The sequence below is a fragment of the Edaphobacter paludis genome, assembly GCF_039993895.1.
Lineage (GTDB): Bacteria > Acidobacteriota > Terriglobia > Terriglobales > Acidobacteriaceae > Edaphobacter > Edaphobacter paludis.
Window position 1 is genome coordinate 917621 of sequence record NZ_CP121194.1, and the last position, 56211, is coordinate 973831.

The following is a 56211-nucleotide window of genomic DNA, read 5'->3' on the forward strand; positions in this document are numbered from 1 at the left end:
CGAGGACGCAGACGGTTTTGATGGTGCGAGACTTCGCCCCGAACCAGCGCTGGTGGGGCAGATAGGTTGGAAGTATCTGCTGCAGGAGTTCAAGGCCAGTCCCGGTGAGCAGGCCATCGAGGGTGGGAGAGAGAAGTTCGAGGGTGCGTTCTCCATCCTGGATGGCGATGGGTTCAGGAGCCTCCGCGGCCGGCTGGAGTTCGAGCCAGAGAAAGGAGTATGGCGAGAGAGTAAGCGGATAGGGTTGCGCTGTGACGGGAGGGAAAGGCACGTAGCCCAGCATCTCAACCGGGACCATGTTGGCGAACTCCGAGAGGTCGAGCGAGACGGGTTGGGCGAAGCGGGAGAGATTGGCCACGCATAGAACGATCTCGGATGGAGAGCCATCCTGGCGATCGTAGCGGCGGATGTAGGCGAGGACTTTGCGGTTTTCCGGGTTGAGAAACTCGAGCGTGCCGCGGCCGAACACCTGGAAGAGCTTGCGCAGGGCGATCATGTTGCGCGTCCAGTGTAGGAGCGAGGACTGATCGCTGAGCTGGGCCTCTACGTTGATAGCCTGATAGCCCCAGATGGGGTCCATGATGACGGGAGCGTAGAGCCTGGCGGGGACCGCGCGTGAGAAACCGGCGTTGCGGTCGGAGGTCCATTGCATGGGTGTGCGGACGCCGTTACGGTCGCCGAGATAGATGTTGTCGCCCATGCCGATCTCGTCGCCGTAGTAGAGGATGGGCGTGCCGGGAAAGCTGAAAAGCAGCGAGTTGAGCAGTTCGATGCGATGGCGGTTGTTGTCGAGCAGCGGGGCGAGGCGGCGGCGAATGCCTACGTTGATCCTCATGCGCGGATCGGCAGAGTAGGCGAGGTACATGTAGTCGCGCTCGTCGCTGGTGACCATCTCGAGGGTTAGCTCATCGTGGTTGCGAAGGAAGAGACCCCACTGGCAATTGTCGGGAATGGCCGGAGTCTGGGCCATGATGTCGGTGATGGGCAGGCGGTCTTCCTGCCGCAGCGCCATGTAGATGCGGGGCATCAGGGGAAAGTGGAATGCCATGTGGCACTCGTCGCCGTCGCCGAAGTAAGGACGGACGTCAGCGGGCCACATGTTGGCTTCGGCGAGGATGGTGCGGCTTCCATATTCGGCGTCGATGACGGCGCGAATTTCCTTGATCTTGACGTGAGTTTCGGGGACGTTCTCGCAACTGGTGCCGTCTCGTTCGATGAGATAGGGAATGGCATCGAGACGGAGGGCGTCGACTCCAAGGTCCAGCCAGAAGCGCATGGCTGTGAGGACTTCTTCCATGACACGTGGGTTGTCGAAGTTGAGATCGGGCTGGTGAGAGAAGAAGCGGTGCCAATAATACTGCTGGGCAATCTCGTCCCAGCTCCAGTTGGATTTTTCCGTGTCGGTAAAGATGATGCGGACGCCTTCGAATAGTTTGTCGGTGTCGGACCAGACATACATTTCGCGCTCGGGTGAGCCTTTGGGGGCAAGACGCGCTGCCTGAAACCAGGGATGCTGGTCGGAGGTGTGGTTGATGACCAGCTCGATCATGACCTGCATGCCGCGTTGATGGGCAGCGTCAAGGAACTGCTTGAAGTCGTCAATGGTGCCGTAGCTGGGATTAACGTCCACGTAGTCGGCGATGTCGTAGCCGTCGTCGCGCAGGGGTGAGGGAAAGAAAGGAAGCAGCCAGATGCAGGTGACGCCGAGGTCCTGGAGGTAATCGAGACGGGAAAGCAAGCCGCCGAAGTCGCCGATGCCGTCGTTGTTGGAGTCCGCAAAGGCGCGGACGTGCAATTCGTAGATGATCGCGTCTTTGTACCAGAGGGGATCGGTGGCGCTGCCGGCTTTCTTCACTCTATGATCTCCGCCTGTGGAACTGCTGAGGTGAGTTTAGTACCATTTCCGTTTTCATTTCCGAAGCCGGGTTCACGGGTGATGCGGAAGATGTGGGCGGGCATTACGTCGGGGCGCAGGGCGACGTAGTTACTGCGGTCATGCCACTGGTAATGGTTGCCGGTGAGCAGATCTTCTACATCGAAGTTCTGTTCATGCGCGATGCCGAGGCGCTTCAGATCCAGGTCGATCCAGCCCGCCTGCTCCTGTGTGGGATCGAGATTGATGGCCACAAGGATAAGGTTGTCCCCTGTCGTCTTGCTGTAGCAAAGAATGTGAGGGCTGTCGACGCGATGAAAGTGCAGTGAAGTATCGCTTTGCAACGCTTTATTTTCACGGCGAATCTGATTGAGCTTCGTGATCAGGGGTGCGAGGGAGTGACTGGCATTGCGGTCCCACTGGCGGATCTCATATTTTTCGCTGTTGAGATATTCCTCGCTGCCGGGCTTTGCTGGCAGGCTTTCGCCAAGCTCGAAGGCTGGTCCGTAAATGCCATAGTTCGCGCCCAGCGTGGCCGCGAGAATGAGGCGCTGCATGAAGGCGGCACGACCGCCGTTCTGAAGTGTGGCATGCAGGATGTCTGGCGTGTTGGGCCAGAGATTGGGACGGAAGAAATCTGTGACGGGCGGTTTGGTGATCTCTTCAAAGTACTGCTGCAACTCGGCGCTCGTGTTCCGCCAGGTGAAGTAGGTATAGGACTGGGTGAAGCCGGCCTTGGCAAGCGAGTACATCACGTGCGGACGAGTAAAGGCCTCAGCGAGAAAGATGATATCTGGGTGCTTCTTGTGAATCTCTGTGATGCACCACTCCCAGAATGGCAGCGCCTTAGTGTGCGGATTGTCGACTCGGAAGATGTGGACGCCGTGCTGAATCCAGTAGTCGAAGACGTCGTGGAGAGCTTGCCAAAGGGCGCGCCAACTGGGGGATTCGAAGTTGAGCGGATAGATGTCCTGATATTTTTTTGGCGGATTTTCCGCGTATTGGATCGAACCGTCAGGCCGCTTGATAAACCAGTCAGGATGTTCACTGACCCAGGGATGGTCGGGGGAGCACTGGAAGGCAATGTCGAGGGCAAGCTCCATGCCATGCGCCCCTACTGCGGCGACGAGGTGTTCGAAATCGGCGAGAGTGCCGAGTTCCCGGTGAATCGCAGTGTGGCCTCCATCTTTCGTGCCGATGGCCCACGGGCTGCCAGGGTCGCCTTCGGATGCGATGACGCTGTTGTTAGGGCCCTTGCGGAAAGCGTCGCCGATGGGATGAAGGGGCGGGAGATAAAGGACGTCGAAGCCCATGGCTGCGATATCGGGCAGCAGCGTTTCAACATCCGCGAAGGTGCCATGGCGGTTTGGATCGGCGGAGGCGGAGCGAGGGAACAGTTCATACCATGTGGAGAAGCGCGCACGTTCGCGGTCGACCCAAAGAGCAAGCCTTTGAGGATGTCGCGTGGCCAGGGTGAGGTCAGGATATCGATTGACCAGGGCGATAATTTCGTCGCAAAGCGGATATTCGGAGAGATCCGTGTTCTGATCGGCCATCCAACGGAGAGACACGAGGATCTGATTGAGAAGTTTGGCATCGGCGCCCTTGGCCCGAGTAGACGCATCTTCCAAAAGAAGGGCACCAGTGCGAAGCGCGAGCGGAATATTCTGCGAAGCCGTGACGGGGTCGGCGGACGGATTATGCTGGGCGGCGAGGCGCTTCTGAAGATCCGCGCACCAGGTTCCGAAGTGATCGACCCATGCCTCAATGGTGTAGTTCCATGTGCCGGGCTTGTCCACCGTAAAATTCGCCGACCAAAGGTCATTGGTGAGCGGCGCTATCGGCGTGGAGCGCCACGTCCGTTCCTTCTCATGGCGATAGAGCAGGCGGCCGGCGACGTGATCGTGTCCGTCGGCAAAGACCGCGGCGGTGACAGTTACAACATCGCCGAGGGTTCGTCGGGCGGGATAACGCCCGCAGTCCACTTGCGGCTGAACATTCTCGATGATGACGCGCTTGCGACCTTCAACTGGTTTCATTGAACTCAATTCCCAAAACTTTGTGGATGTTGATGTTGTGTCTCAACAAATAACGGACTGTATGCATCCTACCGTTTACGGGCCAGCCTCGTTTACAGGTCGTCCGCTGATTAGAGAGATGCAGTCTGGACTGCGTTCGGTTGCTGATGGACGAAAGACCGCCAGAAAGAGATGTGAGGACGAATGGTAGAACGGAAGAAACAGGAGCGGAACGAAAAAAAGAAGAAAACGCTGCACGCTGCACGAATTGAGGATTATTGCCTGATTGGAGATTGCGAGACGGCGGCGCTGGTCTCCCGTGAAGCGTCGATTGACTGGTTGTGCTGGCCGACGTTCTCCTCGGGTGCATGTTTTGCGGCGCTGTTGGGGACGCGGGACCATGGCTTCTGGAAGATAGCTCCTGCGGGCAAGATCAAAGCAATCAGACGACAATACCAGGCACACACGCTGGTGGTGGAGACGACGTTTGAGACGGCAAAGGGCGAGGTATGCGTGACCGACTTCATGCCTCCGCGCAATGATCATTCGAGTGTGGTGAGGATAGTCCATGGCGTGCGCGGCGAGGTTGCCATGCGAATGGATCTTGCGATCCGCTTCGACTATGGACGTACGACCCCGTGGGTGACAAGCACGCATAGCGAGTGGCGGGCAGTCGCGGGTGGAGACATGGTAGTGCTGCGGACGAAGGTCCCGCTCCGCGGCAAGGATATGACAACAGTAAGCGAATTTACTGTGAAGGCGGACGAGACGGTGTCCTTTACGCTGACAAGCTTGTCCTCGCTCGCGGAGGTTTCGCCGGAGTTGCCTCCCGCCAAAGCATTGGCGGAGACGCAGCGGCTCTGGACGGAGTGGACCCACCGGAACATATATAAAGGCCCGTACAAGGAGGCAGTCGAGCGCTCGCTGATCACACTCAAGGCGCTGACATATCGTCCTTCCGGAGGAATTGTTGCCGCGGTGACGACCTCGCTGCCTGAAAAAATCGGCGGCTCGCGCAACTGGGACTATCGCTATTGCTGGCTTCGCGACACTGCATTCACGCTGATGGTGTTGATGCTGGCGGGATATGAGGAGGAGGCGATTGCGTGGCGAAGGTGGCTGCTGCGTGCGATCGCCGGGGCGCCGGACCAGGTGCAGACGATATACGGGATATGGGGGGAACGGCAGCTTTTAGAGTGGGAGGCCGAATGGCTGCCCGGCTATGAAAAGTCGCAGCCAGTTCGTATTGGCAATGCCGCTGTAAATCAGTTTCAGCTGGATGTGTTCGGTGAAGTTGCGGCAGCGCTGGCGAGAACGCCCGAAGCGGAGGACAGCATCCGCGTTCCAGCGACGGCGTTGCAGGCATCACTGGTCGATCATCTTTGCGATGTCTGGCAAGAGCCGGATGAAGGAATCTGGGAGACGCGCGGCGGACGCAAGCACTTCACGTACTCGAAGGTGATGGCTTGGGTTGCTGTGGACCGTGCTATTAAACACTTTGAAAAATATGACGGCGGCGGTGACGTCAAACGTTGGAGGAAAGTCCGGGAGCAGATCCACCGAGAGGTATGCAAAAAGGGCTTCAATAAGAAGTTGAACAGCTTTGTACAGTCTTACGGGTCCCAGCAACTGGATGCGTCCTGTCTTCGAATTGTGCTGGTTGGGTTTCTGCCGCCCGAGGATCCGCGCATTCGCGGAACCGTGGAGGCAATCGAGCAACGGCTGATGAAGGGTGGATTCGTGCAGCGCTATGACACAAAGAAATCCAAAGATGGACTGCCTCCAGGGGAAGGCGTCTTTCTGGCGTGCAGCTTCTGGATGGTGACGAATCTATGGCTCATCGGGCGCAAAGACGATGCCGTCGCGCTCTTCGAGCGGTTGCTTAAATTACGAAATGATGTGGGTCTGCTTTCGGAGGAATATGATCCCAAAGCGAAGCGGCTGCTGGGTAATTTTCCGCAGGCGTTGACACATATCGCACTTATCCACGCGGCGTACGTTCTCTCCGGCATGTGGCGGCCTGAGGCCCCTAAGTAGTGCTGTCTGCATCCACGTATCTCGGCGCAGATGGTGCAACCAAATACGTCTCAAGTGCGGTCTAACAAGAGACTGGCCCATGTTGCATAAATGTCTATTTGAGGGTGATGTTTGCGTATTCCCGGATCTACCTATCGTTTGCAGTTGCACCGCGATTTTACCTTCGACGACGCTGCAAATATAGCGGAGTATCTTCGAGCGCTGGGTGTAACTCATGTGTACTGTTCGCCTTATCTGCAGGCTGCGCCCGGCAGTATGCACGGGTACGACGTTGTCGATCATCAAAAAGTGAATGAAGAACTCGGCGGAGCTACGGGGCATGCCCGTTTCTGCGCCAAGCTGGGCGAGGTGGGATTAGGGCAGGTGCTGGACATCGTGCCCAACCACATGGCGCTCGGCAAGGAAAATCGTTACTGGTGGGATGTGCTGGAGAATGGGACGTCAAGCCGGTATACGTCGTTCTTCGATATTGATTGGCAACCGCAGGAAGAACGATTGCGGGACAAGGTGCTCGTGCCAGTGCTGGCCGAGCAGTACGGAAGGGTGTTGCAGGCTGGCGGCATTCAGGTGGTTCGTCGCGAAAACAAGTTTATGGTCGAGTGTGCGGGTCAGACCTTTCCGGTGGCGCCCACTTCGCTGCCGTTGATTCTCACACGCGCAGCGGAGTATGCGAAATCTGACACCTTGAGTTTTCTCGCAGCATCGTTTGGCCGCCTGCCCGCGCCTGAATATGTAGATCGAAGGACGACACTGGCCCGTCATCGCGACAAGATTGTGTTGACCACGTTGCTGGGGCGGTTGTGCGAGGAGGAGCCGGGTGTATGCGGGGCGATCGATCGCTCTCTGGAAGATCTGAACGGGAATCTGGATGCGTTGGATGATTTTCTCAACCAGCAGAACTACAGACTCTCGTACTGGAAGACGGCGGACCAGCAGCTGGGGTATCGGCGGTTCTTCGATGTGAATTCCCTGATTGGCTTGCGCGTGGAGCGCGAGCATGTGTTTGAAGAGACCCACGCACTGATCCTGGATTGGTTAAGGAAAGGCATTCTGGACGGCGTCAGGGTCGATCACCCGGATGGCCTGCGCGATCCACTGGAGTATTTGCAGCGACTGCGCGAACGCGCTCCTGAAGCGTGGATTGTTGGTGAAAAAATTCTGGAACACGGAGAATTCCTGCGCGAGAGCTGGCCCATCGAAGGCACTACTGGCTATGACTTTCTGAACACCGCAGCCGGAGTGCTGGTTTCATCGCAAGGGATGGATGAGTTAAGCAAGGTGTATGAGGCTTTTCTGGGGCCTGATTTTGAAGGTCAACTAAAGAACTTTCCATTAATTGCGCATGAGAAGAAGGTCAGCGTTACGCAGGAAGGGCTTGGAAGCGATGTGAATCGCTTGACCAGCATGTTCGTCGAGATATGCGAGTCCAATCGCAATCAGCGAGATTACACGCGGGCAGAGATACGCCGGGCGATCCGGGAGGTTGCAGCGTGTTTTGCAATCTATCGAACCTATGTGGTGCCCGCACGCGATGAGATCACCGATGAGGACAGGGCTTATATCGGGCATGCGACAGAATATGCAAAACAGGAGCGGCAGGATATCGATGGTGGGCTTTTTGATTTCCTTCGCGACGTATTGACCATGCGAGTGACCGGCAAGCAGGAAAGCGAATTCCTCCTGCGGTTTCAGCAGTTCACCGGACCCGTAATGGCGAAAGGGGTTGAGGACACGGCATTTTATTGCTACAACCGCCTCTGCGCGCTGAATGAGGTCGGGGGCGACCCGGGAAGCGATGGTGTGAGTGTTGCGGAATTTCACGCATATTGCGAAAAGATGCAGGCGACTCATCCGCTGACGATGACGACACTTTCCACTCACGATACGAAGCGCAGTGAGGATGTACGCGCGCGAATGGAAGTGTTGGCGGAGATTCCGACGCGGTTCAGCGCGGCGATTCATCGCTGGACGCGCATGAATAACGCATTCCGCACAGCGAAAGCCGGCTCAACCGGAATGCCTGACCGCAACACGGAATATCTCTACTATCAGACTCTGATAGGAGCATGGCCCCTGACCGTCGAGCGTGCACAGGCCTATATGCTGAAGGCCTCGCGAGAAGCGAAGCAGCAGACGAGCTGGACGGCCAACAATAAAGAATTCGAAGATGCACTGAATAAGTTCATCGCGGGGACGTTGCGGCATCCACCATTTTTGCGAGAGCTGGATCAGTTTGTCGACAGCCTGAAAGATGCGGGCCGTGTGAATTCACTGGCGCAGACGCTGCTGAAATATACAGCGCCGGGAGTGCCCGACATGTATCAAGGAACTGAAATATGGGATTTGAGCCTTGTCGATCCTGACAATCGCAGGCCAGTGGACTATAAGCTACGTGCCCAGTTACTGCAGGACCTGAAGAATCTGCATGGGGACGACGTTGCTGCTCAGGTGATGGCTCGTGCCGACGAAGGCCTGCCCAAGATGTGGTTGATTTATCACGCCCTCCAGTTACGACGCGAGAAACCGGAGTGGTTTGGGGCTCAGGCTGCGTATACCCCTTTGTCCGTGGAGGGATCGAAGAGTGAACATGCCATCGCGTATTTGCGAGGCCATTCGCTCGCCGTTGTGGTGCCGAGGCTGACGGTGAAGCTGGGCGGGGCGTGGAGAGAGACAAGCGTAATACTGCCGAAGGGCACATGGGTGAATCGTTTGACTAAGTCGGAGATAGAAGGTGGAAGAGTTACAGCCAGAAGTTTGCTGAGCAGCTTTCCGGTTGCTCTGCTTGTGCGAAAGGATGACAGCGGAAGCATTCGCAGTGAGGAGCAAAATCATGCATAAGTTCACCGCATGGGCTCCCTACGCGAAGAACATGGCCGTAAAGATCGGCGACGCTCTCTATCCTATGACCGGGCCGGACGAGAGAGGATGGTGGAACGCATCGGTCGAAGTGGCGGTCCACGGCACGGACTATGCATTCGTGCTGAATGACGATGCGACGCCTTACCCTGACCCGCGTGGATTGTGGCAGGCGCACGGAGTTCATGGGCCGTCGCGGGTCTATGATCATGCAGCTTTTGTCTGGAACGATAGCCGCTGGCAAGGTCCCCCGCTATCCGGCTCCGTAATTTACGAGATGCATGTCGGAACGTTCACCCCTGCTGGAACATTCGACGCTGCCATCGAACGGCTTCCTTATCTTTTTGAATTGGGCATAACACATATCGAGTTGATGCCGGTAGCGGAGTTTTCTGGCAAGTTTGGCTGGGGCTACGATGGCGTCGGCCTTTTTGCAGTAAAAGAACTTTACGGTGGCCCGGATGGGTTGAAGAGATTTGTGGACGCGTGCCACTCCCGCAGGCTCGCGGTTTTGATGGACGTGGTTTACAACCACTTTGGGCCGGTAGGGAACTATGCGACGAAGTTTGGACCCTATTTCACGCACAGGCACAACACGCCATGGGGCGACGCGGTCAACTTCGAAGAGGCTGGCTCTGATGAGGTACGGCGGTTCTTCTGCGATAACGCACTGATGTGGATGCGAGACTACCACGTGGATGGTCTGCGGCTGGATGCGGTGCATGAGTTTATGGACCGGTCGGCGATCCATTTTATGGAGCAGTTATCGGCTGAGGTCGAGATACTGTCCACAACACTCGAACGCGAACTCGTGTTGATTGCCGAGAGTGATCTTAATGACCCCAAGGTCGTGAGGCCGCGCGAAGCAGGCGGCTACGGTATGGATGCGCAATGGAGCGATGATTTTCATCATGCCCTGTTCACGATCCTCAATGTTGAGGTAGAAGGCAAGGCCTATTACGCCGATTTTGGATCATTTGAGAAGCTGGCAAAGGCTCTGACCAACGTGTTTGTCTACGACGGTGTGTACTCGCGTTACCGGCGCCATACGCACGGACGTCCGGTATATGGGCTATCGGCGCATCACTTTATCGGCTTTATTCAGAATCATGACCAGGTTGGGAACCGGGCGAAGGGTGACCGCCTGGAGCATGTCGTCGGGATCGACCGAGCAAAGATCGCAGCCGGGATTGTTCTGATGTCACCATTTATTCCTCTGATATTTCAGGGAGAAGAGTTTGCGTCCTCTTCGCCGTTTCAATACTTCGCCGATCAAGATGATCCCGAAATGGCCACGGCTGTACGGGAAGGAAGAAAGCGGGAGTTTGCCGCATTTGGGTGGGACCCGGATGAGATTCCAGGTCCGGATGAGGCCGCGACTTTTGAGCGTTCAAAGCTCAAGTGGGATGAGGTTCATGAGGGATCGCATGGAGAGATGCTGGAGTGGTTTCGTCAACTCATCCATCTGCGGCGTCATTCTCCTTCTCTGAATGATGGAGATCTGAGCCACCTCAAGGTCAAGTTTGACGAAGAGAAGCAGTGGCTGACGATAGCTCGCGGCCAGGTATTAGTGTTATGCAATCTTGGAGCCGAGGCTGTGACGCTTGAAAATCCGGAAAACTTTCCCTTGGCCTTGGCCTCTCGTGGCGACGTTGAGGTCACTGGCGACAAGGTCCTGTTGCCGTCCAACAGCATCGCCATTCTCTCTGTGGAAAAACCGTAAAGAGCCTGCATTAGCAAATATTGCGTTCATACACCCTGCGCAATTAAGCTCAGCTTAAGCCTTGTCCTGCTATCGTCGCCTTACCTTTGATTGTTCCCGGCACGAATTACCTCCAAATAGGAAACTTTTAAGGTCTTGGTTCGTCTCCCTTTAGAGACAACAACTTCCCCCCGGGATGGCCCAGCCTACCCGTATGTTTTGCAATAGCAAGAGATATAAAGGATGACCACAATGGTTACCAGGCTTGGAATCTTCCGGGCATCGATACTGGGCGTAAGCCTTCTGCTCCCCGTTGCCGGGTTGAGCCCCTATGACGCGGCTGCTCAAGCGCCGGCTACAGCCGCTGCTGGACCAAAGATTGGCACGGTGACAACCATCTCCGGCTCCGCGATCACTCTGACAACCGACGCCAAGCAGCAGGTCTCGATCACCGTTGCGGACGGCGCGCGCATCCTTCAACTCTCGCCAGGCAGCAAGGACTTAAAGTCGGCGCAGACGATTACGCTGGGCGATATTGCGACAGGAGACCGCATCCTGGTCTCGGGCCAGCCCGGCAGCGATGCCAATTCGTTTACGGCCACGCGTGTCATTTTGATGAAGGCGCAGGACATTGCGCAGCAGCACGCGAAGGAACAAACCGACTGGCAAACCCGTGGAACGGGCGGATTGGTAAGCGCCGTCGATGAAGAGACGGGAACAATCACCGTATCCATCGGCGCAAAAAAGGTTGCCATTCACACGTCGAGCGATACAAAATTCCGTCGCTATGCTGGCGTCTCGGTCAAGTTTGAAGATGCGCAGCCCGGCACCCTCTCGCAGATTCGCCCCGGCGATCAGTTGCGCGTACTCGGCACGAAATCCGACGACGGACTGTCGATCCAGGCGGAGATCGTTGTCAGTGGCTCCTTCCTGCATCTGGCTGGAACCATCGCAACCATCGACGCAGCCAATGGGACGTTTACGCTGAAAGACCTTGCGACCAAGAGGATGATGACTGTGAAGGTCACGTCGGACTCGGATGTGCGCAAGCTGCCGCCCGAGGCAGCGGCGAGATTTGCTGCACGCGCCAAGGGTGATGCTGCCGCTGGTCACGCAGGGGCAGGCAGCGCGCGGCCAGCGTCTCAAACAAGTGCTTCCGCGCCGCAGAATGGTGGGGAGCAGCGGCGGTCCGCAGGGATGGATCTGTCGCAGATGTTGAGCAAGCTGCCCACGCAGACCCTGTCCGATCTGAAGGTGGGCGATGCTGTGATGGTTGTGGCGTCGCAGCAGGAGCCTGGCAGTCCCAATGTATCGGCGGTGACGCTATTGTCCGGCGTCGAACCGATCTTGTCTGCATCACCCAACGGTGGGGGGATGAATCTGTCTCCATGGAACGTTGGTGGCGGCGAGGGTGATGCCGGTGGGGGCTCACCGCAGTAACTTTGCATGAACGGGAACAACGTATTTTTCTTCGAGGAGTAGTAATGTCATTTCGTTCGATTTTGAGGTTTGTTGTACTTTTTTCATTCGCTTTTGTGCCGATGGTTGCAAGTGCCCAGCAGAAGGGTGCTACGGTCCAGGGAACGGTCGCCGATCCAGATGAGGCAGTCATTCCTGGTGCGACGGTTACGCTGACCCCGGCCTCCGGGAAGCCGCTGGTCACGCAGTCGCAGAGCGATGGAACCTACGTCTTTCATAATGTGCCTGCCGGTTCCTATTCAGAGACGGTGACGATGCAAGGTTTCGCCTCGTTCGTAAAACTAGGGGTGAAGATCAACCCCAGTCAGTCGCTCACGCTTGACGCAAAGATGGACATCCAGGCGCAGCAGCAGGAGGTACAGGTCACAGCGCAGACGGCGCAGGTCAGCGTCGATGCCGACAGCAATGCCAGTTCCACCGTCATCAAGGGAAAGGATCTCGATGCGTTGTCGGACGATCCGGATGAGCTTTCGTCGGAGTTGACCGCTCTCGCAGGTCCTTCGGCTGGCCCCAATGGCGGCCAGATCTACGTAGACGGATTTACCGGCGGACAGTTGCCGCCAAAGTCTTCCATCCGTGAGATCCGCATCAACCAGAACCCGTTCTCGGCAGAGTATGACCGGCTGGGCTATGGCCGTGTTCAGATCTTCACCAAGCCAGGCACGGATAAGCTTCATGGATTCTTTCAGATGTCCGGAAATAATTCGTCATTCAATACCGGCAATCCGCTCCTGAACGCGAATCTGAGCCCCGGCCAGAGTGCCATCACCCAGCCGCCGTATCACACGATATTTATGTTTGGCGATGTCAGCGGACCTCTCTCCTCGAACTCCTCCTTCACATTGGATGGATCGCACCGGTCGATTCAGGACAACTCCATCGTGAACGCGACGGTGCTGGAGGATGCGCAGCATCTGTGCACCGCGGGGCAAACCTTCTGCTCCTATCAATTTGCCAACCCGACTCCCAATGTGAGGACCGACATCAGTCCCCGTGTTGACCTTCAGCTCGGAGAGAAGAACACGCTCACGACGCGATTCCGGTATGAGCAAAGCGATATGTCGAATCAGGGCATCGGCAATCTCAGCCTGCCGTCCACTGGATATAACTCGAGCAGCTCCGAGGCCACACTACAGATGACGGACACGCAGGTCGTCAACTCGCGCGTGATCAACGAGACCCGGTTCGAGTATGAGCGCGATCACAGTTCACAGACACCGCTTAGCACAGCCCCCACGATTACGGTGCAGGGTAACTTTGTGGGTGGCGGTTCCAACTCTGGCAGCAACTCCGATAACCAGACCCACTTCGAGCTGCACAACTATACGTCGATCCAGTTGAAGAAGAACTTCATCCGCATGGGCGGACGTTTGCGGTCAACCCGCGACTCGCAGACTTCAAGTGCCGGCAGCAACGGCAGCTTCATTTATAACTGCCTGCTGACAACGAACTGCCCGGTCGGAGGCTCGTCTTATGACAGCGGGCAGGCCAGCCAGTTCAAAATCACGAAGATCATCCACCCGTCAGTGAATGCGACGATGGTTGACCTCGGCGTCTATGCCGAAGACGACTGGAAGCCGATCCAAAACCTCACCTTGAGCTATGGTATTCGGTACGAAACTCAGAGTGATATCGGCGACCATCACGACATTGCACCTCGCCTGTCGTTCGCCTATGGACTGGGAAGCGGCAAGAATGCGGCGAAGACGGTGCTGCGCGGAGGCTTCGGACTCTTCTATGACCGCTTTCAGTTGGACAATATTTTGACGACGGTTCAGTTGAACGGGACAAATCAGATACAGACTACTCTGGCCCATCCGGATTCCGCGACATGTTCGCCAAACAATCTGAGCGGCTGTACTGCGGGAACGCCCGGCGGCTCCACGACCGTGGCAGCGGCACCGAATCTTCGTACCCCATACTCGATGGAGTTCGCCATCGGAGCCGACCAGCAACTCTTTCGCAACGCGACGATGTCGGTGAATTACCTCAATACGCGAGGCGTGCATCAGTTTCTGAGCCAGAATGTAAATTCGCCCACTGGTGTCGATGCCAACGGCAATTTCATCTATCCAATAGAACCGGCGGCGGGTGAAGCCCCAGTAATCCGGCAGCAGTATCAGTCCGAGGGCGTGTATCGGCAGAATGAGCTAATCGCAAACCTCAACATCCGCGAGAGGGCGTTTTCTCTCTTTGGATACTATGTCTTGAACTTTGCGAAATCGGATACCGGCGGCATCACTTCCTTTCCGTCTCAGCCCTATAACATCGGCGCGGACTACGGTCGTGCAGTATTCGACCGGCGGAACCGTCTCTTCCTCGGCGGCAATTTTTCGCTGCCCTATCACATCTCGCTCAGCCCTTTCATCGTGGCTTCTTCCGGAACGCCTTATAACGTAACGCTCGGACGCGACCTGAATGGCGACAGCGAATTCAACGACCGTCCTGCGTTTGCTACCTCGTCGAACGAACCGGGGGCAAGCACCATCCCCGGTTGTGGCAGCTTTATAACCCCAGCCGCCGGACAGGCGCGGATACCGATCAACTACTGCACCGGCCCTGCGCTGTTCGTGACGAATCTTCGCATCTCGAAGACATTCGGTTTCGGGCCATCCACGGAGCAGAAGGGACAGGGTTCCTCCGGCCCAGGGGATCATGGGCACGGTGACCACGGCGGCGGTCATGGAGGGTTTGGTGGCAGCAGCAGGACGGATAAGAAGTACAATCTGACGTTCTCCACGCAGGTGCAGAACCTCTTCAACAATGCTGATTACGCAACGCCGAACGCGACGATGACTTCACAGACCCTGTTTGGAAAATCGACCCAACTGGCGGGCAATCCTTATACCAGCAGCTCGGCGCTTCGTCGCATCTCTCTTAACATGTCGTTCAACTTCTAATTGTTTCGGCTATAAAAGGGGAGCGATCAGATATCTGATCGCGCCCCTTTTATGTGAGAGATTCCAATTGCGGGATTACAAATACTTGTCATCCTTCGCCGCAGGCGGAGGATCTGCTTTATGCAGTGGTTTGTCGAGTGAATTTCACCAGGCTATGCGTGCCCAGTGTCTGCCTTTGCGATGACCACTGTCTTCGAGTTGAGGAACTCGCGCATTCCAGCAGCGGAGAGTTCGCGCCCATAGCCCGAGCGTTTAATTCCGCCGAAGGGAAGGCGCGGATCGCTGGCCACCATGGCGTTGAGGAAGACCGCGCCGCATTGCAGTTCGGTGACGAAACGTCGTTGCTCCATTGGGTCTTGTGTCCAGGCAGAGGCGCTCAGACCGAAGGCAGTGTCGTTAGCAAACCTTATGGCCTCATCCAGATTAGTAACGCGAAAGAGCATCGCTACAGGGCCGAAGAGCTCTTCTCGGTAGACCGCACAGGTCTTGGGGACACCGACGAGCACAGTGGGCTCGAAGTAGTTGCCTTCGCCTACCATGCGCTCACCTCCTGTAAGGATGCGCGCTCCGGCGCTGGTCGCCGCTCTTACTTGTGCCTCAAGCTCGTCGACGATGCTGGCGGTTGCGAGCGGTCCAATGTCCGTCGAATCCTTCATGGGATCTCCGACGCGCATCGCCTCCATTCCCGCAACAAAGCGTGATTCGAACTCGTCATAGATCTCATCGGCGACGATGAAGCGTTTGGCCGCGATGCAGGACTGGCCACTGTTGACGCAGCGTGCGCGGACAGCGGTTTCGACGGCGGCCTCAAGGTTGGCCGACGGCATAACGATGAACGGATCGCTGCCGCCAAGTTCGAGCACAGATTTCTTGATCAACCAGCCAGCTTGCGCGGCCACTGCGCGACCCGCGGGTTCGCTGCCAGTGACGGTGACGGCGGCCACACGCTCGTCGCCGAGGACGGACTCTACCTGACGGGAATCGATCAGCAGCGTCTGAAAGGTGCCGCGGGGAAAGCCGGCGCGGCGCACCAGCGCCTCGATGGTGATTGCGCACTGTGGCACGTTGGAAGAGTGCTTGAGCAGGCCGACATTTCCGGCCATCAGGGCAGGCGCGAGAAACCGGAAGACCTGCCAGAAGGGGAAGTTCCATGGCATCACGGCGAGGATGACGCCGAGCGGGTCCCAGCGGACATAGCTGTCGTTGCCGTCTGTCGGGATAGATTCAGGCGTGAGAATGCGGGCGGCGTTTTCGGCGTAGTAGCGACACGCGCTAGCGCACTTCAGCACCTCTTGGCGAGCGGTGTGCAGAGGCTTGCCCATCTCTTCGGTGATGATGGTGGCGAGGTCTTCGGTCTCGTGCTCGAGGATGGCTGCGAGCTTGCGCATGCACAGGGCGCGGTGTTCGAGCGGGACGGTTTGATAGGCATGGAAGGCCTCGGAGGCAAGGCCGATCTTCTGTCGGATCGCTTCTTCGGTGAGCGGATCGAAGCGTCGAAGCAGCTTGCCATTGGCGGGATTGATTGATTCGATAGCCATGCGTCGGGGAGCGTCTACACTCATGCTAGCTTAGCAAGGACCGCGAAGCCATGTGCCATAATTTGATTATCCCGTCAGTCTCTCCGTACCAAACGCGGAATATGGAATAAGGATAACGAGCCGAATGCAGGGCAATCCAATCTTCATGGAAAAGGCGATCGCCCTGGCGACGGAGAACGTCACCGCAGGACGTGGTGGCCCTTTTGGCGCGGTGATCGTGCGTGACGGCCAGATCGTTGCCACGGGCGTGAATATGGTGGCAGCTACCAATGATCCGACCGCACACGCTGAGGTAGTGGCGATCCGCAATGCGGCTGCTGCGCTTGCTGTCTTCGATCTGACGGGTTGCGAGATATACAGCAGTTGCGAGCCTTGCCCGATGTGTCTTGCGGCAATCTACTGGTCGCATTGTGATGCGATCTTCTATGGCAATACATCTGCAGATGCCGCGGCAGCGGGCTTCGACGATGCGTTTCTCTACGAAGAGGTAAAACTTCCTTTGGAGCGGCGCAGGATTCCGACGGTCAATCTGTTGCGCGAGAAGGCAATCTCTAACTTTGAGGCTTGGCGCAAGTTCGCCAGCAGAATCGATTACTAAGACATGGCGACGAAGAAGAAGCAGATAGTGAAAAAGAAGCAAATAGATTCAACGGTCAAAGTGGCGCTGCTCGGGTTTGGAACTGTGGGTAGCTCGGTGGCGCGGGTGCTTGCTGCGTCGAAGTTTCCCGGTTTGGAACTGACGCACATCTTCAATCGCTCGGTGGAGCGCAAGCGGACCTCGGATGCTGCGAAGGTCGTTCCTGCTTCCGTGGTCTGGACGGAAGATATTGACGACATCCTGAACTCGAATGTCGATGTCGTCGTCGAACTGATGGGCGGCTTGAACCCTGTCGAGGGCTGGCTGCGCAAGGCGTTGACGGCGGGCAAGTCTGTTGTGACTGCGAACAAGCAGTTGATCGCATATCGCGGCGCAAATCTCGCCAAACTGGCGGCATCGCATAACGTTCACCTAGTCTACGGCGCCGCAGTGGCTGGCGGCGTTCCGGTGATTCCCGGAATGCTGCAAGGTCTGGGCGGCGATCAGGTGACGAGGCTGAGCGGCATTCTCAATGGAACCTGTAACTACATCCTCAACCGGATGGAAGGCGGCGCGGATTATGCGACGGTGCTGGCGGATGCGCAGCAGCTTGGCTATGCCGAGGCCGATCCGTCAGCAGATGTTGACGGGTTCGACGCGCGGGCGAAGCTCTGTATCCTGTCGCGGATCGCGCTCCACTCCGAACTCGATCCCGATGCGGTGATGACGCAGACGATCTCGACGATAGAGGCCATCGACTTCATGTATGCCAAAGAACTGAATTGCACGATCCGCCAGGTCTCACGGGCTCAGCGGGACGGGAGCGTTGTCCATGCGCGAGTTGCGCCGATGCTGGTGCCGCTTAGCTCGCCGATGGCCTGGTCGCATGGGACACAGAATATGGTCGTGGCCAGTGGACGGTTTGGCGGCGACGTGGTCTTCTCCGGCCACGGCGCGGGCGGGGAACCGACGGCGGTCGCGGTTGTGTCCGACCTGCTGGCGGTCGCGCAGAATTGCGGTACGGTGCAGTTGCCGGTTCGCAAGCGGCAAGTTGCGGGAGAGTTTCTTGCTCCGCACTATCTTCGGTTCGTGGTGGACGACAGGCCGGGGATCGTCTCCTCGATCGCCGGTGCGTTGGCGACGGTGGGCGCTAATATTGATTCTCTGCTGCAGCGGCCCGGTCATCCCAAACACCGGCTGCCGTTTGTGGTGACGACCGAGCGTTCGTTGACCACTACGATCGACAAGGCCATGAAAGCCATCGCCAAGCTGGACTGCATGTTGGAGCGACCCCTGTGCCTGCAGATTCTGGTGCCTGAAGATAAGCCTGAGTAGCTCCGAGAGGTACCCCTCCCCCCGGGGGTACTTTTTCGCAAAGTCTCTCGATTCAAGACTTTACAGAAGGTGTACTTTGTAAAGTCTTCATTCCATAGGCTTTAAGTATCAAAGTATTGTTTCTAAAAGACTTAGGCCCAGCTGTTGGCTGGGCCTAAGTCTTTCATGCTGTATCCAGTTTAGCAAATGGGATAGAACTGTTTTGCAATCTATATTTCCTTTGCTTTGTTGTATTTATGTGGTTTTGGGGCTTGACAGGAAAATTTACCTCAGGGGCTAAAGCCCTATTTACGAAGAATGGACTTGCGGCACGGCTAAAGCCGTGCCCTTAAGCAAAACTGGAGTTCTTCAGCGCGGCGGAAGGCGTGCCCCTAAGCAAAGCAGAGATGACGAAGCCTTGAAATCAGCCGCTTGGATTGGACTCAGTCGACGGCGGGGCTGAAGCCTCGCTTTTTCAAAAACTGATCTGATCAGACGGTCCTTAAAGTCGCGTGGGGACGTCCTAGGGACGTCCCCACGCATGGCCTGCGAAACAGGCCCTAGTACTTCGGCAGTGAGGTGTCGATCTTTTCGGCCCAGGCCGTGATGCCGCCGGTCAGGTTGGAGACGTTGGTGAAGCCTGCCTGCTTGAGTGCCAGAGCAGCCTTTTGGCTGCGTCCGCCGGTCTTGCAGTGGACGACGATCTCGCGATCCTTATGCGCGGCTAATTCGCCGACACGGTTGGGAAGGTCGCCTACCGGGATGAGCGGTGCGCCGATGTTGACGATCTGGTACTCATGCGGCTCGCGGACGTCGAGGATGAAGACCTCTTCTTTTGCGTCCAGCTTGAGCTTCAGGGCTTCGACCGAGATCTGTGGGATGCCGTCGACCACGGGCAGGTCGGCGACGGCCTTGTCGCGGGAGACCTCGAGCGGACCAACCGAGGTCGGCTTCTCGATGCCGCAGAACTGGTCGTAGTCGATCAGCTCGGTGAGGGTCGGGTTGGCACTGCAGACCGGGCACTCGGGGTTCTTGCGCAACTTGAGCGTGCGGAAGTTCATGCCGAGGGCGTCGACCAGGAGCAGACGACCAATCAAGGGTTCTCCAATTCCCAAGATCAGCTTGATGGTCTCGGTGGCCTGGATGACGCCGAGCAGGCCGGGGAGGATTCCCAGCACGCCGCCTTCGGCGCAGGAGGGAACGAGGCCCGGCGGTGGTGGCTCGGGATAGAGGCAGCGGTAGCAGGGGCCCTGCTCGGTGCCGAAGACGCTGGCCTGACCCTCGAAGCGATAGATCGAGGCGTAGGCATTGGGCTTGCCGAGGAGGACGCAGGCGTCGTTGACCAGATAGCGGGTCTGGAAGTTGTCGGTGCCGTCGGCGATGACGTCGTAGTCCTTGAGGATGTCGAGCGCGTTGGCGCTGGTGAGCATGGTGTTGTGCTTGATGACGTTCAGGCTGGGATTGAGGCCCTTGAGCATCAACTCCGCCGAATCGTTCTTCAGCATGCCGACGGTGGCGGTGCTGTGGATGATCTGGCGCTGAAGGTTGCTGGTATCGACGACGTCGAAGTCGACGAGGCCGATGGTGCCGACTCCGGCAGCGGCAAGATACATCGCGAGCGGCGCGCCGAGGCCGCCGGTGCCGATGCAGAGCACCTTGGCCGCTTTGAGCTTCTGCTGGCCTTCCATGCCGACTTCGGGCAGGATGAGGTGGCGGGAGTAGCGGGCGATCTCGTCGTTGGTGAGCTTGGGAAGCTGTACGGTTTCTTCGATGGCTGTGGGCATTCGAGTTTCCTTCGGACCTTTTATTCTTAATTCTAGATGCTGGAGCGGGGGGAAAGGCTCATTGGGGTGATTGTGGCTTCGGGTGGGTTCAGGAAGGTATACGCACCTCAGCGGCTAAAGCCGCACCCTGATCGAGCTTTTATGGCATGGCTAAAGCCATGCCCTTAAGCAAAACCGAGAGTTTTGAGCAGGTTGCGAAGCCGTGCCTTTAGGCGAAATGGGTCAACAGCTTGTGCCGCCGGCGATGGAGGGGATGATGGTGAGTTCGTCGCGGTCGGTGACGGGGGTGGCTTCTTTATCGGCCAGGTAGCGGAGGTCATCGTCGTTGACGTAGACATTGACGAAGGAGCGAAGCTTGCCCTCGGGAGTGAAGAGGTGCTGCTTCAGTTCGGGGTACTTGATGGTGAGCTGCTCGAACACCGCGCTGACGGTTGCACCGGAGACGGTGACGGTTTCGAGGCCGCCCGTGTAGGTGCGCAACGGTGTAGGGATGTGAATGTTCATGCTTGACCTTTCTGGTTGTTCGCCTGAGCTTCGGCGATTTCAATCTCGATGGCTTCGTCTTCGAACTTCTTGTCTTCCTCTGTGGTTCCGGTCAGCAGGAAGGAGTTGGTCAGGGCGGCTTTGCCGTTGTCGACACTGGTAATGATGTACGAACAGCCCAGCCAGTGGGCTTCGGCGAAGTCTGTCGGCGACCACTGCGCGGGGTGGTCGGGGTGCGAGTGGTAGAAGCCGACGATGTCGAGGCCGAGACCGCGTGCCTGCCGCTGGATCTTCACCAGCTCTTGCGGGGCGATGTTGTAGCGGTTGTGGGCGGAGTCGGTGCGGGTGTTGCCGGCGCGGACGAGCTGGTGGACGCGGTTGCCGACTCCGGGCTCATTTTTGCCCAGCAGGACGCCGCAGCACTCGTGCGGGTAGGTCTCTTCGCCGTGCGCGCGCAGGGCTCCGTAGTCGGCGTAGCTGATCTGAAGCACTTGGTTACTCCTCCTGCCAGAAACGTTCGCTCATATACTTTTCAGCCGAATCGCAGAGGATCGTCACGATGACGGCTTCGCGTCCAGCTTTGGCCTCCTGCTCGGCAACCTGTAACGACGTGGCGACGGCGGCGGCTGCGGAGATGCCGACGAGGATTCCCTGGTTGCGAGCGAGGTCTTTCACCATTTTATAGGCTGTCTCGGTCGGCATTTCGATATTGGCGTCTGCGAGCGATGGATCGTAGATATTGGGGACGATCGCCGTAGGCATGTACTTCAGACCCTCGAGGCCGTTGAAGGGCGAATCGGGCTGCATGGAGATGCAGCGGATCTCGGGGTTCAGCTCGCGCAGGCGGCGGGTGGTGCCCATAAAGGTGCCGCTGGTGCCAAGGCCCGCAACAAAGTGGGTGATGCGGCCTTCGGTCTGCTCCCATATCTCGTTGCCCGTGGTGCGGTAATGAGCCTTCCAGTTTTCGGGGTTGGAGTACTGATCGGCGTAGAAGTATTTATCCGGTTCGGCGGCGGTCAGTTCGCGGGCCTTGCGAATGGCGCCGTCGGAGCCGTCGGCGGGATCGGTCCAGATGACGTTGGCGCCGTAGGCTGCGAGGTAACGCTTGCGCTCGGGCGAGACGTTCGACGGCATGCAGAGGGTGACGGAGAAGTGGAGCGCCGCACCCAGCATGGCGTAGGCGATGCCGGTGTTGCCGCTGGTGGCATCGAGCAAGCCACGGCTGGCGGTGAGCAGGCCGCGGCGCTGGGCGTCCATGACGATGGCCGAGGCAGCGCGGTCTTTGACGGAGCCGCCGGGGTTGGTCCACTCAGCCTTACCGAGGATTTGAATGCCGGATAGATGCGATGACAGGCGGTCCAGCCGGACCAGGGGCGTGTTGCCGATGCGTTGGAGGATGCTGGTGCCAAGCGATTTGGTGGATGTGATCATTTTTCCCGTTGTTCGATCGTTTGTTCGTCCGTGGATGGCGCGGATTGTAGGAGCGAGCCGGATGTGCGACAGTTAAGATGAGTCTAACTTATGGCAAAGAAGAGCCCGAAACACAGTTTTAACGATGTCCTTTCCCTGCTCGGCAGTCAGCGATTTGATGTGGCACCGGCGCAAGAGGGTGCAAAGCGCACTCCCAACGCATTTCAGGTGCGGAAATATGGATGTGCCGCCGAAATTGCGCCCGCCCCCGATGGAACGGTGTTGATGCTGTCGCATCCCGGCTGGGTGCTGAACGGCGAGATCTCGCGGCTGCTCGACAAGGGCTACCAGAAATTTCTGAAGACGAGTCACGTGGAGATTCCGGCAACCGCGGACAAGCTGCGCGCGATTCATGAGTTCAGCCAGGAACTGAATGAAGCCATCGGCGCTACGAGTCTGTACAACGAATCGCTAGGGACGACCAGCGACGTGTATATGTATGACCGTGTCAAAGGCCGCGCCTAAGCCCACATCTTCGCTCTATTGGGGCGTTGGTTCGTGTTGTAACTCTTCGTAGAGTTTGTCGCCGACGACCTTGTGGGTGGCCGTCGAGGGGTGCCCTTCGTGGTAGTAGAAGTGGGTGCCGGGGCTGGCGCAGGGCGTGGGGTCCTGGTTGAAAATCTCGCGGCCGGCGCAGGCATCTGTCGTGTTGGTGATCCCGTACTGCGCTGGGTGAAGCATCACGTCGTCATAGAACGGTCCCCAATGGCTGAGGGTGATTTGTGCTCCGGTTAGTTGCGGCGAAAGTTCTTCAGGGATGCGGGTGAGTTCGGGGTTGAGGCGTTTGCCTACTGCACTGAAGGCAGGGATCGTCGTGGGGAGCAACGCGACTTCGAACCGGCGTGCGCCGAGGCCGTAGAGCGTTTTGATCTCGCCGCTGAGGTTGGTCACGGTCGTCGTGGTGGGGAGATGGCTGTCGTTGAGGCCGCCCGCGATGAAAAAGAGAGTGGTTTGAGGGTCGAAGGTGATGGCGTGGGCATTCACTTTTGCGGCGAAGTCGTCGACCTGGTTGCGCATGCCATAGCCGAGCAGGAAGTTGCCGATCTTTTTTCCTGTGCCGCTGCCGGTTTGCGCTCCGCTGATGGCAAAGTCGAGGCTCTGGTTGGCGATATTAGCGGCGTTTGCAGGGACGAGAGTCAGACCGAAGCGCTGCGCCAGATAGGCGACTGCGGTGGGACCGTTGCCGTCAAGGTAGCCCTCGCCGATATCGGAGTAGCTGTCTCCGAAGACATACATGCGGTGTATTGGAGCGGGTTTGGCGACTTGCGCCGCGGCAGGCGATAGGAAGGCGGTACAAGCCAGCGTTACGGCGAGGCCTATGATTCCGAGACGCGACATGGATCATCCTTGAGGGGGAAAATATTTGCCATCTGAAACACGGCAAGTATTAACGAGAGGGTGCCGGTTGTGCAACCCAGCAAAAACGGGTGACCCGCGTCCCGCCGTTGGGCGTGGATTTTGAACCACTCATATTCGATGGATGAGCTGCTCTAGCGGAGGCGGTTTTGTTCACGTTGCAACTCGCGATAAGCATCGCTTTTACCGATACCGCGATTTTTCGCCACGCGCTTCAGTGCATCTTTTTCGGAAAGATTCTCGGCTTGCATCAGAGCGGCCACTTCCGCGGCGATGGTCTGATGTGCTGAGGCGACTTTTTCTGTTGGCTGGGGCGCGAACAGCAGAACCATCTCGCCGCGAATGACTGCGCGCGTGGCGAGTTGGGCGCGAAGCTCACTGACAGGGCCGCGCAGGAATTCTTCGTGCAGCTTGGTCAACTCGCGGGCTACTACTACGGGTTGCGTTGCTCCGAAGACGGCTTCGATGTCCGCGAGCGTATCTGCGATGCGGTGTGGAGCCTCGTAGAAGATGTGGGTTGCGGTGTCGCGTGGAAGCTCTTCTAGAGCCGTTTTGCGCTGGCCCGGTTTGGCGGGAAGAAAACCGTGGAAGGTAAAGTGATCGGTGGGCAGGCCGCTGGCGATCAGTGCGCTGATGGCAGCATTTGCTCCGGGAACAGGAAAGACAGGGATGCCGGCGGCGATGGCGGCGGCGGCGATCTGTCCGCCGGGGTCGGCGATGCCTGGAGTGCCTGCATCGCTGACGATGGCGATGCGAGCGCCTTGCTTCAGCTCGGCAATCAGCTCTTCGGATCGCGGGCCTTCGTTGTGCATGTGATAGCTGATGGTGGGGGTGCGGATCTCGAAGTGGTTCATCAGCTTCTGCGTCTGCCGCGTGTCTTCGCAGGCGATGCGATCGACGCTGCGGAGGATGCGGAGAGCGCGGAGAGTGATGTCGTCGAGATTGCCGATGGGCGTGGCTACAAGGTAGAGGCCCGGAGCCAGCGGTGCGCCGCCTCTTGTCTCATGACTATCGGGCATTTATTCCGCCGGTTGCCGCAGTCTGCGGCGCTGATTGAGCAGGCCGAGGGCGTGGTTCAGGTTCTGCGGTGTGATGATGCCGACGATGCGGTTGCCTTCGAGGATGGGAACCATCTGCGCGACCTGTCCGGACATGATGCGGCGCAGAGTCTTAACCAGAGAGTCGTCGGGCTGGGCGGTCTGGAAGGAGCGCGTCATGACTCCCTGAACGTAGCCGTTGCCGTCGGCTTGCAACGCCTCAACGATGCCCTGGCGTGAGACTGCGCCGACGAGGTTGGCGCCGCGCACGACCGGGAAGACATCCTGCAGCGTGTGCACGGAACGTTGCAGTGCGTCTTCGAGCGTGTCCGAGGCGGAGAGCATGCTGAACTCGGTCAGCATAACGTCGCGCATGCGAACGGCTTCGGTATCGTTCTGCAGCAGCAGACCCTGGCTTTCCATGTGAGAGCCGATCAGGACGAAGCCGCCGATCATGATGAGCCACATGTTGCTGATTGCCAGACCGCCGATGATGAGGCCAATCGCGATGAGCTGGCCGAGGCCAGCGGAGGCGCGGGTGCCCTTGAGGATGCCGCCTGATTTCGAGAACTCGCTACGGAAGAGACGCCCGCCGTCGAGCGGAGATGCGGGGAGCAGGTTGATTACGCCGAGCAGAAGATTGATCCAGACGGAAGAGCGCAGAAGATGGGGCAGAGCAATCCATGGACGCTCGAGGAGATTGATCTGCGGCGTGATGGTGAGCACGACGGCTCCCAGTAACAGGCCGAAAGCGATGTTTGCCACCGGGCCGACCAGGGCCAGGCGCTTTTGGACTGCGGGGCTGTCGGCACGCTCCGTCGCTTCGGGAGTGGCGAAGGTCATCAGAGCGCCGGTGGGCAGCAGCAGAAGGGCGCGCAACTCCAAGCCGAACCAAGCTGCGGCGATGGCGCGTGCGATCTCGCGAACAGCCAGGGCGAGCAGCAGAATCAGCCACAGCGCGAAGCCGCGTCCGCCGGTCGACCCCACGGCTGAGCCGTAGCTGACGGCGACGGCCAGCAGGAGCACAAGGAAGGTATGGATGCGAACATCCACACCCAGAAATTTGCCGATCGGAAATGACCACCCACGCATAACTATCATTGTATGCGCTGCCGTCATACCATCGGGAGATGCGCGTTATTGCAGGAACCTATCGCTCCCGTCAGTTGGCGGCTCCGCGTGGATTGGAGACTCGGCCTACGAGCGACCGATTGCGTGAGACTTTGTTCAACATTCTTTCGCCGCGGCTCGATGGCTGCCGCTTTGTCGATCTTTATGCAGGAACAGGTGCAGTTGGAATCGAGGCTCTGAGCCGCGGCGCGGCGCAGGTCTGGTTCGCCGAAAATGCCGATCCGGCGCTGGCATCGCTTCGCGCTAATCTCGTTGCTTTGAAGATCACTCGCGGCTTTACGCTGGAGCCGCGCGGGGTCGGCGCAATGTTACAGAGGCTCGGCAAACTGGGGCAGCCGGTCGATATTGTGTATCTCGATCCGCCTTATGAAGCAGAGGCGGAGTATGCGGGGACGCTGAACTTTCTTGGCAGCGTTCGTGGGCGCGAATTACTTGCGCCGGATGCTCTGGTGATTGCGGAGCACAGCAGCAAAGCAAAACTTGCGGGGCGCTATGGCGCACTCGTACATACGCGGCTGTTGAAGCAGGGCGATGCAGCACTCAGCTTTTTTGGTTTCCCGGTGGCGGAGGAAAGCTCCCTCCCTGATGCTGTCCTGTAAGCAGGTCGACGGAGAAGGCTACTTCTTTATCGGTCATCAGGTTCCATCCGAAGCCGTGCAGCGTGTTGCCTTCGATGTTGGTGATGCGCAGGCCCTCCCAGCTTAGCTTTGAGGTCTGCCAGGCGTGGCCTTGTTCTCCCCAGGCGATGATGGTGTGGAAGCCGGTGAAGAGCAATAGGTTTTGTTCTTCCGGGTTTTCTTTTTCAATGACGCGGACTTCTACCACCGGCTTCATTGCGATGTGTGTGCAGGACTCGGGGTGGGTTGTATCGACGATGTAGGCGTAGCCTCCGGCGACGGCGCACATCTCCTGCGGGCGGGGGCAGGGGAAGATGCCGGTGGGCATGGTGGGGTCGGTGAAGCCGAGGGCGCAGGTGGCGAGGAAGGCTCCGCCGGTAGCGGGGCGCACCATGAGTTGCAGAGCGCCGCGAGCCAGCGCGTCTTCTTCGCCGGCGATCTGCTGCGGGTAGGTGAACTGACGGGCTGGCGCGATGAGCGGGGGCTTGGTCAGAATCTCAGCGGTCCAGCTTGGCTTCATTGTAGGGCGTCCAGCGCTTGCGTTATGTCATCGATGAGGTCTTCGATGGCCTCGCAGCCTGCACTCAGGCGGATGAAGCCTTCGGGGATGGCATCTCCGCCCCAGCGTGCGCGGCGTTCGGCGGTGGTGGTGATGCCGCCGAAGCTGGTGGCTTCGGTGAGGAGCTTCGAGGTGGCGAGGAACTTCTCTGCTGCTGCGCGGTCATGCAGGATGAAGCTGAGAACAGCGCCGAAGTAGCGCATCTGCTTTGCGGCGATGGCGTGGCCAGGATGCGATGGGAGGCCGGGGTATAGGACGCTTTCGACCTCCTTGCGCGTGGTCAGGAATTCGGCGATGCGCTGGGCGTTTTCGCAGCTTCGTTCGAGGCGCAGGGGAAGAGTTGCGATGGAGCGGAGGGCGAGCCACGCTTCCATGGGGCCGAGGATGCCGCCGGTGAGAGTTCTCCACTGGTCGATCTTTGCGAGGAGTTCCGGGTCGCGGGTGGCGACGTGGCCGAGCAGCAGGTCGCTGTGTCCGGTCATGGATTTGGCGTCGGAGGCGACGGAGAAATCGGCCCCGAGGGCAAGTGGACTCTGGCCCAGCGGCGTGGCGGTGGTGTTGTCTACGGCTACCAGTGCGCCGGCGCGGTGGGCAGCTTCACAGAGAACAGCGATGTCGCAGACCTCCATGGTGGGGTTGCTGGGGGTCTCGATCCAGAGGAGCTTTGCGCCTTCGAGCAACTCGGCCTGCGCGTTGCCCTCGGTTGGGGCGGTGCGGAGTTCGATGCCCATTTTGGTGAAGTACTCCTGCACCAGTACGCGGGCGGCGAAGTAGGCGTTCGAGGGCATGACGACCGCGTCGCCGGGACGCAGGACTGCTCCGAAGACGGCGGTGGTGGCTGCCATGCCCGAGGCGAAGACCAGAGCGCTGGCTTCATAGCCGGGACCGGACTCCATCTGGGCGATGGCCCGTTCGAGCTCCGTCCACGTTGGGTTGTGGGAGCGGGCGTAGCTGTAGGGCGCGTCGGACGGGTCGCCGGGGGTGTGATACGGGGCGGCGAAGACGGGGCCGGAGTGCAGGGGCTCGCCGGGGCTCGCGGGGGTGAGGGTAGAACGGATGATCCTGGTGGAGTCGCGCATAGGTTTGGGAAGTGAATGCGGCTTAGCTGAGAGAAAAGTGCTCCCAGCCGTGTGGCTCAAGTGTAGCGCGGGTACCTTCGAGACCTAGCAGGGTCATCAACGGGCGCTTCGCTTGTTTGCGGGTGAATTGGCCGATGCGGGTGATGGGGATGCCTGCCAGTTGGTGGGGGATGCGGGTTGAGGTTGGGGCGCTGAAGAGGAGCTCGTAGTCTTCGCCTCCGTGGAGGGCAAGGTTCAGAGCGGCATCCGGTGCGAGTTTGCGGGTGAGGGGATGGAGCGGGATTGCCGATTGTTCGAGTTCGGCCGCGACGTTGGAGGCGCGGCATAGGTGGGCGAGATCGGTGGAGAGGCCGTCGCTGATATCGATGCAGGCGGTTGCCAGTTTGCGGCGGAGGAGCGCCTGGCCGATGGCGATGCGCGGCTGAGGGAAGGTCTGGGGGTGGTTTACGGTTTTGCTGATCTTTGCTGGAAAGGTGTTGAGGGTGAACAGGGAGGACAATTCGGCGGCTGCTCCGCCGAGCGAGCCGGTGACGTAGAGGGCGTCACCGGGTTTGGCCCCGGACCGGCGAAGGGATCTACCGATGGGGGCAGCCCCGAGGAGGACGATGTCGGCGAGGATGGCGTCGGAGGGAGATTCGGCGGTGTCACCTCCGGCGAGGGTGATGTGGTGCTGGTCGGCGAGAGCCCGTAAACCTTTGAAAAAGCGGGTGATCCAAGTGCGGCTTTTGGGATCGGCGAGCGGGCTGGCGGGCAGGGCAAGCGAGAGGAAGGCTGCCATGGGAGTCGCGCCCATGGCAGCAAGGTCGCTGAGGCCGCGGGCGAGGCAGCGGTGGCCGACCGATTCAGGCGGATGGAGGTCGCGGCGAAAGTGCTTTCCTTCAAGAGTAAAGTCTGTGGTAACAAGGACTTCGGACCCAGCGGGAGGGCGGAGGATGGCGCAGTCGTCGCCTATGCCGAGGGCTACGGCTTTGCTTCGTGAAGCGGCGAAGCTGCGGCGAATTTGTTCAATGAGGGCCAGTTCTTTCATGGACGGAATATAGCGAAAAAGTGGTATGACGATGGTATATTGCCTGGCGAAAGTGGTTGTGTGGCCCGCTGTCGTTTGTTAGTCTGTAAGAGACGTCGAAAGCAAACTGCAATTCCTGAATGCCGATTGGTAAAGCTCATTTGAATTGGCTGAGTTCATGAGCGCATAGCTTTTTTTGAATTGTGATGGAATTGCGTCAAAAATTTAGGTCTGGATCGACGATTGAGTTTAAAAAAGCGTTACTACATCATGTTTGTCAGCCGTGACGACGACGGGAGCCTGAGCAAGGTTCCGGTTCCGCTTCACTACGCCTATATCTTTGTGGCGGCGGCTGTGATCGGCATGTTCACGATTACCGGGATGGCGGGATCGTACTCGCGCATGCTGATCAAGACGGCGCGGTTCAACCAGCTTCGGCAGGACCACAACTCCTTGCAAAAAGATTATGCGCACCTGGAGAAGACCGCGCACGAGAAAGACGTCGAAGCAGCGTCGCTGGGATCGCTGGCAACCGAGGTTTCGGCGCTGTATGGGCTGACCGCGGGCAAACTGACGTCCACCGGCAAAACAACGATCAAATTGACGGGTAAGGCGGGACGGCATGGCAAGTCAGCCGGTACAGAAGAGGTGGCGACGACTCCGCTGGCCGATGCGAACAGTGGTCTGACGGATGAGTCGTACTACAAATCGCTGCAGGCTTTTTATGCGCTGCGCAGCTCGGCGATGAGCGGATCGGTGACCCGGGCGCTTTCGGGTGGACCGGAGTACGGCTCGGCGGGAAGCTTTAGCGGGATTTCTGATGCCGGGAATCTACAGATGGCATCGTATGCGCCGTCTCTGTGGCCGATCATGGGGCCGATCACCAGCAGCTTTGGCGAGCGAGAAGATCCGATCACAGGCAATGGCGAGGGCGAGTTTCATAAGGGTATCGATATCTCCGCGCCCAACGGCACGCCGGTTCATGTGACGGCGGACGGGGTGGTGAAGTCGGCGGGGATGGTGAATGGATACGGGCGTGAGGTGGTCATCGACCACGGTCACGGCGTAGAGACCTGCTATGCACATATGTCCGCTTTCGCGGCGATCGCGGGGCAGACGGTGGTTCGCGGGCAGGTGATTGGGTATGTCGGCCACAGCGGCCGGGTGACCGGGCCTCATCTTCACTATGAAGTTCGTATCCGCAATACACCGGTTAATCCGCATCGGTACATGCGGCTGACGATGGCGACGCTGGGGAATGATGCGGCGGCAGGCAGCTAGAGCAACGCTTACACCGATATGCACCAATGAACACCAATCGATAATTGCCAGAATCTGTATCAAATTGAAACTCAGGGCCGACTCATCGTCGGCCCTGAGTTTTTTGCAGTATTGATTCGCGAAGACTTCTCCTGCGCCACGGAGGCCATGTGTGCGTGTGCTGGCTGGACTCGCGGAAAGACGGAGTACATCTTTCGAGGGATGTGCGATTGCCCCACCTCCTTCCATAGTTGGTGTGGGTTTATTTGCTGGTTGCGACACCATGCCGAGGACGGCAGCAGCGTCTTGATGCAACCAGCTTTCTGGAGCAGGGCCTATGATTCAGACGTCCTCGACGTTTTTGCAGGATTCGCAATATTTGGATGGCTCAATTTCTCTGTCGGAGGTGATCTCAGCGCTCTCGTTTGCGCTGGATCTTACGGAGGGAGCAGTGCAGGGCCATGCACTGCGGAGTTGTCTTCTGGGGATGCGGATTGCCGAAGAGGCGCAACTCCCGTCGAACCTGAGAAGCAGTCTCTACTATGCGCTGCTGCTGAAAGACGTGGGTTGCAGCAGCAATGCGACGCGGCTGTGCCAGATCGTCGGGGGAGACGATCGTGCGGTGAAAGCGGGCGTTAAGTTTGAGGACTGGACCAAGCCGCACAAACCCAGTCTGTCGACGCTGCGACTGCTCTGGAGCAAGGTACTTCCCGAAGCTGGCCATGCAGCGAGAGCCGCCCGGATCGTCCGGATCGGCGTGACGCAGCATAAAAACAACGAGGAAATGATCAAGTTGCGCTGTGATCGCGGCGCAAGCATCGTCACCAAGCTTGGCATGGGACGGAGCGCAGCAGAGGCGGTACGGAGCCTGGATGAGCATTGGAACGGCAGCGGCTATCCGCGTCGCGCGAAGGGAGAGCAGATTCCGCTGCTCGCCCGCATCTGCGCGGTCGCGCAACACCTCGATGTGTTCTTCACGGGGAGGGGAGCCGAGGCTGCCATTCAGACGCTTCAGGAACGCAGTGGCACATGGTTTGATCCGGAGCTCGTGAGGGCTGCAACTTCGCTGCATCGCAGAGATGCGCTCTGGGACAACTGCTCTGCGAACGAGAGCCCGGAGGATACGCGGCGGGCGGCGCTCGACCTCGATCCTGCCAGGAGACAGCAGCTGGGAGCGACCCAGATCGATTTGATCTGCGAGGCGTTTGCCGAGGTGGTCGATGCCAAATCGCACTTCACTTTTTGTCACTCCATTGGAGTGGCGGATGCAGCGTTTGCGATTGCCCGGAAGATTGGCCTCTCGGAAGACCGCGTGCAGATGGTGCGACGCGCAGCTCTGCTGCATGACATTGGAAAGCTGAGCGTCTCGAACTCCATCCTCGACAAGCAGGGGAAGCTGACGGAGGAAGAGTGGAAGTCGGTCTATGAACATCCCGGGCTGTCGCGCCGCATTCTGGAACGAGTGGGACCGTTGCAGGAGGTCGCAGTGATTGCGGGCGAGCACCACGAAAAACTGGATGGCACGGGATATCCCAACCGCCTGCGGGCGCAGGACCTCTCCCTGGAATCACGCATCATTGCCGTGGCGGACGTGTACGGTTCGTTATCGGAGGACCGGCCCTATCGCGCTGCGCTCGAACTGGATCAGATCGTCTCGATCATGGGAAAACTGATTCCCTATAAGCTCGATTCGGATTGTTTCGACGCGCTGCTTTCGGCCGTGTCCGGTCAAAGAGAAGTAGTGGCGCTACCCTCCATGTATTCGGGAGGACACCCTCCAGTATCGACTCAGACGCGACCGATCAACACGGCAAGGTGGGCTGTCTAGTCAAATAGACAGCCCACGGAACCTACCCTCTCAGAGCGGGTTCTGTGGGCCACAGGATTACTTGCCGGTGTAGATGACGTGCCAGATGCTCTTGGTGCCGTCGTCGGAGACGAAGAGGGAGCCGTCCTTGGCCACCGCCACTCCAACGGGGCGACCCCAGACCTTGCCGTCGGCGCGAACGAAACCGGTGAGGAAGTCTTCGTACTCTCCGGTGGCGTGGCCGTTCTTCATGGGAACGCGGATGACTTCGTAGCCGGCGCGCTTGCTGCGGTTCCATGACCCGTGCTCGGCGGCAAAGGCGTCACCGTCGTAGGCGGCGGGGAATTGCTTGCCGGTGTAGAAGGTCATCTCCAGCGAGGCGAAGTGCGGTTGCAGGAGGACGTCGGGTACGATCACCTTCGACTTGAGTTCGGGGTGCTTGCCTGCGAGGCGGGGGTCCGGGTGGCCGCCGATGTAGTAGTAGGGCCAGCCGTAGAAACCGCCTTCCTCGATGTGGGTGATGTAGTCGGGGACGAGGTTGTTGCCGAGGACGTCGCGCTCATTGGTGGAGCACCAGAGCTGGCCGGTGGTGGGGTTGATGGCCTCGCCGACGCAGTTGCGGATGCCGTAGGCGTAGATCTTCACGAACTTGCCGTCGGGAGTGTACTCAAGCACGTCGGCGCGGTGGAACTCCCTGGGATGAGTGTCAGGATCATCGATGTTGGAGCCGGAGCCGACGGAGATGAACATTCGCTCACCATCCTTTGAGAAGACGACGTCGCGGGTCCAGTGGCCTCCGCCGCGAAGCTGGGCGTAGCCGGGAAGGACAGGCACGATGGTCTGCGGGGCTGCGGTTGCTTTGAGGTCGCCTTCTTTGTAAGGGAAGCGGACGACACTGGTGGTATTGGCGACGTAGATCCACTTGGGATTCGGGCCGTTGGGATAGAAGGCGATGCCGAAGGGATGGTCGAGCCCGCTGGCGAAGGTCTCGGTGGTGGTTGCCTTGCCGTCGGAGTTGACGCCGCGAAGGACTTTGACCTTACCGGCGGCGCTGTCGGCGACGAAGAGGTCGCCGTTAGGGGCGGTGAGGATAAGGCGGGGTTGCTGGAAATCGCCTTGCGCGTAGAGTTCGACCTTGAACCCCTGGGGAGCCTGGGGCCATGCGTTGTCGGGGCGGGGAACCATGTCGGCGCCGTTATCGACGGACTCCTCGGGGGCGGGTGCGGGGAGGTCGGCGACAGTGATGTGGCGGCGGACGCCGGGGTGCTCCTGCGAGTAGTCGGTGAAGGCGGCCTGGCCGGTGAGGGTCTTGGGGGACTGAGCGTAGAGCGAGAGCGGCAGTACGGACGCAATGGAGGCGAACGCAAGCACTGGAAGAAGAGAGGGAAGCGGTCTATTCATGCGGAGTTGCTCCTTGCAGGATGAAGGCGTTTTGGTGCTACTGGCCGGGCACCGGAATTTGATTGACGACAATCTCAAATTCGAGAGGATTCAAGTTCTGTCGTTATTTATCGAATTGACGAATGGAAGCCTGAGAAAGTTTTATGCCAGCTTCGCATAGGAAAGATATGCGATTCGATTATTTACTGTGCGGCTTGCGTTTGTCACACATTGCACGGGATGAATCACGGTTGTGTGCTGGCGGGTGCGGTCAGTTGCTTGAGCAGGTCGAGAGGGACGGTGCCGGTGAGGACGGCGCGGTCTTTGTGCTGCTCGATTTTGAGCGATGCGATCAGGGTGCGCAGGGAGGCGTCGGCGGGAATGCGCGGCTGGCCTTGCTGGATGGATTTGAAGAGGCTAAGGAGGGCGGTCAGGGTCTCGGCTGAGCGGGCGGCGTCGGCTTCAGTAGGGGCGATCTGTTCGATGCGGAGATGGAGTGTGCCAACGAAGCGCAGACTGGCGACGAAGGTGGTGTCTTCGGGCAGAGGAAGCTGGAGGCCGAGGACGGAGATGTAGCCGCGCTCGGAGAAGGGCAGGCCGATGTGGCCGATGGCCCAGGCGTTGGCCAGCAGAGGAACGTCGCGGTAGCGCGCCGAGAGCAGGGAGGAGCCGGAGAAGGGCGAGGCCGCGGCGTGGTGGCGATCGAGGATGGAGTGGATCTGCTCGGTCGTGGGCATGTTGGAGGCCGCGATGGTGTCGTAGTCGAGCTGGGCGACGCGGAGCTGGCGGGTGGTGTGGGTTTTGGGGTCCAGATCGCCGACGGGTATGGTGTAGACGGTGTGACCATCGTAGGTCTCCTGCGCGGTGGCGATGGAGGCGAGATAGCGGGCGAGGCGCTGGCCGTCGAAGCGGCCCTCGAAGACCTCGGAGTAACCGACAGGGCCGTTGGGGCCGCTGGGGTCATCCATGCGGTGGAGGGCGAAGGCGACGTCGTCGAGATCGCGTTCAGGCACGATGCCAGTAGCGTCGATAAAGCGCTGATAGTCGGCGCTGCGGGTGACCTGGGTGCGGTCGAAATGAGTGGCCACGCGCAGGGGCTTGAGGTTGATGTAGACGATGGCGTCGGACTCGGGCAGCAGGCGGGCGGCCTCGGGCGGAGCGGCCTTGCGCAGGAAGATGGCGAAGGCCAGCGCGGCTACGAGCGCGAGCACGGTGAGGAGCGAGTAGCGGGTTGGTTTGCGCATCCACTTTGTTTCTACTCTGTCCGGGGTCAGACGGCAATGTTCTCAGTGACTTTAGGGTTCAGTTTCGTATCGCCGATGAGTTCCTAAGAGCTGTGCCGACGGAAGCTCTGCTGAATATGAATTTAGTGCTGGCGGCAGAGGAATGCCCCTGATGAGAAGATGAAAATATTGCATGAGATGACAGCGTGATGTTGCAGGGAGAGAGCCAGATTTTGAAGCTGAAATTACCAGCGGGACCATTCAAGGCTTATTTGTTCGATTGTGACGGCACCATCGCCGATTCGATGCCGCTTCATTACATTGCCTGGCGAAGCGTGCTTGCAGAGTGGAAGTGCGAGTTCAGTGAGGAGGTCTTCTATGCGTGGGGCGGTATGCCGGCGACGGAGATTATCTCCACTCTGAACCAGCGGCATGGACTGGCGATGCCGGTGGAAGAGATATCGAGGCGCAAAGAGGATCTTTATTTTGCGGCGCTTCCACAACTCAAAGCCGTGCCAGAGGTTCTGGAGCATATTGAAGATCAGTTTGGGCAGATTCCCTTTGCAGTGGTGTCGGGAAGTACGAAGGATTCCGTCGTGGCATCGCTCGAGTCACTGAAGATTCTGGATAGATTCGACACGCTGGTTTGTGCTGGGGATTACGCGAGAAGTAAGCCCGATCCTGAGCCGTTTCTGATGGCTGCCGAGCGGCTGGGAGTGGCGCCCGAATGCTGTCTCGTCTTTGAGGACACGGATATGGGCGTGCAGGCCGCGACTGCTGCTGGCATGGCTTCGGTGAAGGTCCCTGCGCCTTGGGAGAGGGTTCGATTTGATGAGCCATTGCTGAGCGGCGTGCGCGAATAGGCGGCTAGGTGGAGAGAAAGTAATTTTGCAATCGCCAAACGAGATAGAGCAGCGCAGTGAGCGCAAGAATCACCAAGGCATAAAACAGGCTGCTCTCAACGGATGGCGCAAACGAGAAGCTTATGCTCACATGTCCCTCTCCACCGGGAACGGCTGGACGGATCGCGTGAACTCGGGCGATGCACCCGACCCCTGCGATCAGAATCAGCCCTAGAGTGGGCCAGACTGCCCTCAATCTTTGACGTGCGGCGACGAGTCCGATCACCCAACCCACAAAAACCGGCGCGCCGAAATAGATCATCCTGCCGACTTGAAAATAGACATTGTCGATCTCGAATCTTCGGTGTGGCTTGGGCGAAAACCGAAAGGCGTATCGGCACCCGGTAGAAACATCTTCCAGCCAGACCACAGAATAAAAAGGGCAACGAAGTAGGCCCCGGCCAGAAGCAAGAGCGGAGCGACACTAAACGTAGCCCACGGTGCTCGGGCGGACCAGGATTGGAACTGGCGCTGCTCGATCATCGCTTTGGCGAGATTCTCGATGCCGCCGAGCCGGAGAAGCGCCGCGGATTCCGCGTCTGCTCGGCTGCGTCCTGCGCGTTCTTCTTCCTCCGTCAGGTCTGTCAGATGATCGGTAAGTTCGGTCAGATAGCGCCGTACATGCCGTGGCGCGATGCCAGCCTCCAGCAAGCGCTCGCGAAGTTCATGGAATGGCTTCGTCATGTCGACCTCCCGTTAGCATCGTTTGAATTGCGGTTGTCAGACCGGTCCAGGTCCTCGATAGGTCGGCCAATCGGCGCGATCCGGCGGGGGTCACGGAATAGTAGATTCGGCTGCGGCTACTGACAATCCTGCGCCGCGATTTCAGTGCGCCATCGCTTTCGAGCGCGTGCAGCACGGGATAGACGACGCCTTCCCCGACTGCGATTACCGCGTCGGTGCGGTCGCGGATGGCTTGAACGATCTCATAGCCGTACATCTCTTTCTGCTGGAGCAGTCTGAGGATGAGCAGCTCCGGAACGCCATTCATAAAATTCGGGTTGGTTTCACGCTGCGCCATTTAAGAAATCCACAATACCTTTTGGTTCGAGGCATTGCAAGCTAATATGCCGTTTTCTGCTGTAAAGGACCGCTGCTGCCGGCGTGCAGAAGAAATCATAGGCGAGAGATTGCAGGAGAATGGGCACGTTGCGACCTCGTTCCAGCTATGCTAAAGTTACGACTGCGGCGCACTCTGCGCGGGCACTGCTGCGCGTTGCGCGGTTGAGCTTACAGGGGGCTGATTCAAGGTAAGATAAAGGCTGTTTGGGCTGGCGTAGCTCAGCTGGTAGAGCATCTGATTTGTAATCAGAGGGTCGGGGGTTCAAGTCCCTTCGCCAGCTCCAGTTTCAGGCAGCAGTGAGATGTAAAGCGGTAGAAAGACGGATTTGGTTGTACTGCTTGCCGTTCTGGTCATGCAGGCCTCCTGAGACTTCTTCAAGGTGTGAGACACCCGCTCGATTCGCGGTATGGGGTCGCTGCACGGGACTTGATGGGTTGAGAGGTGCTGCGCGTTTGGGAAGGTTTTGCAGCAAGTGCACAGGTGGCCGAGTGGTTAATGGCAGCAGACTGTAAATCTGCCACTCTTCGAGTTACGGAGGTTCGAATCCTCCCCTGTGCACCATTAGCTTTAGTTGTACGTGGAGAGTTGTGGATCTAAGCCCTGCAGGCAGCGGACGAATGTGGATTGCGCTTGCCGTCATCGGGGTATTGGCTTTGCTTTCCTGGCACACGATGCAGCCAGGGAAGTACCGGTCGCTGACGTGGATTTTATTGGGCTATTTTGCCTTCCGCGTCGCGCTCGAACGCTACCGTTCAAGGTAGGATTGTAGAGTTGGGTTTTTCATGCTGGCGTAGCTCAGTGGTAGAGCACTCCCTTGGTAAGGGAGAGGTCGAGAGTTCAAGCCTCTCCGTCAGCTCCAGATTTTGATTCAGTAGCGCGGGAGTAACTCAGTGGTAGAGTCACAGCCTTCCAAGCTGTTGGTCGCGGGTTCGATTCCCGTCTCCCGCTCCATATGTTTTGAAGGCGATTCCGTAGGAGATTGCGTTGAGCACAATGTATGAGCAGGCTGTACTTCACGTTGCCGATCCCGAACCGTTTGGCGCGGTGAAAGCGGCAATTGAAGCCTCATTCTCTTCGGGTAAAATCGCGGCTTTTCTGAAGTCGCTCGATCGCTCGGGAGTCCGGATTCGCGACTTTCAGTCTGTACTGAACAAAGGACTTCTGGGGCAGACTACGATTGCTGAATATGGCCGGCTTGGCAACAGCGATCAGGGCCAGATCCGCGAGATGTATCTCGCCAGCCTGGAGCGAGTGGCACCGGAGCTGCGGCAGAAATTTTTCAAGCTGTACGCGTATTACTGAGTCGGCAAAGTTTAAGGTTCGGGCAGAGTTTATTTTTGCTTATTTTTTATACCGCCGGTCCAAACGCCGGCCAACACGAGGAGACGAGTAGTCATGGGCAAGGAAAAGTTTGACCGGTCAAAGCCGCACGTAAACATTGGGACGATCGGACACATCGATCATGGCAAGACGACGCTGACGGCGGCGATTACGAAGGTTCTGGCGAAGCATAACCCGAACAACAAGTTTCGTTCGTTTGATACGATCGACAACGCTCCGGAAGAGCGTGAGCGCGGTATCACGATCGCGACCTCGCACGTGGAGTACGAGACTCCGAACCGGCACTATGCGCACGTTGACTGCCCGGGCCACGCCGACTACATCAAGAACATGATCACGGGCGCAGCGCAGATGGACGGCGCGATCCTGGTGGTGGCAGCGACCGACGGTCCGATGCCGCAGACGAAAGAGCATGTGCTGCTGGCGCGCCAGGTTGGCGTTCCTTACATCGTGGTGTTTCTGAACAAGTGCGATGCGGTTGAGGACGAAGAGCTGATCGAGTTGGTGGAGATGGAGGTTCGCGAGCTGTTGTCGAAGTATGACTACCCTGGCGACGATACTCCGATCATCCGTGGCTCGGCACTGGGCGCGTTGAACGGCGAAGCGAAGTGGGAAGAGAAGATCGACGAGCTGATGGCGGCGGTGGACAAGTATGTTCCCCAGCCGGAGCGCGCGGTTGACCTTCCGTTCCTGATGCCGATTGAAGACATCTTTTCGATCTCGGGCCGTGGCACGGTAGTCACGGGCCGTATCGAGCGTGGCAAGATCAAGGTTGGCGAGGCTTGCTCGATCGTCGGCTTCCGCGACACGCAGCAGACGGTGTGCACGGGCGTGGAGATGTTCAAGAAGCAGCTGGACGAAGGTCTGGCGGGCGATAATGCCGGTCTTCTGCTGCGCGGTATCGCGAAGGAAGATGTGGAGCGTGGCATGGTGCTGGCGAAGCCGGGATCGATTACGCCGCACACCCAGTTCAAGGGCGAGATCTACGTGTTGAGCAAGGAAGAAGGCGGACGTCATACCCCGTTCTTCAACGGCTACCGTCCTCAGTTTTACTTCCGCACCACGGACGTGACCGGATCGGCGAAGCTGCCGGAGGGCACGGAGATGGTGATGCCGGGCGACAACATCCAGTTGGAGATTACGCTGCACACGCCGGTTGCCATGGAGAAGGGCCTGCGCTTCGCTATCCGCGAAGGCGGCCGCACCGTCGGAGCCGGTACCATCTCCGAGATCATCAAGTAGTTTTCAGCACCACGCCGGGGGCGGTAAAGCGCCTCCGGCTCTATGGTTGCTATTCAAAATAAAGGGATTTCGCGGCAGAGGCATGAATTCCCGCGAAATCGGTTAGGATAGAAAGATGCGCGAAATTATTACATTGCAATGCCCCGAGTGCAAGAACAGGAATTACTCGACGACGAAGAACAAGAAGACGACCACGGGTCGGCTTGAGTTCTCGAAGTTCTGCAATACCTGCCGCAAGCACACGGACCACAAAGAGACGAAGTAAGCAGTTTTGGCCGGCGGCTTGTGGCTTATAGCCATGGGCCGGAAACCCGGCTGAAGGATCGACCGGGGGGAGTAAGCTCAACGGTTAAACTGTCGGTCTCCAAAACCGAACTTCTCGGTTCGAATCCGAGCTCCCCCGCCAGTTTGTCCGGCCGCAGAGTCCGGACGTAGTACCAGAATTCAGTAGCACGAAGATTGAGGCAGCATTATGGCCAAGACAATAGCAGTAGCGGAACAGACGCCGAACGGGATGCAGTCTCTGAAGACGATGCCGGAGCGCCTCAGCACGTTTCTGAAGGAAGTGCGCAGCGAGATGCGCAAGGTCTGGTGGCCGGGATGGCCCGAGGTTCAGTCGACGACGGTCGTCGTGATTATCACCGTCTTTATCTTCGCGGGCTACTTCTGGCTGGTGGACAACATTATTGGACGTGCGATTGAAGCACTGCTGCACGCGCTGACGGCAAGGTAAGACGGTCGTGAACATCCGGTAGCATGAGTAGAGAGAAGTAAACGATGCGCGAAGAAGGCACAACGATGGCGGCAGAAGAGCAGAATCCGGAAGAGCAGAACCTCGCAGCAGCCAAAGCGGCGGGCGAACCGTCCACTGAAACTTCGGGGGAACAGCTTGCTCCGCCGGTGAATGAGAATTTCAAGTGGTACATCATCCACGCCTACTCCGGGTTCGAGCGCAAGGTGCGCGAATCGCTGGAGAGCCGTATTTCGGCCTTCGGACTGCAGAACAAGATTGGTCGCATCATGATTCCGACCGAGCCGGTCACGGAGTTGCGCAACGGCAAGAAGTACACCATTGAGCGCGTCTTTCTTCCGGGCTATGTATTGGTCGAGATGGACCTCGATAATGATCTCTGGCACGTCATCAAGAACACGCCGCGGGTCACGGGCTTCCTCGGCACGGGCGACAATCCGGTGGCGCTCTCCGAACAGGAAGTCAGCTCGATCATCTTCCGCTCCGACGTTTCCAAGGACCACCCTTCGATGAAGGTCAAGTTCGACAAGGGCGAGCAGGTCCGCATCAACGAAGGACCCTTCGCCAACTTCACCGGAGCCGTCGACGAAGTGAACGAAGACAAGCAGACATTGAAGGTCATGGTCAGCATCTTTGGCCGCTCCACCCCCGTTGAGATCGAGTTCTCGAAGGTCGACAAGATCACGGAGTAACATTCTTTCGCGATTAGCGGAAGACAAAATTTTGGAATTACTTATTTCATTCAGCAGCAGACCCCTGGTCCGCGGCTAGAAGCATAAAGAGGATTTACCGCAATGGCACCGAAGAAGATCACTGGATACGTCAAGCTTCAGATTATGGCCGGCAAGGCCACCCCTGCACCCCCGGTTGGCCCCGCGCTCGGTCAGGCACAGGTCAACATCATGGAGTTCTGCAAGCAGTTCAACGAGCGCACCAAGGCTCCCGATCTGGCTGGGCTCACCATTCCCGTGGTCATCAGCGTGTATGCTGACCGCACGTTCAGTTTCGTCACGAAGACGCCTCCGGCACCGGTGCTGCTGCTGAAGGCTGCCGGTATCGCCAAGGGCTCGGGCACTCCGAACAAGGAGAAACTGGGTAAGGTGACGGAGAAGCAGATCCGCGAGATCGCCACGCAGAAGATGCCGGACATGAATGCCTCTTCGGTTGAGGCAGCATCGAAGACCATCCGCGGCACTGCGCGCTCGATGGGCATCGAAGTCGTCGCCTAAGCAGCACGTAAGATCGTAGTACCTGAGGGAGGAACCTTCGCTTACCGCAGACGCTCATCGTTTGCTGGTAAGTGAAGGTTCCTCCTTTTTGCTTTGAGTGTCTCCCTTTCTCGGGGGTAAAAGAAGATTTGATTAGGTTTCAGAGCATCCCTTTGGGTTAAGGTCCGGTTTTCTATAGAGCGATTTGGGCGTGGCTTCAGCGACGCCCTTTCAAAACCGGTATCTATCAGAGATTCCTTAAAGGCTTGGGTGTCCATCCTTCTCAAGTCAACGTGAAGCAGTAGATGATGTTGGACGGTTCGGCTCGACGGAAGGCTTTAACACCTAGAGGATTCAGCCCCGCTGGTCGATCAGGCGGATCATTTCGAGGAAGAGATCGCCCGCGATTTGGAGGGAGTGGGCGCTGATCTTGTCGATGGTGTCGAAGGCGGTGTGGTGATAGCCGTCGGGCAGTGAGAAGGTGTGAGGGCCGTAGTCGATGTCGATGATGTCGAGGACGGGGACGCCGCGCTGCTTGAAGGGAAGATGATCGTCCTGCACAGCGGTCTCGTTTTTGAAGACGTAGCTGGAGTTGCCGGTGTTCTTCGCGGCCTGTTTGAGCAGGTCGAGGAGCCAGGGGGTTGAGTTCTCGTCACGGTCGATGTTGAGGTCTTTGTCCCCGATCATGTCGGCCAGTAGAAAGGCCTTGATTTTTTTGAGGGTGCCATCCTGCGACCACTTAGCGGCGAGATGACGGGTGCCGTAGAGGGAGTCGGAGTCGGACCAGGACTGGATGGCCTCCTCGCCGTCGTCGAAGACCAGCCAGACGCTGTAGCCCTGCGGCGGATGGGTGCGGAGGTAGTTACCCATTTCGATGAGGAACGCGGTGGTGCAGGCGCCGTCGTTGGCGCCGACGAAGTTTATATCGCGGAGGGGGTAGTTGGTCTCGTAGTGGCTGGCCAGGACGATAATGCCGTCCTTTTTGCCGGGGTAGCGGACGATGAAGTTGCGCATGTCCATCAGGCCGGCGGGGGTGCTGGCGCTAAAGCTGTCGGTTTCGAAGTGGCCCTTGGCGATCTCGGGCTTGAACTGGTCTTTGATGAAGGCTTCGGCCCTGGCGTGGCCGGGTGAGCCGACAAAGCGTTTTGGGGCCGCGTTGAGGTATTGCTGGGTGAGGTTGTAGGCAGCTTGTCCGTTGAAGCGCGCGGGTGCTTTCTGGCCGCGAACGCTTGCTGCGGTGAGTAGAAGGACGAGCAGGGACAAGAAACACCGCAGGTCTTTCGACTTTGCGGTGCTTCGCTTAGGATGACAGATCTTTAGAGCCGCGAATGTCATGAGGACTTGAGTTCCCTGGCTTTACGGCGGGCCGGGTGGACAAAGAAGGCTACGCCGACGCCCACAAAGTAAAGAGCGAGCATGGGGGCGGCGAAGAGGCACATGCTGTAGGGGTCGGGCATGGGGCAGATGATGGCCGCGACCAGGAAGATGATGAGGATGGCGTAGCGAATGTGTTTGAGCAGGAATTTGGCGTCGACGATGCCGAAAAGCGAGAGGAAAAAGATGAGGATGGGCAGCTCGAAGGTGATGCCCAGGCCCAGGATGATGGCGAGGAAAAAGCCGGTGTAGTCCTCGATCGTAATGATGGGATGGAAGTTCTTCCCGAAGTCGAGGATGAGGACTTTGAGCGCGCCGGGAAGGACCCAGCGGTACCCGAACCACGCTCCGATGAAGAAGAGGCCGATGGTCGCGCCCATGAAGGGGACGACGTAGCGCTTCTCGTTGGCGTACATGCCGGGCGAGATGAAAAGCCATACCTGATAGAGGATGAAGGGCGAGGCGAGGATGGCTCCGCCGAGAAATGCGACCTTGAGATAGAGATTGAGTCCGTCGGTGGGATGCGTGAAGTTGAGCGCGATATGCAGGTTACTGAGCGGCTGCTGCACGTAGCCATAGAGGCGCTCGTGAAAGACGTAGGCGACGACGAAGCCGATGAGCAGATAGGCGGCGGAGTGGAGGAGGCGCGTGCGCAGTTCGCCGAGATGCTCCATGAGGCTCATGCCGGGAAGTTCTGCGCGATCAGCTACGGCGGCGCGGGCGCGGTCGACGAAATCAGCCATGGAGAGAGGCCTCGGTCGTCCTGCGATCGGGTGCTGGCTCGGGAGTAATACCTGGCTCGGGAGCTCGGGGGATGGAGTTGAAGGCCTGCGAGATGGAAGAGCTGGCTACGGGAAGGCCGGTAGAAGGTGGCATGAGATTGAGTTCGCCTGAGGTTGCTATGGGAAGAGGTTCGGGAGCCGGTTCGGCGTTAGACTCGCCGGCATTAATCTCGGAGATGGGCTCGACTGTGGTGGCGATGCTTTCGGTCGAGTAGTCGTCCTTGAAGGGATCCATGTGGGGATGCTCTTCGATGGGGTTTTCGCTGTCGTCGGGGATGACAGGGGTGACGGGAGCGGCGGCTTCCATTGCCGCGATCTTCTTCTGCTGATCGGCCTGTTCGGCCTGGCGCAGTTCGTCCTCCATCTGCATACGGAACTCGTTGGAGGCTCGGCGAAACTCGCCCATGAGCTTGCCCAACTGGCGGGCGAGTTCGGGCAGCTTCTTCGGGCCGAAGAGGAGCAGGGCGAGGACGAAAATGAGTGCGCTGTCCTGAAAGCTAGGCATAGATAAGTCTCATGATAAGGCTTACGGCGGAGGGTAACAAATAGATGGCTCCGGTTGACATTGTTGTAAGATTAATGATGTAGGGCTGACGCATTGCAGAACTGAGGCTGATAGCTTCTAAAGCTGAATCTACGAGGAAATGCATCTTTTGGATGCGGTCTTCGTCCAATGAACACGAGCGGCAATGATGGCCGCGAGAGCAGTAAAGAGTAGTAAGGGTTGCAACATCCCCGTGGGTTGGGGGACGGTTTGAAACGGGCCGCCCAGCGAATCCTCTGCAACTTCGGTAGTTCATGCTTTCAACATCCCCGTCTCGGAGGCGAAAGAGGGCGCCGGCGCCAGCCGACACCTAACGACCTCGTGAGACTGAAGGCGGAGTGTATTGAACGGACTCATGGAAGAGGTCGCGGCAACGGCCGTGGCAGATCGTGTTGCGGATACGTGTTCTCTCGACAATTACCTTTCGCAACCTGATCACACGATGGATGCGCGCATTGCAACTGCTCGCGCGGCGCTGGGCACCGATGTCGTTCTGCTGGGGCACCACTATCAGCGCGACGAGGTCATCCGGTTTGCGGACTACACCGGCGACAGCTATAAGCTGAGCAAGGCGGCGGCAGAGACCAACGCGAAGTACATGCTGTTCTGCGGCGTGCACTTTATGGCCGAGACAGCGGATATTCTCGCTCAGCCGTGGCAGCAGGTGATTCTGCCGGACCTGAACGCTGGCTGCTCGATGGCCGATATGGCCGAGATTGGGCAGGTAGAAGATTGTTGGGATTCGCTGGAGCGTGCCGGGCTGACCGATGAGGCTTCGGGTGGATTGATTCCACTGACTTATATGAACTCGGCTGCGTCGATCAAGGCTTTTTGCGGAGAGCGCGGAGGGTTGGTCTGTACTTCTTCGAATGCTCGCGGTGCCTTCGAGTGGGCGTTTGCGCGGGCTGGGAAGATTCTGTTTCTGCCAGACCAGCATCTGGGACGGAACACGGCGTTTGCGATGGGGATTCCGCGGGAGCAGATGGTGGTTTGGGATCCTTACCAGATCAATGGCGGGGTGAGTCCTGATCGGTTGAAAGCTGCCAAGGTGATCTTGTGGAAGGGGCACTGCTCGGTGCATCAGCGGTTTCTGCCGGAGCATGTGGATCGCGTACGCCGCGAGGAGCCCGGGATGCAGGTGATCGTGCATCCGGAGTGCCGCTGGGAAGTTTGCCAGAAGGCCGATGCGGTTGGCTCGACGGAGCGAATTATCAAGTGCATCGAGGACGCTCCCGAGGGTTCAAGCTTTGCCGTGGGCACGGAGATTCATCTGGTGAACCGGCTGGCGAAACGGTTTGCGCCGCTGGGCAAGCGTGTGATTACGCTCGACGATGCGGGATGCCTGTGTACGACGATGTATCGCATCTCGCCGCAGCACCTGGCATGGGCGCTGGAGAATCTTGTTGAGGGACGTGTAGTGAATCGCATCAAGGTGGAAGATGATGTGAAGCAGTGGTCTCGTGTCGCCTTGGACCGGATGTTGGAGATTTCGTGAGGTTTGTGAGAGGGAAGGGCCGTGAGTAAGACGTTTACGTTAGGCGAGGCGCAGACAATGCTGCGGGTGTTGGAGGCGTTGCTGCGAAAGGCGCAGGGGGCAGGATTGCGTGCCGGTGAGTTGGAGATGGGGATGCAGCAGTTGAGCTACCGCATCCATCTTTCGGGCGGCATGAATGTGAATGTGACGGCTGCGGCGCGACGACGTGCGGAGCGCGACAAGGCTGCGCAGGAGGCTGCAGACACGCTGGGCGAGATTGAAGCGATTGGCGTGCAGGTGCAGGACCTGGAGGAAGGATTGCTCGATTTTCCGTGCGTGAAGGATGGGAAGACGGTGATGCTTTGCTGGAAGCTGGGCGAGGACTCGATTACGCACTGGCACGAGCCTGAAGATGGCTTTGCGGGACGGAAGCCGCTCGATGCCGGATTTGGCAAGCCGGAGCGGGAACAATTGAATTGAAGATTTTGGTAGGACGGCTGGGCTAGTCTAATGTCAGACCGATGAGGACTGACGCGACGATGAGACAAGGCCAGTGCAGCGCATTGTGGGTGAAGACATTCGTGGTGATTGTGGTCTGTCTGGCATTGCAGACAGCGCATGCGCAGGATAACTACGAGATTCAGGTCTATGGCGCTGAGACGGTTCCGGCCAAAAATACCATGGTGGAACTGCATAGCAACTTTACGGTGGATGGGTCGAAGGCAGTGCCGGGATCGCGTTATGCGGCGGATGGAACTTTTCCCACGAACCATGCCGAGCATGAGACGGTGGAGATTACGCAGGGTGTAACAAACTGGTCCGAGGTGGGCTTCTACATTTTTACGAGTGCAAGCGGAGCGACGGGATACCAGTGGGTGGGAGATCATATTCGGCCTCGGGTGCGGGTGCCGGATAGCTGGAAGTGGCCTGTGGGCGCCAGCCTCTCGATGGAGGTGGGATATCAGCGAGCGCGGTTTTCGCCGGATACATGGACGCTGGAGATACGGCCCATTGTGGATAAACAGATCGGGCGATGGTACTTCGCCTTCAATCCGGCAATGGATAGAAGTTTTCAAGGGCCGGGGACGAGCCAGGGCTTGACGTTCAGTCCGAATGTGAAGGTGAGCTACGACTTCACGAAGAAGATAACAGGCGGCCTGGAATATTACGCCGCTTATGGAGATTTGGCCGGGTTCGATAGTTTGCACGATCAGCAGCAGCAGATCTTTCCGGCGATTGATCTTAATTTATCGCCGAAGTGGGAGGTCAACTTCGGGGTCGGAATCGGTCCCACTGCATCTACTGATCATTGGATTGTGAAAGGAATTATTGGCCGCAGATTCACCTTCGGGCACCGTGACCGAGAGGCAGGAAAGACCACGGAGACGAAGCCAAAGCAATAGTTTGGTAAAGAGCAGGTCAATATGTGCTTGTGGATAACTTAGTTTATCAAATAATAATAATTATCGTTTGATATAGGGTACACTTGCTGGGTGCAGACTGCCGCCGCCAAGACGTTTCGTGAGCTTTGTGCTGAACATGGCATTGCCGTGACGCACCAGAGGCAGGTGCTGTACGAAGTGATGCAGGGAATGAGTGGGCATCCCAGCCCGGAAGAGGTTTATGCGCGGGTGAAGAAGAAGATTCCTGCTATCTCGTTAGCTACGGTTTACAAGAATATTAATCTCTTCGTGGAAAGCGGCGTCTTTCGCAAGATGAGCATGCATCATGGATCGGTGCGCGTGGAGATGAACAGCGAGGCACACCATCACATGGTGTGCTCGAAGTGTAAAGCGATCACCGATATAGGGGAACAAGAGTTGGGGTTGGTGTCGAAACGCACGCGTCTGCCGGGCGGTTTTCTGGTGGAGCGGTATGCGGTTGATGTAATTGGTCTGTGTCCGAAGTGTCAATAAGTCAGTAAGAAATCAGTAAGCCAGAGTGAACAGCGTAAGTCAGACGGGCCAAGGCCCGGAGAGATTTCGAGGTGATATATGGCAGACGAGAAGAAGAGCAAGATATTGACGACCGACGTTGGCCGGCCTGTAGGCGACAACCAGAACTCACTCACCGTGGGCCCGCGTGGGCCTATTGTGTTTGACGATTACCTGTTGTTTGAGAAGATGGCGCACTTCAACCGTGAGCGGATTCCGGAGCGCGTCGTTCATGCGAAGGGTTCGGGTGCGTATGGGACATTTACCTGTACCAATCCGGACATGAAGAAGTACACCACGGCGAAGTTATTCGATACTGTCGGCAAGAAGACGCCGACGCTGCTGCGTTTTTCGACTGTTGGCGGCGAAAAGGGCTCGGCGGATACGGAGCGCGATCCTCGCGGCTTTGCGTTGAAGTTTTATACGGAAGAGGGAAATTGGGATTTGGTCGGCAATAACACGCCGGTGTTTTTTATCCGCGATCCTTTGAAGTTTGGCGACTTTATTCATACGCAGAAGCGTGATCCTGAGACGAACTTGAAGTCGCCGCGCATGATGTGGGACTTCTGGTCGCTCTCGCCGGAGAGTCTGCACCAGGTGACGATCCTGTTCAGCGATCGTGGAACGCCGAAGGGTTTTCGCCATATGAATGGCTATGGCAGCCACACGTTCTCGCTGATCAACGCGAACAATGAGTTGTTCTATGTGAAATACCACTTCAAGACGAAGCAGGGAATCGATAACTTCACTGCCGAAGAAGCCAACCACATGAAATCGGTGGATATGGATTACTCGCAGAGCGACCTTTTTCATTCGATCGAAAAGGGTGACTTCCCGAAGTGGACGGTGCAGATTCAGATCATGCCCGAGGCTGAGGCGGCGACGTATCACATCAACCCATTCGATCTCACCAAGGTATGGCCGCATGGCGACTATCCAGTGATTGAGATCGGCGAGTTGGAATTGAATCGCAATCCGAAGAACTACTTTGCGGAGATTGAGCAGTCTGCGTTCGAGCCGCGCAATGTTGTGCCGGGCATGGGATTTTCTCCCGACAGGATGTTGCAGGCGAGGCTTATCAGCTATCCCGATGCGCACCGTTACCGGCTGGGAGTGAACTATGAGTCGTTGCCGGTGAACCAGCCACAATGCCCGTTTGCGACTTATCATCGCGATGGCTCGATGGTTTATGGAGACAACGGTGGTAACTCGCCTAACTACGAGCCAAATAGTTTCGGTGGCCCGAAGGAAGATCCAAAGTACAAAGAGCGGCCTACCACCTATGCGAATGCAACGGTAGCGCGGTATGACCATCGCGAACTTGATGGCGATTATTACACGCAGCCGGGGAACTTATTCCGACTGCTGAAGCCCGATGCTCAACAGCGGTTGTGCAGTAACATTGCGGCCGGGTTGGGGCAGGTGGAGCAACGGATTCAAGACTTACAGATCAATCATTTTTATAAGTGCGATCCTAAGTATGGTGAAGGTGTGACCAAGGCAATAGGACGTAAGATTGAAGAGATCGTAAAGAAGGAAGAGTTGGTAAACGCATAATAATTCAGCTGCTTCAAAGTAGGCGAAAATGGCCTGTTTACAGGCCATTTTCGCTATTCAGTACCTTATTTTCCTGATAAAATTGTACAGATAGATTGATGCCGTTTTACCGGTTTTTCCGATGAGCGGAAGGCCTGCAACTGTCTCTAAAAGGAGTTACTACATGTTACAAATTGGCGAAAAGTTTCCTAGTTACAGTGTTACGGCTACTGTTTCAACCGATAAGGATGAAGCAAAGGCGTTTACTACAATTACCGACGAATCTTATCCGGGTAAGTGGAAGCTGTATTTTTTCTGGCCGAAGGATTTTACGTTTGTATGCCCGACCGAGATTGCGGCCTTCGGAAAGTTGAATGGCGAGTTTGCGGATCGCGATTGCCAGATACTTGGCGGCAGCACCGACAATGAATATGTCCACGCTGCGTGGCGTACTCATCATGCCGATCTGAAGGACCTGCCCTTTCCGATGCTGTCGGATATCCGTCGCGATCTTTGCGGCCAACTGGGCATCTTGGATGAGCAGGCAGGAGTGGCGCAGCGGGCAACTTTCATCGTGGACCCGGAGAACGTGATTCGGTTTATCTATGTCACGGACCTATCGGTAGGCCGTAATCCGCAGGAGGTTTTGCGCGTGCTGGATGCGCTGCAGACCGATGAGCTGTGCCCCTGCAACTGGCAAAAGGGTGAATCTACGCTAGCGTAGTGTTGAGTGGTCAGGCGCGGCTGCCGAAGCGGCCGCGCCTTTTCTGTAGGATGAACCCGCAACGGGAGAGGATGGCAGAGATGGCATTGGAAGATTTGATCAGCGAGTTGCCCGCGTATGCGAAAGACTTGAAGCTGAACTACTCGTCGCTGGTGAAGCAGAATACCGAATTGACTCCGCAGCAGTTGTGGGGGACGGTCGTGGTGGCTGCGATTGCTACGCGAAGCGCAGAGCTGACGACGGAGGTGATCGCAGAGGCTGAGACGGTACTGAGCCCAACGGCGCTGGAGGCTGCGAAGGCCGCAGCGGCGATCATGGGGATGAACAATATCTACTACCGGTTTCATCATCTGACGAAGAATGAGAAGTATGCGACACTACCGTCGCGGCTGCGTATGAATGTGCTTCGCGGGCATTCCATTGAGCCGGTGGACTTTGAGCTGTGGTGCCTGGTGGTGAGCGCGGTGAATGCATGTGACAAGTGCGTTGATTCGCATGAAAAGGTGCTGCGGGAGAAGGGCGCGACGGAAGAATTGATCAATGCTGCGATCCGAGTGGCGTCGGTGATTCATGCTATTGGGGTTGTGTTGGACTCGGAGAAGGCTTCGCCCACCGCTACTGCTTAGGCATCGTATCTTCGCAAGGCGAGAAAGGACACGGGCATAGGCTCGCGTCCTTTTTCATTTGATGATTGCCTGATGCCAGGGCTTGCGTCCGAGATACCACTGCGGTTTCCATGTGGTGTTTGACAGCCAGTTGATCGGGGCGACCATGGAGGAGATGGCGTTAGTCATGTGGGTGAAGTCGATGGTGCGCAGTTTGTCGCTGGGCTGGTGATAGTCCTTGTGGAGGCCGAAGCTGGAGATGGTCTGCGCGATGATGCCCTGGAGGGCGAGAGCGTAGTTGTCGGAACGGCGAAAGAAATGCTGTCCGAAGTGGGGATCGTTGACCAGGTGAGCGCCGTGCCGTGTCAGTTCGGGGCCGAGATTGGTGCGGTTGAAGCCGGTGAGCCACAGCGTTCCGGCGGGAACAGCGGGATCGGGGCGGCCGATCATCTCGAATTCGAGATCGGTGATGATGCTGGTGAGCGGAACGGGCGGGTGGGCGAGGAAGGCGCGATTGCCGAAGCCGCCGATCTCTTCCGAGCCAAAGAGAGCGAAGACGATGGTTCGACTAGGGTGGCGTCCGGTGGCGAAAATGTGGGCGAGGGCTAGAACGGCGGTTGTTCCAGAGGCGTCGTCGTCGGCACCGTTGTAGATAGTGTCGCCGTTGACGGCGGGGCTAATGCCGAGGTGGTCGAGGTGCGCGGTCAGGAGGATGACTTCGTTGGGTGACGTGGTTCCGCGAAGGATGGCGATGGCATTCCAGGTCTCTCTGCGGGGCGTGTCTTCGAACTTGGAAAGGCGTTGCTTGATGTCCGCGGGAAGAGGATTGGGAAGCAGTGTCTTCTGCAGGAAGGTACCGTTGTCGCCGCCGGGTTCGAGGCCGAGAGACTGGAACTGCGAGGCTGCGAAGAGGGCCGCGATGTGCTCATCGCGTGTGGCGGAGCCGCGTCCGTGGAGCTCGTCGTCGGCCAGGAATGCCATGTCGGCGCGGATCTCGCGCTGAAGTTCGGGAAGAAGAGGCGCCGTTCGCGGGGCGCGTGAGTCCAACGATTGGATTCCCTGACCATAGAAGGCGGGAAGGGCAATGAGTATGCAGAGAAGCGCTGCAATTTTTGGGAGAGGCACGCTCCTGGACGAAGACATGGCGCAGATTATATCGGAGCGTGAGCGAGAATCATTTTGAGAAGCTCTCGCAGGCTGCGAAGATGATTGCAAGAGGTTTAAGAATGATGGGATGGGCCGAAAGAACGCGGTGGCTGATCTCTGCTGTTGCGGTGGTTGGGCTGACGGTTCTGACTGGGTGCGGTGGCTTTTTTGTTCCGGTCGTTCCGGTCCCTCCGGGATCGACGGGGAATTTTGTATACGTTGCCAACACGACGGGAGTTCCTCCGTCCGGAGCAAATTCAGCGACAGGCACGGTAAGCGGCTTTGCAGTGGGTACGGGGAAGTTGACGGGGGTGTCGGGTTCGCCGTTGACGGTGGGATATACGCCGCTTGCGATGACGGTGACGCGGGACAATAAGTTTTTGTATGTGGCGACGCTGGGCAACATCAATGTGTACACGATCAACGCCGACGGCTCGTTGACGGGCGCGAGCGGCGGCACGAGCGTCGCGATCGCGAATGTAGTTTCGATGGACGTGTCTCCCGATGGGCAGTGGCTGCTTGCTTTGGACGGCACGAGCCTGCAGGCACAGATCGATGTATTTCAGATCAATACGTCGACGGGAGCGTTGGCGGTGGCATCGAATGGAACCCTGGCGATTCCCAATGCGGTGATTGTTCCAAAGATGCTGAAGATATCTCCGAATGGGGCATATGTGTTTGCTGCGTTGGGGTCGGGCGGAGATGCGATCTTCACCTTCGATACATCGACGGGCACGGCGATTGGCGTTCTGAATCTCACCGTGTCGAAGACGACCAGCGATAACGGCCTCGCCGTCGACAGCGCTTCGGCGAACCTCTACATCGCTCGCAGTGGGACCGGCGGTGGCGTGCACGTCTTTGGCATCGGTTCGGGGGGGACGCTGAACGAGATTGCCGCCTCGCCTTTCGACTCCGGAGGGCAGGCGTATTCGGTGGTGTTGGACAATACGGGCAAGTATGCCTACGCAGCGAACCGGACGAACGGGACGATCTATGGCTATTCGATTGGTGCGGGCGCGGTGCTTACGGCGCTGGAAGGATCTCCATATACGAGTGGCAAGTTGGTGACGTCATTAGGGATGGATAGTACGGGGAATTATCTGCTGGCGGCGGCGTTTGGGGGTGGCCCTGACCTTTCGATGTACAGCTTCGATACGACTACTCCGGGAAAGCTGATTCTTGCGACCAGTACGACGACGGGCACGGACCCGACTGGGGCGATTGCGGTTGCGTTGACGCACTAGGGCAGTAACTCATCTTGTTCGTGCGAGGGATTGAGGCCAATCGATGAACAACGGCTCGTGACTTCAGTGCATCGGCCGGTAGTATGGATATAGCAGCCCCCGAGTTTTGCTGGAGTTTTAGAGCTATTTTTTCCTTTTTCTGTCAATCCGTTCCCAGACGATCCGTTCCCAGACGAAATGCAATTTGGCTTGCTGCCTGCGCGACGATGTCGGTGTGCGTGCTGATCAGTATCAGCGGCTGCTCGCGGCTGCGGCCAAAGCCGCCTCGTGAGTATGTGTACGTGACGGCGAAGAAGACCTATCTGCGCGACCGCGTGGCGGCGGTGTCGAACCGGACTGCCGATGTCGAGAATGGCGACAAGCTGCAGGTGCTCGACCATGGACGGCGCTTCCTCAAGGTGCAGACCGGCAAGGGCGAGCAGGGATGGATTAACGAGAAGCTGGTGGCGACGCAGGCCCTCTTCGACCAGTTTGCTGCGTTGACGAAGGATCATGAAAAAGATCCGGTGGTGGCGTCGGGCGTGGTGCGCGACGACGTTTATATGCACCTCACTCCGGGACGCGAGACGGAACACTTCTACCGGCTGGCCGAGGGCGAGAAGCTGAAGCTGCTGCGACGCGCTACGCTGCCGAAACCGCTGCCGCCGGGCCTTCGGCCGGTTGCGCCTGTGGTGGTGAAGGGCAAGGCTGTCGTGGCCGAGGCTCCAGCGCCTCCCGCGATGGACGACTGGTGGCTGGTGCGTGATGCCAGGGGCGACGCGGGCTGGGTTTATAGCAGGCTGATCGATGTGGATGCTCCGGATGCGCTGGTGCGCTATTCGGAAGGCCAGCGGATTGTCGGCGCGTATGTTCTGGCCAAGGTGTACGACCCTGAGGCTTCGCAGGACGATAAGAACATCGCTGAGTATGTGACGGTTACGAGTCCATATCAAGCCGGACTCCCTTATGACTTCAACCAGGTGCGCGTCTTTATCTGGAACGTGAAGAAGCACCGGTACGAGACTGCCTACCGCGACAAGAACATCGAGGGCTATCTGCCGGTGAAGGTGACCATGGCGAGTGACCCTTACGGTAAGGCTCCGGCATCGATGACTGTGGCTCCAACTTACAGCTATCGTGTGCTGGCCGACGATGCTTCGCCGGTGGTGCCCGATCCAGTGACAGGGGCAATTGTGCCGGGTAAGACCGTGCTGAAGACCTATCGGCTGGAAGGAAATCTGGTGCGGAGGGTTCTGTCTCCCAATGCGACGGCTCCGGAGGAGGCGCATCCTGAGCCGGTCGTGAAGAAGGCAAAGAAGGCCCCGAGGAGCAGGCGTAGGAGATAAGTCTCTCCAATGGTGCTGCAGTGGTATAAGTGGCTGTACGATTTACCGGCGACTGGGAGCACGGATGATTCTTCCCCCGCATGAGATTGCGCTGCGGCTGGTTACGGCCACGGTGCTGGCAGGCCTTGTCGGCCTCGATCGAGAACATCGCCGAAGCGCGGCTGGGCTGCGAACTCATGCTTTGGTGGGGATGTCGTCCTGCCTGCTGATGATCGTGTCAGCCTTTGGCTTCGCGGATATTCTGGGCACTCCCGGCGTGGGATTGGATCCGTCGCGTATTGCGGCGCAGATTGTGACCGGCATCGGTTTTCTGGGGGCGGGCACGATCATCGCTCACGGCGAATCGGTCCGTGGATTGACGACCGCGGCGAGTATATGGACGGTTGCCGCGCTTGGGATCGCAGTCGGCGGCGGCATGTATCGCGCTGCGATTCTTGCCACCGCGCTCGCTCTGATGGTGCTTCTGGTGATGCGACCGATAGAGCGGCGGTTGGACATGCGCTGGCGTAAGCAGACGATCAACGCGCTCTACGATCCCAAGATCGTTTCGCCGGAGGTAATTTTAGTAGCGCTTCGGCGCGTCAACCTTAGCGTTACAGGCCTCAGCGTAGAAGCGCAACCCGACAGTGGTAAAGAGCAGATTGAGATCACGCTCAGCCAGAGTGGGGCCGCGACTTTGCAGAATGCGCTGCAGGTCGTGGCTCAATTAGAGGGTGTGCAGAGCGCAAAGGCCGAATAGCCGCTCATGCGGGTGGAACATTTTTTGCAGATCGTATGGATTTTTCCCGATCTGGCGAAAGACGAATACCGAGGGCTCTCCACTGCCCAACCAACGGTCTCCCTGTATTTACAGAGATATCGTATTCATCAAAATATTGAAAATATTCAAGTGTAGAAAGTGGCGATGGCTTCTGCCACCGTCTGCTGTTCGTCGTCGCGTAGTTCGGGATAAATCGGCAGGGCGAGAACTTCGTCGGCTGCGGTTTCGCTGACGGGGAAGTCGCCGCGCTTGTAGCCGAGGTCGGCGAGGCTGGTCTGCAAGTGCAGCGGCAGAGGGTAGTAGATCTCGCTGCCAATTTGGCGGTCGCTAAGGTGCTGGCGCAGGGCGTCGCGTCGCGGTGCGCGGATGACGTACTGGTGGAAGACGTGCGTGGCGCGAGGATCGGTGACGGGTAGCACGATGCCTTCGTTGGGGGAGGTAGCGGTCAGTCCAGCATCGCGGAGCAGTTGATCGTAGCGTGCGGCGCGGTCCCGTCGCTGCTGGTTCCACTCGGGCAAATAGCGCAATTTGACTTCGAGTACGGCGGCCTGGATGGTGTCGAGGCGGGAGTTCCAGCCAACCTCGTCGTGGAAGTAGCGGCGGCGCATTCCGTGAGCTCGCAACATGCGAGCGCGCTCGTCGTATGCGTCAGAGAGCGTGGTCAGCAGGCCGGCATCGCCAAAGGCGCTGAGGTTCTTGGTGGGGTAGAAGCTGAAGGCGGCGAGGTCGCCGAGCGCTCCGGCTGGGGTGCCGTTCCAGGCCGCACCGAAGGCTTGTGCGGCATCTTCGATGAGGAGAAGGTTGTAACGCTGCTTCAGGGCATTGAAGGCGTCCCAATCGGCACACTGGCCGTAGAGATGAACGGGCAGGACAGCTTTGACATTGGCTCCGGCCGGAGTGTTCAGGACCCTTGCAACCGCATCGGCGGAGAGGTTGAAGGTCAAAGGATCTATATCTGCCAGAAGAGGTTGCGCACCGCAGCGCAGGATAGAGCTGACCGAGGCGAAGAAGCTGAAGGGGGTGGTAATAACGGCGTCGCCAGGCCCGATTCCGGCGGCGGCCATGGCCAGCCAAAGGGCGTCGGTGCCGCTGGCACAGCCGATGGCGTGGGGTGCTGCGCAGGCGGTCGCGGCCGCGTGCTCGAAGCTGGTGACCTGGGGGCCGTGGATAAATTGCTGGGAGTCGCAGACGCTTTCGATGGCGGTCAGGACTTCGGGGCGAATCGCGGCAAACTGGCGCGCAAAATCGAGCATCGGAACAGGTTGGGAGTTTTCTGCCACCCTGTCATGGTATATCCCAAGAAAGTGTGCAGGTGGCAGGCGTCCATTCCGGATCGAGCTGCGTCTAATAGACTCGGCGCGACCTAAGTGTAGCTATTGGGTCGCGCGAGTTGATAAAAGCAGCAGATGGTCGTATTGTTTGACAATCTTGGCTTCAGTCCCGGTTGCTAAAAAGACTGGGTTCATTGCTGAAGTAAATGCGGTATGGCGGACTTTTTACTGGAACAGAATTTAGCTCAAAGCTAAGGAGATCGGCACCATGGAATCAAAGCCGGCACAGAACATTCAGGACACTTTTCTCAATACGGTTCGAAAAGATAAGAGCCCGATTACGATCTATCTGGTAAGCGGCGTCAAGCTGACCGGGAAGATACGCTCGTTCGATAAATACTCGGTGCTGTTGGAGAACAACAGCCAGGAACAATTGATCTTCAAGCACGCCATCTCCACGGTGGTGAGCGGCCGCGCCGGTGCCCATTTGGAGCTGCGC

At 58.1% G+C, this 56211-nt stretch carries 53 protein-coding genes and 5 tRNA genes (2 of these 58 only partly in view); 35 read left to right on the forward strand and 23 right to left on the reverse strand.

Translation table 11 applies throughout. The features are described from left to right. Together treS and P4G45_RS03605 are read right to left on the reverse strand one after the other, a co-directional pair. On the reverse strand, positions 1 to 1855 hold the 5' portion of the coding sequence (gene treS / locus P4G45_RS03600; protein ID WP_348268316.1) for a maltose alpha-D-glucosyltransferase. 1523 nt of this gene lie to the left of the window's left edge; the window shows 1855 of its 3378 coding nt (coding positions 1-1855); the start codon lies at positions 1853 to 1855; its stop codon lies off the left edge, out of view. Next, positions 1852 to 3912 carry an alpha-1,4-glucan--maltose-1-phosphate maltosyltransferase gene (locus P4G45_RS03605; RefSeq protein ID WP_348268317.1) on the reverse strand — a complete coding sequence of 687 codons (2061 nt, stop codon included), beginning with the start codon at positions 3910 to 3912 and terminating at the stop codon, positions 1852 to 1854. The genes treS and P4G45_RS03605 overlap by 4 nt, the downstream gene beginning before the upstream one ends. A 183-nt stretch (positions 3913 to 4095) precedes the next feature. Between P4G45_RS03605 and P4G45_RS03610 the strand changes: the two genes are divergently transcribed. The 5 genes from P4G45_RS03610 (at position 4096) to P4G45_RS03630 (ending at position 14865) form a co-directional block, all read left to right on the forward strand. Next, positions 4096 to 5928, forward strand: coding sequence for a glycoside hydrolase family 15 protein (locus P4G45_RS03610; protein WP_348268318.1), 1833 nt, complete (start codon positions 4096 to 4098; stop codon positions 5926 to 5928). A gap of 111 nt (positions 5929 to 6039) precedes the next feature. Further along, positions 6040 to 8766: a malto-oligosyltrehalose synthase gene (gene treY, locus P4G45_RS03615; protein ID WP_348268319.1), complete on the forward strand. Its 2727-nt coding sequence runs from the start codon at positions 6040 to 6042 to the stop codon at positions 8764 to 8766. After that, positions 8759 to 10507 carry a malto-oligosyltrehalose trehalohydrolase gene (gene treZ, locus P4G45_RS03620; RefSeq protein WP_348268320.1) on the forward strand — a complete coding sequence of 583 codons (1749 nt, stop codon included), beginning with the start codon at positions 8759 to 8761 and terminating at the stop codon, positions 10505 to 10507. Before treY ends, treZ begins: the two co-directional genes overlap by 8 nt. A 222-nt stretch (positions 10508 to 10729) precedes the next feature. After that, the gene (locus tag P4G45_RS03625) at positions 10730 to 11926 is read left to right on the forward strand and encodes a DUF5666 domain-containing protein (RefSeq protein WP_348268321.1); all 1197 of its coding nucleotides are present in this window, start codon (positions 10730 to 10732) and stop codon (positions 11924 to 11926) included. A gap of 44 nt (positions 11927 to 11970) precedes the next feature. Further along, a complete protein-coding gene (locus P4G45_RS03630; protein WP_348268322.1) occupies positions 11971 to 14865 on the forward strand; it encodes a beta-sandwich domain-containing protein in 2895 nt (964 codons plus the stop codon). Positions 14866 to 15017: 152 nt separating this feature from the next. On the opposite strand, the gene P4G45_RS03635 is transcribed toward P4G45_RS03630, so the two are convergent. Continuing rightward, on the reverse strand, positions 15018 to 16403 hold the full coding sequence (locus P4G45_RS03635) for an NAD-dependent succinate-semialdehyde dehydrogenase (protein ID WP_348268323.1): 1386 nt from the start codon (positions 16401 to 16403) through the stop codon (positions 15018 to 15020). Positions 16404 to 16527: 124 nt separating this feature from the next. Here P4G45_RS03635 and P4G45_RS03640 point away from each other — a divergent pair, with 124 nt between their 5' ends. Both P4G45_RS03640 and P4G45_RS03645 read left to right on the forward strand, forming a co-directional pair. After that, complete coding sequence (locus tag P4G45_RS03640) at positions 16528 to 17001, forward strand: nucleoside deaminase (protein WP_348268324.1); 474 nt, start codon at positions 16528 to 16530, stop codon at positions 16999 to 17001. 27 nt (positions 17002 to 17028) lie between these two features. Further along, positions 17029 to 18315, forward strand: coding sequence for a homoserine dehydrogenase (locus P4G45_RS03645; RefSeq protein WP_373695297.1), 1287 nt, complete (start codon positions 17029 to 17031; stop codon positions 18313 to 18315). A 539-nt stretch (positions 18316 to 18854) separates the two neighbouring features. On the opposite strand, the gene moeB is transcribed toward P4G45_RS03645, so the two are convergent. From moeB to P4G45_RS03665, 4 genes are all read right to left on the reverse strand, one after another. After that, positions 18855 to 20078, reverse strand: a complete 1224-nt coding sequence (gene moeB / locus P4G45_RS03650) for a molybdopterin-synthase adenylyltransferase MoeB (protein ID WP_348268326.1) — start codon at positions 20076 to 20078, stop codon at positions 18855 to 18857. A gap of 222 nt (positions 20079 to 20300) precedes the next feature. Then, the gene (locus tag P4G45_RS03655; RefSeq protein ID WP_348268327.1) at positions 20301 to 20582 is read right to left on the reverse strand and encodes a MoaD/ThiS family protein; all 282 of its coding nucleotides are present in this window, start codon (positions 20580 to 20582) and stop codon (positions 20301 to 20303) included. Continuing rightward, positions 20579 to 21052, reverse strand: a complete 474-nt coding sequence (locus P4G45_RS03660; protein WP_348268328.1) for a M67 family metallopeptidase — start codon at positions 21050 to 21052, stop codon at positions 20579 to 20581. Before P4G45_RS03660 ends, P4G45_RS03655 begins: the two co-directional genes overlap by 4 nt. A gap of 4 nt (positions 21053 to 21056) precedes the next feature. Then, positions 21057 to 21992, reverse strand: coding sequence for a cysteine synthase family protein (locus P4G45_RS03665; protein WP_348268329.1), 936 nt, complete (start codon positions 21990 to 21992; stop codon positions 21057 to 21059). Positions 21993 to 22082: 90 nt separating this feature from the next. On the opposite strand from P4G45_RS03665, the gene P4G45_RS03670 reads away from it, so the two are divergent. Beyond that, on the forward strand, positions 22083 to 22496 hold the full coding sequence (locus P4G45_RS03670; protein ID WP_348268330.1) for a hypothetical protein: 414 nt from the start codon (positions 22083 to 22085) through the stop codon (positions 22494 to 22496). Positions 22497 to 22511: 15 nt separating this feature from the next. Here the strand turns inward: P4G45_RS03670 and P4G45_RS03675 are convergent, their stop codons facing one another. The 3 genes from P4G45_RS03675 to P4G45_RS03685 all read right to left on the reverse strand — a co-directional run bounded on the left by P4G45_RS03675 (position 22512) and on the right by P4G45_RS03685 (position 25525). Continuing rightward, the gene (locus tag P4G45_RS03675) at positions 22512 to 23369 is read right to left on the reverse strand and encodes an SGNH/GDSL hydrolase family protein (protein ID WP_348268331.1); all 858 of its coding nucleotides are present in this window, start codon (positions 23367 to 23369) and stop codon (positions 22512 to 22514) included. A gap of 152 nt (positions 23370 to 23521) precedes the next feature. After that, positions 23522 to 24406, reverse strand: coding sequence for a 16S rRNA (cytidine(1402)-2'-O)-methyltransferase (rsmI, locus tag P4G45_RS03680; RefSeq protein WP_348268332.1), 885 nt, complete (start codon positions 24404 to 24406; stop codon positions 23522 to 23524). Further along, positions 24407 to 25525 carry a CBS domain-containing protein gene (locus tag P4G45_RS03685; RefSeq protein ID WP_348268333.1) on the reverse strand — a complete coding sequence of 373 codons (1119 nt, stop codon included), beginning with the start codon at positions 25523 to 25525 and terminating at the stop codon, positions 24407 to 24409. It abuts the gene before it with no gap. Positions 25526 to 25554: 29 nt separating this feature from the next. On the opposite strand from P4G45_RS03685, the gene rsmD reads away from it, so the two are divergent. Beyond that, positions 25555 to 26154: a 16S rRNA (guanine(966)-N(2))-methyltransferase RsmD gene (rsmD, locus tag P4G45_RS03690; protein ID WP_348268334.1), complete on the forward strand. Its 600-nt coding sequence runs from the start codon at positions 25555 to 25557 to the stop codon at positions 26152 to 26154. Here the strand turns inward: rsmD and P4G45_RS03695 are convergent. The 3 genes from P4G45_RS03695 to thiL are packed head-to-tail and all read right to left on the reverse strand — an operon-like array spanning position 26096 to position 28837. Next, positions 26096 to 26692, reverse strand: coding sequence for a hypothetical protein (locus tag P4G45_RS03695; protein ID WP_348268335.1), 597 nt, complete (start codon positions 26690 to 26692; stop codon positions 26096 to 26098). The two genes, rsmD and P4G45_RS03695, sit on opposite strands and share 59 nt — an antisense overlap. Further along, positions 26689 to 27810, reverse strand: coding sequence for a cystathionine gamma-lyase (locus P4G45_RS03700; RefSeq protein WP_348268336.1), 1122 nt, complete (start codon positions 27808 to 27810; stop codon positions 26689 to 26691). The genes P4G45_RS03695 and P4G45_RS03700 overlap by 4 nt, the downstream gene beginning before the upstream one ends. A gap of 22 nt (positions 27811 to 27832) precedes the next feature. After that, on the reverse strand, positions 27833 to 28837 hold the full coding sequence (gene thiL / locus P4G45_RS03705) for a thiamine-phosphate kinase (protein ID WP_348268337.1): 1005 nt from the start codon (positions 28835 to 28837) through the stop codon (positions 27833 to 27835). Between the two features lie 222 nt (positions 28838 to 29059). Between thiL and P4G45_RS03710 the strand changes: the two genes are divergently transcribed. Further along, positions 29060 to 30097, forward strand: coding sequence for a M23 family metallopeptidase (locus P4G45_RS03710; protein WP_348268338.1), 1038 nt, complete (start codon positions 29060 to 29062; stop codon positions 30095 to 30097). Between the two features lie 316 nt (positions 30098 to 30413). Then, complete coding sequence (locus P4G45_RS03715) at positions 30414 to 31904, forward strand: HD domain-containing phosphohydrolase (RefSeq protein ID WP_348268339.1); 1491 nt, start codon at positions 30414 to 30416, stop codon at positions 31902 to 31904. A gap of 57 nt (positions 31905 to 31961) precedes the next feature. Here P4G45_RS03715 and P4G45_RS03720 read toward each other — a convergent pair whose 3' ends face one another. Further along, the gene (locus P4G45_RS03720; RefSeq protein WP_348268340.1) at positions 31962 to 33284 is read right to left on the reverse strand and encodes a sorbosone dehydrogenase family protein; all 1323 of its coding nucleotides are present in this window, start codon (positions 33282 to 33284) and stop codon (positions 31962 to 31964) included. A 224-nt stretch (positions 33285 to 33508) separates the two neighbouring features. Beyond that, entirely contained in the window at positions 33509 to 34507 is a 999-nt protein-coding gene (locus P4G45_RS03725; protein WP_348268341.1) for a hypothetical protein, read from the reverse strand. Positions 34508 to 34695: 188 nt separating this feature from the next. Here P4G45_RS03725 and P4G45_RS03730 point away from each other — a divergent pair, with 188 nt between their 5' ends. Then, on the forward strand, positions 34696 to 35349 hold the full coding sequence (locus P4G45_RS03730; protein ID WP_348268342.1) for an HAD family phosphatase: 654 nt from the start codon (positions 34696 to 34698) through the stop codon (positions 35347 to 35349). Between the two features lie 4 nt (positions 35350 to 35353). Here P4G45_RS03730 and P4G45_RS03735 read toward each other — a convergent pair whose 3' ends face one another. Genes P4G45_RS03735 through P4G45_RS03745 form a run of 3 tightly spaced genes read right to left on the reverse strand, consistent with a single transcriptional unit; the run spans position 35354 to position 36409 of the window. After that, positions 35354 to 35650: a hypothetical protein gene (locus tag P4G45_RS03735; protein ID WP_348268343.1), complete on the reverse strand. Its 297-nt coding sequence runs from the start codon at positions 35648 to 35650 to the stop codon at positions 35354 to 35356. After that, on the reverse strand, positions 35647 to 36072 hold the full coding sequence (locus P4G45_RS03740) for a permease prefix domain 1-containing protein (protein ID WP_348268344.1): 426 nt from the start codon (positions 36070 to 36072) through the stop codon (positions 35647 to 35649). Before P4G45_RS03740 ends, P4G45_RS03735 begins: the two co-directional genes overlap by 4 nt. Further along, entirely contained in the window at positions 36053 to 36409 is a 357-nt protein-coding gene (locus P4G45_RS03745) for a PadR family transcriptional regulator (RefSeq protein ID WP_348268345.1), read from the reverse strand. The genes P4G45_RS03740 and P4G45_RS03745 overlap by 20 nt, the downstream gene beginning before the upstream one ends. A gap of 249 nt (positions 36410 to 36658) precedes the next feature. Here P4G45_RS03745 and P4G45_RS03750 point away from each other — a divergent pair. The 12 genes from P4G45_RS03750 (at position 36659) to rplK (ending at position 41014) form a co-directional block, all read left to right on the forward strand. After that, positions 36659 to 36734: transfer RNA gene (locus P4G45_RS03750), tRNA-Thr, on the forward strand. 191 nt (positions 36735 to 36925) lie between these two features. Beyond that, positions 36926 to 37012 (forward strand) — tRNA-Tyr (locus P4G45_RS03755). A gap of 26 nt (positions 37013 to 37038) precedes the next feature. Beyond that, the gene (locus tag P4G45_RS03760) at positions 37039 to 37212 is read left to right on the forward strand and encodes a hypothetical protein (RefSeq protein ID WP_348268346.1); all 174 of its coding nucleotides are present in this window, start codon (positions 37039 to 37041) and stop codon (positions 37210 to 37212) included. Positions 37213 to 37235: 23 nt separating this feature from the next. After that, positions 37236 to 37310 (forward strand) — tRNA-Thr (locus P4G45_RS03765). A 17-nt stretch (positions 37311 to 37327) separates the two neighbouring features. Continuing rightward, positions 37328 to 37402, forward strand: a tRNA-Gly gene (locus tag P4G45_RS03770). A 42-nt stretch (positions 37403 to 37444) separates the two neighbouring features. Further along, the gene (locus P4G45_RS03775) at positions 37445 to 37753 is read left to right on the forward strand and encodes a hypothetical protein (RefSeq protein WP_348269209.1); all 309 of its coding nucleotides are present in this window, start codon (positions 37445 to 37447) and stop codon (positions 37751 to 37753) included. 93 nt (positions 37754 to 37846) lie between these two features. After that, positions 37847 to 39034 carry an elongation factor Tu gene (gene tuf / locus P4G45_RS03780; protein WP_348268173.1) on the forward strand — a complete coding sequence of 396 codons (1188 nt, stop codon included), beginning with the start codon at positions 37847 to 37849 and terminating at the stop codon, positions 39032 to 39034. A 115-nt stretch (positions 39035 to 39149) separates the two neighbouring features. Further along, the gene (gene rpmG, locus P4G45_RS03785) at positions 39150 to 39299 is read left to right on the forward strand and encodes a 50S ribosomal protein L33 (RefSeq protein ID WP_013579310.1); all 150 of its coding nucleotides are present in this window, start codon (positions 39150 to 39152) and stop codon (positions 39297 to 39299) included. Positions 39300 to 39364: 65 nt separating this feature from the next. Continuing rightward, positions 39365 to 39440 (forward strand) — tRNA-Trp (locus P4G45_RS03790). A gap of 66 nt (positions 39441 to 39506) precedes the next feature. Then, entirely contained in the window at positions 39507 to 39767 is a 261-nt protein-coding gene (gene secE, locus P4G45_RS03795) for a preprotein translocase subunit SecE (protein ID WP_348268347.1), read from the forward strand. A 44-nt stretch (positions 39768 to 39811) separates the two neighbouring features. After that, on the forward strand, positions 39812 to 40477 hold the full coding sequence (gene nusG / locus P4G45_RS03800; protein ID WP_348268348.1) for a transcription termination/antitermination protein NusG: 666 nt from the start codon (positions 39812 to 39814) through the stop codon (positions 40475 to 40477). A 102-nt stretch (positions 40478 to 40579) separates the two neighbouring features. Further along, positions 40580 to 41014: a 50S ribosomal protein L11 gene (rplK, locus tag P4G45_RS03805; RefSeq protein WP_348268349.1), complete on the forward strand. Its 435-nt coding sequence runs from the start codon at positions 40580 to 40582 to the stop codon at positions 41012 to 41014. Between the two features lie 333 nt (positions 41015 to 41347). Here the strand turns inward: rplK and P4G45_RS03810 are convergent, their stop codons facing one another. The 3 genes from P4G45_RS03810 to P4G45_RS03820 form a co-directional block, all read right to left on the reverse strand. Then, complete coding sequence (locus tag P4G45_RS03810; RefSeq protein ID WP_348268350.1) at positions 41348 to 42256, reverse strand: M28 family peptidase; 909 nt, start codon at positions 42254 to 42256, stop codon at positions 41348 to 41350. A gap of 68 nt (positions 42257 to 42324) precedes the next feature. After that, entirely contained in the window at positions 42325 to 43110 is a 786-nt protein-coding gene (tatC, locus tag P4G45_RS03815) for a twin-arginine translocase subunit TatC (protein ID WP_348268351.1), read from the reverse strand. After that, positions 43103 to 43654: a twin-arginine translocase TatA/TatE family subunit gene (locus tag P4G45_RS03820; RefSeq protein ID WP_348268352.1), complete on the reverse strand. Its 552-nt coding sequence runs from the start codon at positions 43652 to 43654 to the stop codon at positions 43103 to 43105. Before P4G45_RS03820 ends, tatC begins: the two co-directional genes overlap by 8 nt. A 382-nt stretch (positions 43655 to 44036) precedes the next feature. Between P4G45_RS03820 and nadA the strand changes: the two genes are divergently transcribed. The 7 genes from nadA to P4G45_RS03855 all read left to right on the forward strand — a co-directional run bounded on the left by nadA (position 44037) and on the right by P4G45_RS03855 (position 49987). Then, the gene (gene nadA, locus P4G45_RS03825) at positions 44037 to 45188 is read left to right on the forward strand and encodes a quinolinate synthase NadA (RefSeq protein ID WP_348268353.1); all 1152 of its coding nucleotides are present in this window, start codon (positions 44037 to 44039) and stop codon (positions 45186 to 45188) included. 21 nt (positions 45189 to 45209) lie between these two features. After that, positions 45210 to 45647, forward strand: coding sequence for a DUF2203 domain-containing protein (locus tag P4G45_RS03830; RefSeq protein ID WP_348268354.1), 438 nt, complete (start codon positions 45210 to 45212; stop codon positions 45645 to 45647). A 59-nt stretch (positions 45648 to 45706) separates the two neighbouring features. Next, positions 45707 to 46570: a hypothetical protein gene (locus P4G45_RS03835; protein WP_348268355.1), complete on the forward strand. Its 864-nt coding sequence runs from the start codon at positions 45707 to 45709 to the stop codon at positions 46568 to 46570. A 90-nt stretch (positions 46571 to 46660) separates the two neighbouring features. Beyond that, positions 46661 to 47083, forward strand: a complete 423-nt coding sequence (locus P4G45_RS03840; RefSeq protein ID WP_348268356.1) for a transcriptional repressor — start codon at positions 46661 to 46663, stop codon at positions 47081 to 47083. A gap of 78 nt (positions 47084 to 47161) precedes the next feature. Next, a complete protein-coding gene (locus tag P4G45_RS03845) occupies positions 47162 to 48658 on the forward strand; it encodes a catalase (RefSeq protein ID WP_348268357.1) in 1497 nt (498 codons plus the stop codon). A 163-nt stretch (positions 48659 to 48821) separates the two neighbouring features. Next, positions 48822 to 49361, forward strand: coding sequence for a peroxiredoxin (locus tag P4G45_RS03850; RefSeq protein WP_348268358.1), 540 nt, complete (start codon positions 48822 to 48824; stop codon positions 49359 to 49361). Positions 49362 to 49441: 80 nt separating this feature from the next. Beyond that, positions 49442 to 49987 (forward strand): carboxymuconolactone decarboxylase family protein, encoded by a 546-nt coding sequence (locus P4G45_RS03855; RefSeq protein WP_348268359.1) that lies wholly within the window; start codon positions 49442 to 49444, stop codon positions 49985 to 49987. Positions 49988 to 50041: 54 nt separating this feature from the next. Here the strand turns inward: P4G45_RS03855 and P4G45_RS03860 are convergent, their stop codons facing one another. Beyond that, positions 50042 to 51091, reverse strand: coding sequence for a M28 family peptidase (locus tag P4G45_RS03860; protein ID WP_348268360.1), 1050 nt, complete (start codon positions 51089 to 51091; stop codon positions 50042 to 50044). A 38-nt stretch (positions 51092 to 51129) separates the two neighbouring features. Here P4G45_RS03860 and P4G45_RS03865 point away from each other — a divergent pair, with 38 nt between their 5' ends. The 3 genes from P4G45_RS03865 to P4G45_RS03875 all read left to right on the forward strand — a co-directional run bounded on the left by P4G45_RS03865 (position 51130) and on the right by P4G45_RS03875 (position 54420). Beyond that, positions 51130 to 52356 carry a beta-propeller fold lactonase family protein gene (locus tag P4G45_RS03865; protein WP_348268361.1) on the forward strand — a complete coding sequence of 409 codons (1227 nt, stop codon included), beginning with the start codon at positions 51130 to 51132 and terminating at the stop codon, positions 52354 to 52356. A 218-nt stretch (positions 52357 to 52574) separates the two neighbouring features. Continuing rightward, positions 52575 to 53681, forward strand: a complete 1107-nt coding sequence (locus P4G45_RS03870; protein ID WP_348268362.1) for an SH3 domain-containing protein — start codon at positions 52575 to 52577, stop codon at positions 53679 to 53681. A gap of 64 nt (positions 53682 to 53745) precedes the next feature. Further along, positions 53746 to 54420: an MgtC/SapB family protein gene (locus tag P4G45_RS03875; RefSeq protein WP_348268363.1), complete on the forward strand. Its 675-nt coding sequence runs from the start codon at positions 53746 to 53748 to the stop codon at positions 54418 to 54420. Between the two features lie 146 nt (positions 54421 to 54566). Here the strand turns inward: P4G45_RS03875 and P4G45_RS03880 are convergent, their stop codons facing one another. Continuing rightward, entirely contained in the window at positions 54567 to 55721 is a 1155-nt protein-coding gene (locus P4G45_RS03880) for a DegT/DnrJ/EryC1/StrS family aminotransferase (protein ID WP_348268364.1), read from the reverse strand. Positions 55722 to 55980: 259 nt separating this feature from the next. Between P4G45_RS03880 and hfq the strand changes: the two genes are divergently transcribed. Next, positions 55981 to 56211: the 5' portion of an RNA chaperone Hfq gene (hfq, locus tag P4G45_RS03885; RefSeq protein WP_348268365.1), read on the forward strand. Its footprint extends 117 nt past the window's final position; 231 of the gene's 348 nt are visible here — the first part of the coding sequence; it begins with the start codon at positions 55981 to 55983; the stop codon falls past the right edge of the window.

Excerpts from the sequence above, each read along its gene's own strand:
- P4G45_RS03610 (WP_348268318.1), top strand. The coding sequence starts at position 4,096 with ATGGTAGAACGGAAGAAACAGGAGCGGAACGAAAAAAAGAAGAAAACG.
- P4G45_RS03735 (WP_348268343.1), bottom strand. The coding sequence starts at position 35,650 with ATGATCTATTTCGGCGCGCCGGTTTTTGTGGGTTGGGTGATCGGACTC.
- rpmG (WP_013579310.1), top strand. The coding sequence starts at position 39,150 with ATGCGCGAAATTATTACATTGCAATGCCCCGAGTGCAAGAACAGGAAT.
- secE (WP_348268347.1), top strand. The coding sequence starts at position 39,507 with ATGGCCAAGACAATAGCAGTAGCGGAACAGACGCCGAACGGGATGCAG.
- P4G45_RS03730 (WP_348268342.1), top strand. The coding sequence starts at position 34,696 with ATGTTGCAGGGAGAGAGCCAGATTTTGAAGCTGAAATTACCAGCGGGA.
- P4G45_RS03850 (WP_348268358.1), top strand. The coding sequence starts at position 48,822 with ATGTTACAAATTGGCGAAAAGTTTCCTAGTTACAGTGTTACGGCTACT.
- P4G45_RS03725 (WP_348268341.1), bottom strand. The coding sequence starts at position 34,507 with ATGCGCAAACCAACCCGCTACTCGCTCCTCACCGTGCTCGCGCTCGTA.
- P4G45_RS03655 (WP_348268327.1), bottom strand. The coding sequence starts at position 20,582 with ATGAACATTCACATCCCTACACCGTTGCGCACCTACACGGGCGGCCTC.
- tuf (WP_348268173.1), top strand. The coding sequence starts at position 37,847 with ATGGGCAAGGAAAAGTTTGACCGGTCAAAGCCGCACGTAAACATTGGG.
- treZ (WP_348268320.1), top strand. The coding sequence starts at position 8,759 with ATGCATAAGTTCACCGCATGGGCTCCCTACGCGAAGAACATGGCCGTA.
- rplK (WP_348268349.1), top strand. The coding sequence starts at position 40,580 with ATGGCACCGAAGAAGATCACTGGATACGTCAAGCTTCAGATTATGGCC.
- tatC (WP_348268351.1), bottom strand. The coding sequence starts at position 43,110 with ATGGCTGATTTCGTCGACCGCGCCCGCGCCGCCGTAGCTGATCGCGCA.
- nusG (WP_348268348.1), top strand. The coding sequence starts at position 39,812 with ATGCGCGAAGAAGGCACAACGATGGCGGCAGAAGAGCAGAATCCGGAA.
- P4G45_RS03845 (WP_348268357.1), top strand. The coding sequence starts at position 47,162 with ATGGCAGACGAGAAGAAGAGCAAGATATTGACGACCGACGTTGGCCGG.
- P4G45_RS03820 (WP_348268352.1), bottom strand. The coding sequence starts at position 43,654 with ATGCCTAGCTTTCAGGACAGCGCACTCATTTTCGTCCTCGCCCTGCTC.
- moeB (WP_348268326.1), bottom strand. The coding sequence starts at position 20,078 with ATGCCCACAGCCATCGAAGAAACCGTACAGCTTCCCAAGCTCACCAAC.
- P4G45_RS03675 (WP_348268331.1), bottom strand. The coding sequence starts at position 23,369 with ATGTCGCGTCTCGGAATCATAGGCCTCGCCGTAACGCTGGCTTGTACC.
- P4G45_RS03775 (WP_348269209.1), top strand. The coding sequence starts at position 37,445 with ATGTATGAGCAGGCTGTACTTCACGTTGCCGATCCCGAACCGTTTGGC.
- P4G45_RS03605 (WP_348268317.1), bottom strand. The coding sequence starts at position 3,912 with ATGAAACCAGTTGAAGGTCGCAAGCGCGTCATCATCGAGAATGTTCAG.
- P4G45_RS03630 (WP_348268322.1), top strand. The coding sequence starts at position 11,971 with ATGTCATTTCGTTCGATTTTGAGGTTTGTTGTACTTTTTTCATTCGCT.
- P4G45_RS03635 (WP_348268323.1), bottom strand. The coding sequence starts at position 16,403 with ATGGCTATCGAATCAATCAATCCCGCCAATGGCAAGCTGCTTCGACGC.
- P4G45_RS03745 (WP_348268345.1), bottom strand. The coding sequence starts at position 36,409 with ATGGCGCAGCGTGAAACCAACCCGAATTTTATGAATGGCGTTCCGGAG.
- P4G45_RS03695 (WP_348268335.1), bottom strand. The coding sequence starts at position 26,692 with ATGAAGCCAAGCTGGACCGCTGAGATTCTGACCAAGCCCCCGCTCATC.
- P4G45_RS03640 (WP_348268324.1), top strand. The coding sequence starts at position 16,528 with ATGCAGGGCAATCCAATCTTCATGGAAAAGGCGATCGCCCTGGCGACG.
- P4G45_RS03720 (WP_348268340.1), bottom strand. The coding sequence starts at position 33,284 with ATGAATAGACCGCTTCCCTCTCTTCTTCCAGTGCTTGCGTTCGCCTCC.
- P4G45_RS03740 (WP_348268344.1), bottom strand. The coding sequence starts at position 36,072 with ATGACGAAGCCATTCCATGAACTTCGCGAGCGCTTGCTGGAGGCTGGC.
- P4G45_RS03625 (WP_348268321.1), top strand. The coding sequence starts at position 10,730 with ATGACCACAATGGTTACCAGGCTTGGAATCTTCCGGGCATCGATACTG.
- P4G45_RS03670 (WP_348268330.1), top strand. The coding sequence starts at position 22,083 with ATGGCAAAGAAGAGCCCGAAACACAGTTTTAACGATGTCCTTTCCCTG.
- P4G45_RS03855 (WP_348268359.1), top strand. The coding sequence starts at position 49,442 with ATGGCATTGGAAGATTTGATCAGCGAGTTGCCCGCGTATGCGAAAGAC.
- P4G45_RS03875 (WP_348268363.1), top strand. The coding sequence starts at position 53,746 with ATGATTCTTCCCCCGCATGAGATTGCGCTGCGGCTGGTTACGGCCACG.
- P4G45_RS03700 (WP_348268336.1), bottom strand. The coding sequence starts at position 27,810 with ATGCGCGACTCCACCAGGATCATCCGTTCTACCCTCACCCCCGCGAGC.
- thiL (WP_348268337.1), bottom strand. The coding sequence starts at position 28,837 with ATGAAAGAACTGGCCCTCATTGAACAAATTCGCCGCAGCTTCGCCGCT.
- P4G45_RS03665 (WP_348268329.1), bottom strand. The coding sequence starts at position 21,992 with ATGATCACATCCACCAAATCGCTTGGCACCAGCATCCTCCAACGCATC.
- P4G45_RS03835 (WP_348268355.1), top strand. The coding sequence starts at position 45,707 with ATGAGACAAGGCCAGTGCAGCGCATTGTGGGTGAAGACATTCGTGGTG.
- P4G45_RS03715 (WP_348268339.1), top strand. The coding sequence starts at position 30,414 with ATGATTCAGACGTCCTCGACGTTTTTGCAGGATTCGCAATATTTGGAT.
- rsmI (WP_348268332.1), bottom strand. The coding sequence starts at position 24,406 with ATGCCCGATAGTCATGAGACAAGAGGCGGCGCACCGCTGGCTCCGGGC.
- P4G45_RS03685 (WP_348268333.1), bottom strand. The coding sequence starts at position 25,525 with ATGATAGTTATGCGTGGGTGGTCATTTCCGATCGGCAAATTTCTGGGT.
- rsmD (WP_348268334.1), top strand. The coding sequence starts at position 25,555 with ATGCGCGTTATTGCAGGAACCTATCGCTCCCGTCAGTTGGCGGCTCCG.